The 57671-nt window shown below is 38.9% G+C and carries 57 protein-coding genes and 1 pseudogene (1 of these 58 running past the window's edge); 12 read left to right on the forward strand and 46 right to left on the reverse strand.

Features of this window, described 5'->3' with window-relative positions:
* Both H6F41_RS02810 and H6F41_RS02815 read left to right on the forward strand, forming a co-directional pair.
* The coding region (locus H6F41_RS02810; protein ID WP_190401965.1) for an IS630 family transposase at positions 1–446 on the forward strand (446 nt) is incomplete at its 5' end.
* Positions 443–1464 (forward strand): annotated as a pseudogene (locus H6F41_RS02815) (RNA-guided endonuclease InsQ/TnpB family protein); the annotation flags it as partial. The gene H6F41_RS02810 and the pseudogene H6F41_RS02815, both read left to right, overlap by 4 nt.
* On the opposite strand, the gene H6F41_RS02820 reads toward H6F41_RS02815, so the two are convergent.
* The 37 genes from H6F41_RS02820 to H6F41_RS03000 form a co-directional block, all read right to left on the reverse strand.
* Positions 1465–2520 (reverse strand): NAD-dependent epimerase, encoded by a 1056-nt coding sequence (locus H6F41_RS02820; RefSeq protein WP_190401966.1) that lies wholly within the window; start codon positions 2518–2520, stop codon positions 1465–1467. It lies immediately after the preceding pseudogene.
* A gap of 14 nt (positions 2521–2534) precedes the next feature.
* Positions 2535–3707 carry a glycosyltransferase gene (locus tag H6F41_RS02825; RefSeq protein WP_190401967.1) on the reverse strand — a complete coding sequence of 391 codons (1173 nt, stop codon included), beginning with the start codon at positions 3705–3707 and terminating at the stop codon, positions 2535–2537.
* Positions 3704–5503 carry an asparagine synthase (glutamine-hydrolyzing) gene (gene asnB, locus H6F41_RS02830; protein WP_190401968.1) on the reverse strand — a complete coding sequence of 600 codons (1800 nt, stop codon included), beginning with the start codon at positions 5501–5503 and terminating at the stop codon, positions 3704–3706. The genes H6F41_RS02825 and asnB (H6F41_RS02830) overlap by 4 nt, the downstream gene beginning before the upstream one ends.
* Positions 5504–5543: 40 nt before the next feature.
* The gene (locus tag H6F41_RS02835) at positions 5544–7268 is read right to left on the reverse strand and encodes a carbamoyltransferase family protein (protein ID WP_190401969.1); all 1725 of its coding nucleotides are present in this window, start codon (positions 7266–7268) and stop codon (positions 5544–5546) included.
* A 35-nt stretch (positions 7269–7303) separates the two neighbouring features.
* Positions 7304–8458 (reverse strand): glycosyltransferase, encoded by a 1155-nt coding sequence (locus H6F41_RS02840; RefSeq protein WP_190401970.1) that lies wholly within the window; start codon positions 8456–8458, stop codon positions 7304–7306.
* A gap of 6 nt (positions 8459–8464) precedes the next feature.
* Positions 8465–9439 carry a GDP-mannose 4,6-dehydratase gene (locus H6F41_RS02845; RefSeq protein ID WP_190401971.1) on the reverse strand — a complete coding sequence of 325 codons (975 nt, stop codon included), beginning with the start codon at positions 9437–9439 and terminating at the stop codon, positions 8465–8467.
* 6 nt (positions 9440–9445) lie between these two features.
* Positions 9446–10642 carry a glycosyltransferase family 4 protein gene (locus H6F41_RS02850; RefSeq protein WP_190401972.1) on the reverse strand — a complete coding sequence of 399 codons (1197 nt, stop codon included), beginning with the start codon at positions 10640–10642 and terminating at the stop codon, positions 9446–9448.
* Positions 10643–10696: 54 nt separating this feature from the next.
* The gene (locus H6F41_RS02855; protein WP_190401973.1) at positions 10697–11620 is read right to left on the reverse strand and encodes a glycosyltransferase family 2 protein; all 924 of its coding nucleotides are present in this window, start codon (positions 11618–11620) and stop codon (positions 10697–10699) included.
* A gap of 23 nt (positions 11621–11643) precedes the next feature.
* Complete coding sequence (locus tag H6F41_RS02860) at positions 11644–13059, reverse strand: hypothetical protein (protein WP_190401974.1); 1416 nt, start codon at positions 13057–13059, stop codon at positions 11644–11646.
* 27 nt (positions 13060–13086) lie between these two features.
* On the reverse strand, positions 13087–13644 hold the full coding sequence (locus tag H6F41_RS02865) for an acyltransferase (protein WP_190401975.1): 558 nt from the start codon (positions 13642–13644) through the stop codon (positions 13087–13089).
* Entirely contained in the window at positions 13622–14437 is an 816-nt protein-coding gene (locus H6F41_RS02870) for a class I SAM-dependent methyltransferase (protein ID WP_190401976.1), read from the reverse strand. Before H6F41_RS02870 ends, H6F41_RS02865 begins: the two co-directional genes overlap by 23 nt.
* Before the next feature lie 36 nt (positions 14438–14473).
* Complete coding sequence (locus H6F41_RS02875; protein WP_190401977.1) at positions 14474–15415, reverse strand: glycosyltransferase family 2 protein; 942 nt, start codon at positions 15413–15415, stop codon at positions 14474–14476.
* On the reverse strand, positions 15405–16391 hold the full coding sequence (locus tag H6F41_RS02880; RefSeq protein WP_190401978.1) for a glycosyltransferase family 2 protein: 987 nt from the start codon (positions 16389–16391) through the stop codon (positions 15405–15407). The genes H6F41_RS02875 and H6F41_RS02880 overlap by 11 nt, the downstream gene beginning before the upstream one ends.
* On the reverse strand, positions 16388–18151 hold the full coding sequence (gene asnB / locus H6F41_RS02885) for an asparagine synthase (glutamine-hydrolyzing) (RefSeq protein ID WP_190401979.1): 1764 nt from the start codon (positions 18149–18151) through the stop codon (positions 16388–16390). Before asnB (H6F41_RS02885) ends, H6F41_RS02880 begins: the two co-directional genes overlap by 4 nt.
* 42 nt (positions 18152–18193) lie before the next feature.
* On the reverse strand, positions 18194–19207 hold the full coding sequence (locus H6F41_RS02890) for a glycosyltransferase family 2 protein (RefSeq protein WP_190401980.1): 1014 nt from the start codon (positions 19205–19207) through the stop codon (positions 18194–18196).
* A 21-nt stretch (positions 19208–19228) separates the two neighbouring features.
* Positions 19229–20092, reverse strand: a complete 864-nt coding sequence (locus H6F41_RS02895; RefSeq protein ID WP_190401981.1) for an FkbM family methyltransferase — start codon at positions 20090–20092, stop codon at positions 19229–19231.
* 3 nt (positions 20093–20095) lie between these two features.
* Positions 20096–20836, reverse strand: a complete 741-nt coding sequence (locus H6F41_RS02900) for an FkbM family methyltransferase (RefSeq protein ID WP_190401982.1) — start codon at positions 20834–20836, stop codon at positions 20096–20098.
* A 58-nt stretch (positions 20837–20894) separates the two neighbouring features.
* Positions 20895–21761, reverse strand: a complete 867-nt coding sequence (locus H6F41_RS02905; RefSeq protein WP_190401983.1) for a glycosyltransferase — start codon at positions 21759–21761, stop codon at positions 20895–20897.
* The gene (locus H6F41_RS02910; protein WP_190401984.1) at positions 21754–23088 is read right to left on the reverse strand and encodes a glycosyltransferase family 4 protein; all 1335 of its coding nucleotides are present in this window, start codon (positions 23086–23088) and stop codon (positions 21754–21756) included. The genes H6F41_RS02905 and H6F41_RS02910 overlap by 8 nt, the downstream gene beginning before the upstream one ends.
* A gap of 11 nt (positions 23089–23099) precedes the next feature.
* A complete protein-coding gene (locus H6F41_RS02915) occupies positions 23100–24272 on the reverse strand; it encodes a glycosyltransferase family 4 protein (RefSeq protein WP_190401985.1) in 1173 nt (390 codons plus the stop codon).
* Positions 24273–24294: 22 nt separating this feature from the next.
* Positions 24295–25215 carry an NAD-dependent epimerase/dehydratase family protein gene (locus tag H6F41_RS02920; protein WP_190401986.1) on the reverse strand — a complete coding sequence of 307 codons (921 nt, stop codon included), beginning with the start codon at positions 25213–25215 and terminating at the stop codon, positions 24295–24297.
* Complete coding sequence (locus H6F41_RS02925; RefSeq protein WP_190401987.1) at positions 25197–25994, reverse strand: class I SAM-dependent methyltransferase; 798 nt, start codon at positions 25992–25994, stop codon at positions 25197–25199. Before H6F41_RS02925 ends, H6F41_RS02920 begins: the two co-directional genes overlap by 19 nt.
* Before the next feature lie 6 nt (positions 25995–26000).
* Positions 26001–26669 (reverse strand): acyltransferase, encoded by a 669-nt coding sequence (locus H6F41_RS19105; RefSeq protein ID WP_277873975.1) that lies wholly within the window; start codon positions 26667–26669, stop codon positions 26001–26003.
* 48 nt (positions 26670–26717) lie between these two features.
* Positions 26718–27974, reverse strand: a complete 1257-nt coding sequence (locus H6F41_RS02935) for an ABC transporter ATP-binding protein (protein WP_190401988.1) — start codon at positions 27972–27974, stop codon at positions 26718–26720.
* Between the two features lie 340 nt (positions 27975–28314).
* Positions 28315–29133, reverse strand: a complete 819-nt coding sequence (locus H6F41_RS02940; RefSeq protein WP_190401989.1) for a glycosyl transferase — start codon at positions 29131–29133, stop codon at positions 28315–28317.
* A 107-nt stretch (positions 29134–29240) separates the two neighbouring features.
* Positions 29241–30344 (reverse strand): DegT/DnrJ/EryC1/StrS family aminotransferase, encoded by a 1104-nt coding sequence (locus H6F41_RS02945; RefSeq protein ID WP_190401990.1) that lies wholly within the window; start codon positions 30342–30344, stop codon positions 29241–29243.
* A gap of 51 nt (positions 30345–30395) precedes the next feature.
* Positions 30396–31277: a methyltransferase, TIGR04325 family gene (locus H6F41_RS02950; protein ID WP_190401991.1), complete on the reverse strand. Its 882-nt coding sequence runs from the start codon at positions 31275–31277 to the stop codon at positions 30396–30398.
* A 17-nt stretch (positions 31278–31294) separates the two neighbouring features.
* A complete protein-coding gene (locus H6F41_RS02955) occupies positions 31295–32278 on the reverse strand; it encodes an NAD-dependent epimerase/dehydratase family protein (RefSeq protein ID WP_190401992.1) in 984 nt (327 codons plus the stop codon).
* Complete coding sequence (locus H6F41_RS02960; RefSeq protein WP_190401993.1) at positions 32275–33015, reverse strand: class I SAM-dependent methyltransferase; 741 nt, start codon at positions 33013–33015, stop codon at positions 32275–32277. Before H6F41_RS02960 ends, H6F41_RS02955 begins: the two co-directional genes overlap by 4 nt.
* Positions 32996–33850, reverse strand: coding sequence for a methyltransferase, TIGR04325 family (locus H6F41_RS02965; RefSeq protein ID WP_190401994.1), 855 nt, complete (start codon positions 33848–33850; stop codon positions 32996–32998). Before H6F41_RS02965 ends, H6F41_RS02960 begins: the two co-directional genes overlap by 20 nt.
* A gap of 158 nt (positions 33851–34008) precedes the next feature.
* Positions 34009–34200, reverse strand: a complete 192-nt coding sequence (locus H6F41_RS02970) for a glycosyltransferase family protein (protein WP_190401995.1) — start codon at positions 34198–34200, stop codon at positions 34009–34011.
* A complete protein-coding gene (gene wecC, locus H6F41_RS02975) occupies positions 34197–35456 on the reverse strand; it encodes a UDP-N-acetyl-D-mannosamine dehydrogenase (protein WP_190401996.1) in 1260 nt (419 codons plus the stop codon). The genes H6F41_RS02970 and wecC overlap by 4 nt, the downstream gene beginning before the upstream one ends.
* A 62-nt stretch (positions 35457–35518) precedes the next feature.
* Complete coding sequence (locus tag H6F41_RS02980) at positions 35519–36724, reverse strand: glycosyltransferase family 4 protein (RefSeq protein ID WP_190401997.1); 1206 nt, start codon at positions 36722–36724, stop codon at positions 35519–35521.
* 98 nt (positions 36725–36822) lie between these two features.
* Entirely contained in the window at positions 36823–37707 is an 885-nt protein-coding gene (locus H6F41_RS02985; protein ID WP_190401998.1) for a methyltransferase domain-containing protein, read from the reverse strand.
* An 18-nt stretch (positions 37708–37725) separates the two neighbouring features.
* The gene (locus H6F41_RS02990) at positions 37726–38451 is read right to left on the reverse strand and encodes an O-methyltransferase (RefSeq protein ID WP_190401999.1); all 726 of its coding nucleotides are present in this window, start codon (positions 38449–38451) and stop codon (positions 37726–37728) included.
* 19 nt (positions 38452–38470) lie between these two features.
* Complete coding sequence (locus H6F41_RS02995; RefSeq protein ID WP_190402000.1) at positions 38471–39751, reverse strand: ABC transporter ATP-binding protein; 1281 nt, start codon at positions 39749–39751, stop codon at positions 38471–38473.
* Positions 39752–39978: 227 nt separating this feature from the next.
* Positions 39979–40530 (reverse strand): hypothetical protein, encoded by a 552-nt coding sequence (locus tag H6F41_RS03000; RefSeq protein WP_190402001.1) that lies wholly within the window; start codon positions 40528–40530, stop codon positions 39979–39981.
* A 155-nt stretch (positions 40531–40685) separates the two neighbouring features.
* Here H6F41_RS03000 and H6F41_RS03005 point away from each other — a divergent pair, with 155 nt between their 5' ends.
* From H6F41_RS03005 to H6F41_RS03015, 3 genes are all read left to right on the forward strand, one after another.
* Positions 40686–41462, forward strand: a complete 777-nt coding sequence (locus tag H6F41_RS03005) for a DevA family ABC transporter ATP-binding protein (protein WP_190402002.1) — start codon at positions 40686–40688, stop codon at positions 41460–41462.
* A gap of 219 nt (positions 41463–41681) precedes the next feature.
* Positions 41682–41981: a type II toxin-antitoxin system HigB family toxin gene (locus tag H6F41_RS03010; RefSeq protein WP_190402003.1), complete on the forward strand. Its 300-nt coding sequence runs from the start codon at positions 41682–41684 to the stop codon at positions 41979–41981.
* Positions 41965–42363, forward strand: a complete 399-nt coding sequence (locus tag H6F41_RS03015) for a helix-turn-helix domain-containing protein (protein WP_190402004.1) — start codon at positions 41965–41967, stop codon at positions 42361–42363. Before H6F41_RS03010 ends, H6F41_RS03015 begins: the two co-directional genes overlap by 17 nt.
* A gap of 27 nt (positions 42364–42390) precedes the next feature.
* Here the strand turns inward: H6F41_RS03015 and H6F41_RS03020 are convergent, their stop codons facing one another.
* Positions 42391–42648, reverse strand: a complete 258-nt coding sequence (locus H6F41_RS03020) for a chlororespiratory reduction protein 7 (RefSeq protein WP_190402005.1) — start codon at positions 42646–42648, stop codon at positions 42391–42393.
* A gap of 96 nt (positions 42649–42744) precedes the next feature.
* Between H6F41_RS03020 and scpB the strand changes: the two genes are divergently transcribed.
* From scpB to H6F41_RS03040, 4 genes are all read left to right on the forward strand, one after another.
* Complete coding sequence (gene scpB, locus H6F41_RS03025; protein WP_190402006.1) at positions 42745–43362, forward strand: SMC-Scp complex subunit ScpB; 618 nt, start codon at positions 42745–42747, stop codon at positions 43360–43362.
* Positions 43363–43670: 308 nt separating this feature from the next.
* The gene (locus H6F41_RS03030) at positions 43671–44312 is read left to right on the forward strand and encodes a hypothetical protein (protein ID WP_190402007.1); all 642 of its coding nucleotides are present in this window, start codon (positions 43671–43673) and stop codon (positions 44310–44312) included.
* A 110-nt stretch (positions 44313–44422) separates the two neighbouring features.
* The gene (locus H6F41_RS03035; RefSeq protein WP_190402008.1) at positions 44423–45376 is read left to right on the forward strand and encodes an amino acid ABC transporter permease; all 954 of its coding nucleotides are present in this window, start codon (positions 44423–44425) and stop codon (positions 45374–45376) included.
* Between the two features lie 11 nt (positions 45377–45387).
* A complete protein-coding gene (locus tag H6F41_RS03040; protein WP_190402009.1) occupies positions 45388–46860 on the forward strand; it encodes a DASH family cryptochrome in 1473 nt (490 codons plus the stop codon).
* Positions 46861–47024: 164 nt separating this feature from the next.
* On the opposite strand, the gene H6F41_RS03045 is transcribed toward H6F41_RS03040, so the two are convergent.
* Positions 47025–48179, reverse strand: coding sequence for a CBS domain-containing protein (locus H6F41_RS03045; protein WP_190402010.1), 1155 nt, complete (start codon positions 48177–48179; stop codon positions 47025–47027).
* 206 nt (positions 48180–48385) lie between these two features.
* Entirely contained in the window at positions 48386–48787 is a 402-nt protein-coding gene (locus H6F41_RS03050) for a recombinase family protein (RefSeq protein WP_190402011.1), read from the reverse strand.
* A 169-nt stretch (positions 48788–48956) separates the two neighbouring features.
* Here H6F41_RS03050 and trxA point away from each other — a divergent pair, with 169 nt between their 5' ends.
* Both trxA and H6F41_RS03060 read left to right on the forward strand, forming a co-directional pair.
* The gene (gene trxA / locus H6F41_RS03055) at positions 48957–49280 is read left to right on the forward strand and encodes a thioredoxin (protein ID WP_190402012.1); all 324 of its coding nucleotides are present in this window, start codon (positions 48957–48959) and stop codon (positions 49278–49280) included.
* 53 nt (positions 49281–49333) lie between these two features.
* Entirely contained in the window at positions 49334–50458 is a 1125-nt protein-coding gene (locus H6F41_RS03060) for a PAS domain S-box protein (RefSeq protein WP_190402013.1), read from the forward strand.
* Positions 50459–50544: 86 nt separating this feature from the next.
* Here the strand turns inward: H6F41_RS03060 and grxC are convergent, their stop codons facing one another.
* The 5 genes from grxC to H6F41_RS03085 form a co-directional block, all read right to left on the reverse strand.
* Positions 50545–50805, reverse strand: coding sequence for a glutaredoxin 3 (gene grxC, locus H6F41_RS03065; RefSeq protein WP_190402014.1), 261 nt, complete (start codon positions 50803–50805; stop codon positions 50545–50547).
* A 42-nt stretch (positions 50806–50847) separates the two neighbouring features.
* Positions 50848–52686, reverse strand: a complete 1839-nt coding sequence (locus H6F41_RS03070) for a peptidoglycan D,D-transpeptidase FtsI family protein (protein ID WP_190402015.1) — start codon at positions 52684–52686, stop codon at positions 50848–50850.
* Between the two features lie 5 nt (positions 52687–52691).
* Entirely contained in the window at positions 52692–54134 is a 1443-nt protein-coding gene (gene murD / locus H6F41_RS03075; RefSeq protein WP_190402016.1) for a UDP-N-acetylmuramoyl-L-alanine--D-glutamate ligase, read from the reverse strand.
* Positions 54135–54215: 81 nt separating this feature from the next.
* A complete protein-coding gene (locus tag H6F41_RS03080) occupies positions 54216–55151 on the reverse strand; it encodes an NAD-dependent epimerase/dehydratase family protein (protein ID WP_190402017.1) in 936 nt (311 codons plus the stop codon).
* A 159-nt stretch (positions 55152–55310) separates the two neighbouring features.
* A complete protein-coding gene (locus H6F41_RS03085; RefSeq protein WP_190402018.1) occupies positions 55311–55640 on the reverse strand; it encodes a Mo-dependent nitrogenase C-terminal domain-containing protein in 330 nt (109 codons plus the stop codon).
* 336 nt (positions 55641–55976) lie between these two features.
* Between H6F41_RS03085 and purT the strand changes: the two genes are divergently transcribed.
* Positions 55977–57140 (forward strand): formate-dependent phosphoribosylglycinamide formyltransferase, encoded by a 1164-nt coding sequence (gene purT / locus H6F41_RS03090; protein WP_190402019.1) that lies wholly within the window; start codon positions 55977–55979, stop codon positions 57138–57140.
* A gap of 47 nt (positions 57141–57187) precedes the next feature.
* On the opposite strand, the gene lpxA is transcribed toward purT, so the two are convergent.
* Positions 57188–57671, reverse strand: partial view of an acyl-ACP--UDP-N-acetylglucosamine O-acyltransferase gene (lpxA, locus tag H6F41_RS03095; RefSeq protein ID WP_190402020.1) — the 3' portion only. Its footprint extends 335 nt past the window's final position; 484 of the gene's 819 nt are visible here — the last part of the coding sequence; its start codon lies off the right edge, out of view; the stop codon is at positions 57188–57190.

A 57671-nucleotide genomic window follows, 5' to 3' on the forward strand; every position in this document is an offset into this window, starting at 1 on the left:
TTCCCTATGCTTGGCAAGAGAAAGGGACGGGTTTAAGCTTACCCAGTCAACGCAGTAAGAGGTTAAATGTCGTGGGTTTGATGAATCGAAACAATGACTTATCTGCTTATGTTTTTGAACGCAGTATCACCAGTGCAGTCATTCTCGCTTGTATCGATGACTTTGCTCGTCAATCTACCAAGCCAACAGTGATTGTTATGGATAAAGCCTCTATTCATACCAGTCAACTGATTCAAGAGAAATTAGAGCAGTGGAAGAACCAGCAAGTTGAGATTTTCCAGTTACCCCCTTATAGTCCCCAGTTGAACTTGATTGAAATTTTGTGGCGTTTCATGAAGTATGAGTGGATTGAACTCAATGCATATGAATCTTGGGAAAGTTTAGTCTCTTATGTTGAAAAAGTTCTTCGAGACTTTGGTTCAACTTATGTAATTAATTTTGCTTAGCTACTTACGACCTCAATAAGTTCATGGCTGTGCTTGCTAAGGATTTTGATTTTGCAAATAAATTAAACTCCCAAGCAAGGCAATCAAGTGCTGAAAGAGCATGGTCTGGTATTGCTAAATTCTTTGATAACTGCAAAAAGAAAGTATCAGGCAAGAAAGGATATCCAAAATTCAAGAAACGTAGTCATTCAGTTGAGTACAAACAAACTGGATGGAAAATTTCTGAAGACAGAAAATATCTAACTTTGACTGACGGTTTTAAGATTGGCAGGATCAAATTAGTTGGCAGTCGAGATCTAAACTTCTATCAGATCGAGCAAATTAAACGTGTCAGACTGGTTCGCCGTGCCGATGGTTACTATGCTCAATTTTGTGTAGACGTTGACCGTAGAGAAGATGTTGAGCCATCTAAAACCACGATTGGTTTAGATGTTGGTTTAAATCACTTCTATACCGACAGTAATGGTCAAACTGTAGACAATCCTAGATTTCTTAGAAAATCAGAGCGTCAACTTAAAAAGTTGCAGCGCAAGGTTTCTAAGCGAAAGAAGGGATCGGCTAATCGCCGCAAAGCAATTAAGCGATTAGCAAGAAAACACTTGCAAGTAAGTAGGCAGCGTAAAGACTTTGCAGTAAAAACTGCAAGGTGTGTAGTTCGGTCTAACGACCTGATTGCCTATGAAGACTTGCAAGTGCGGAATATGGTCAAGAATCATAAATTAGCTAAGTCAATATCTGATGCAAGCTGGTCTATGTTTCGAGACTGGGTTGAGTATTTTGGCAAGATATTTGGCAAGGTCACGGTTGCAGTGCCGCCACAATATACGAGTCAAAATTGCTCAAATTGTGGCACAACTGTCAAGAAATCGCTGAGTGAGCGCACTCATCAATGCAGTCATTGCGGTACGGTTTTAGATCGTGACCACAATGCTGCATTGAATATCTTGGCTGTTGGATTAAAAAATACCGTAGGGCATACGGAAATTTCTACGCCTGTGGAGAGTTCGACCTCTGCTAGTTAGATGTAAGTCTGATTAGTAAGTTGTCTCGCTGAATCAGGAATCCCCGTCACTTCAGTGCGGGGAGTGTCAAAATAGCCCCGATACCATGTCACAAATTTGTCGATGCCTTCTTCGATAGATGTACAGGGCTTAAATCCTACATCCTGTATAAGTGCATCAACATCTGCATAGGTTATTGGTACGTCCCCTGGTTGCATAGGCAGAAAGTTCTTTGTCGCAACTTTACCCAGAGTTTGCTCAATTACTTCAATAAATTTGCCCAATGTTACGGGCTGATTGTTGCCAATGTTGTAAAGCTTGTAGGGAGCTGAGATGGTTCCATCTTCATTTTGAATAGGAATTTGTGGCTTTTGGATCACCCGTATGACTCCTTCAATAACATCATCAATGTAAGTGAAATCGCGCTGCATATTACCAAAGTTATATACATCAATTGGCTGACCTTCTTCGATCGCTTTCACAAACTTGTAATAAGCCATATCGGGTCTACCCCAAGCGCCATAGACCGTGAAAAAACGTAATCCCGTTGTGGGAATTTGATAGAGATGGCTATAGGTATAGGCAATTAATTCATTGGCTTTTTTGGTAGCTGCATAGAGCGAAATTGGCTGATTGACATCATCGGTGACAGAAAAAGGGATTTTTTTGTTTGCGCCATAAACTGAGCTGGAAGAGGCGAATACTAAATGCTTAACTTGGCTATGGCGACATCCTTCAAGTAAATTTACAAATCCTGTTAGGTTGCTATCTACATAGGTATGGGGATTTTCGATCGAGTAGCGGACTCCTGCTTGCGCTGCTAAGTTGACGACGCAATCGAACTTATACGTTGTAAAAAGAGATGACATGGCATTGCGATCGCTAAGATCCATTTGTTGAAAGGTGAAGTTTTCAAAATCTTTGATCTGCAATAGTCGATCTTTTTTTAGTTGAACATCGTAATAATCATTTAAGTTGTCGATGCCACAGACCTCATTTCCTCCCTCTATAAGGAGTCTTTTGGCTAAATGATAACCAATAAACCCCGCAACTCCTGTGACTAATATTCTCATGGATCTATTAAAAGTTAATGGTTAGTAATTTTGCTATAGATTAATGCCATCTGGGCAGCAATTTTTTCCCAAGTGTAGTTTTCTTGTACATATTGCGTTGCCCGATCGCCTATTATCTTGCCAACTTTTTGATTATCGAGAAACTGTTGAATTGCCTCTGCGATCGCATTAATTTCCAAATCCACAACCCAGCCAAGATTTTGTTCTTTAATCAATTCTGATAAAGCTACGCCTTTGGTCACGATCGCAGGTGTGCCTGAAGCTAATGCTTCTAAAACCGCAACACCAAAGTTTTCAGAATGGGAAGTAAGAACATAGAGATCGGCTCCTTGCAAACAAATATTCTTTTTTTCGCCAGAGACAAAACCCAGTTTGTAAGTGCGATCGCTGAGGTTATTTTCTTTAATGAGGCGATCGAGTTCTGCTTCATATTCTGAATCACCATTTCCTGCTAAGACAAAGGCAAAGTTTTGTTTTTGTAATTTCGCTAAGGCAGGAATCAAATAATCGATTCCTTTTTTGGGATGCAGTCTTGATAAGAAAAGAATAATTGGAATTTCTAAGAGGATATTTAATATTTGGTGAAGTTGTTGCCGAGCAGCAGGAATTGGAGTGGGTAGAACTAAACCATGGGGCAGGATAAAGTTTGGCAAGTTCCAGTTTAATGATTCGAGTTCTTTCTGTTCTTGTTTGGAAGTAAGATGTAAAGCCGTAGCACCTTTTAAGTTAGCTTTTTCAATTAGTGTGAGATAAACTTCTTTTTTGCGTTTGCTTTGCTGTAGTGACCATTCGCAAAGCTGACCAAGGGGACGAATAATATAAGGAACATTTTGTGAACGAGCGATCGCCATGGCGATCGTGGAGGGATAGGAAAAAATGGCATGAACATGAATCAAATCGTAATCGCGGATATGTTGCCATAACCAAGTTGTGAAGCTTGCGGAAAAGGCAAATTCACGCATAGCGTGAAGGTTGGGCGAAAATCTTGCAAAAAATCTTACGGGGACGGATTGGTAATCATGCAAGTCATTGAGGGGGATATCCAGTAAGGTATTGCCGTTGTCATTTGTAGTTGCAATTTCGGCATCAATACCAACGATACGAAGGCTCTTGACCATGGCAATTACGGCGATGCTTGGTCCGCCTCTAACAGGGGCTATTGATGGGATTACATGTAGGATTTTCATAAGCCAACCTGTGCTAACCAATGTTTAAGAATGGCTAGACTCCATCGGCGATACCAACTATCGAGGGGTATTTCTTTGGGTATATCTAGATTCATGAAATAATCGCCAAAGTCAGTTTGCATCCAAGAGGCAAAGGGAAAGGAGAATCCTCTTTTCGGTTGATTCACGATCCATTCTGGTATTTCAGGAATTGATGCTGTCAAAAGTTGTTTTGACTGAGCTAAACGCATATGACTGGGAATAGAGGCAACGGATTCTATTAAGGTGCGATCAACGAAGGGAACACGCAATTCTAAGCCCCAGCGCATACTCATCACATCACTATCTCTTAACAGTTGATTTCGCATATAAGAGCTTAATTCCAAGAGGCTAACTTGATCCGTTGGGGTTATGCGATCGTCATTAAAGTTTGATAATTTTGGACTGGGAAGATAGTTGCTTTTGGTAAGGGATTGTATAATTGCGATCGCTTCCGAGTGAGAAAAAATGCCGCGAAAATTTTTATAAGCAGACGCAAAAGTTGGCGGATTATTTAAAAAATCACTAATACGGTTTAGTTTTGAGGTATTACCCCAATGTTGTAAACCAGAGGCTAATGCTTGACTAACATAAGGCAGTTTATTCAATCTTCTGCCCCATTTCATCATTTGAGGGATTGACTGAAATGATTTATAACCACCAAATATTTCATCACCTCCAAGCCCAGACAGAACAACTTTCATGCCATTGTCGTGGGCAACTTTGGAAACACAAAATGTATTAAATCCATCAATAGTTGGTTGATCTATTGATGCTAAGAAATCAGGTAAAACTGATTTAGCAAAGGTGCAATCGACCTGAAATTCTGTATGTTTAGCACCAAAATGATTAGCAGCTTTTTGGGCTAATACGCCTTCATTCCATTCTGGTTTCGCAAAGGCGATCGAATAAGTAGACAATTGGGAGGATGTAATCTCTGTTGCTAAGGCGAGAATGGCAGTTGAGTCAATGCCGCCACTGAGAAAAATGCCCACAGGAACATCACTGATAAAGTGATATTTAATTGATTCTTTCAGGGCTTGCCGAACTTTAACTTGAGCATCAGCAAGGGATATTTGTTCAGGAGTAAAGTCTAGTTGCCAGTATTGATATTTGGTAAGATTTCCCTCTTGCCAATATAGCCAATTACCTGCTTCTAAGCATTGAATATCGGCGATTAAAGTATGTGGTTCTGGTACGGAACCAGTAGTCAAGTAACCATATAAACCAGCTAAATTCAGATTTATTGGTGGCAATCCAGAGGCAATAACGGCTCTTAGTTCGGAAGCAAATACTAGTGTTTGGTTAGAATGCCAATAGTAGAGGGGTTTAATTCCTAGAGGATCACGGGCTATGAAACAAGTTTTTTCCAATTCATCCCAAATGGCAAAGGCAAACATTCCTCGCAATTTGGTTACGCATTCACGTCCTAATTTTTGATAAAGCTTGAGAATTATTTCTGTATCTGTTTGCGATTTAAAAATTTCCCCTTGACTAATTAACTCTTTTCTTAAATCTTGAAAATTATAAATTTCACCATTAAAGGTAATTGTATATCTACCGTCAGTTGTTGACATGGGCTGATGACCAGCAGCACTCAGATCAAGAATTGAGAGGCGGGTATGGGCTAGGGCTGATTGGCGATCGCCTGAAATATTTGAAAGATAAATACCTGAGTCATCGGGTCCACGATGACTCAGCGCCCCTTGCATTGCTTGGATGTGATTTGATAGCTCATTACTGGTCCTTACGGACAGAATTCCCGCGATACCACACATAGTTTAATATCAGTTTGTATATTCAGTATGACTATAGTGTTTATCGACAAAAATAATAAGATCCAAGGACGAGTCCATCCATTTGCGTTCTTAGAAAACACAGAATAGCTTCATCGGGAGTTCTTACAATCGGTTCATTTTCATTGAGTGACGTGTTGAGCAATATGGGGATTTGGGTACGCTCATAGAAAGCATTGATCAAACTCCAATAGAGAGGATTATTTGCTTGGCTAACACTTTGTAATCGACCAGAGCCATCCACATGGGTTACGGCAGGAATTAGAGAGCGTTTTTCAGGGTGAATTGCAAAAACCCTCTCCATAAAAGGAGAAGCTTCATTTACTTCAAAAAAGTCTGATACTTTTTCCTCTAAGATACTAGGCGCAAAAGGGCGAAACTTTTCGCGAAATTTAATCTTAAGGTTGATAATATCTCGCATATCCGCTCGGCGAGGATCAGCCAAAAGGGAACGATTCCCCAAAGCACGAGCGCCAAATTCCATGCGACCTTGAAACCAGCCAATTACTTTACCATCACAGAGATCCGTAACGACCTTTTCTAGTAAATCTGATTGCGCTAAATGATAGGCAGGTAGTTGATGTCTCTCAAATGCTGCCCGACAATCTTCGTCAGAAAATCCACTTCCCCAGTAAGCATTATCTAAAATAAAGTTACGAGGCTGTTTGAGAATTTGATTCCAAACGAAAAATGCTGCGCCAATACAAGTGCCGTTGTCTGCGGCTCCCACAGGAACGTAAATATTTTTAAACGGCGTATTTTGACTGATTTTACCGTTAGCCACTGAGTTCATGGCAACGCCGCCTGCCAGACATAAGTTGTCTGAGGGAAATTTTTGATGAAGTTGTCGGAGGAGATGAAAAATAATTTCTTCTGTGGCAACTTGGAGAGAAGCGGCTATATTTTGATGATGTTCGGTTAATGCTTCTTGGGATTGACGGGCAGGACCCAACAACTTTTCTAATTCTGGGCTGTGGAAGGGGGCAACAGTGGGAGCGCCGTCTTCCCAATTCATGCTAATGCCCTTGGTGTGATGGGTGAAGTAGTCCAGATTTAATGCAAAGCCATCAGAGGTTGGATGAATGATTTTCCTGAAAGCTTTTATGTATTCAGGCTTTCCATAGGGAGCTAATCCCATTACTTTATATTCATCGCCATAGGCAGGAAACCCAAGGTAAAGTGTGACCGCATTGTAAAGGAAACCCAAGGAATGGGGATAATGAATCCGATTAAAGTACTCTAGCTCGTTATCCCGACCAGCAGCCATGAGGGTACTAACAAAGTCTCCCATGCCATCGAGGGAGAGTATAGCAGCTTGCCCAAAGGGGGAAACGTTAAAAGCACAGGATAGGTGGGTGGAATGGTGTTCTAAGTTGTGGAAACGGGCTTTAATTTGATCGGAGGCAGTCCCACAGGCTTTAGACAATTCTTCTTTGAGACCAAGGGATTTACGCTGTTTTTTAAAGCGCTCTAGTAATAATTCGACAGGAGGACGGGTTTGTAAGGCAAATAACAGTTTTCGCGAGAAGTTGGCTTTGGAGTTATAGGAAACGGCAACGTGGTCTAAATCCTGAGGATTAAGTTCTGCAACTTCAAGGCAGTAACGAATAGATGCTGCGGGGAAGCCTGCCCAATGTTTGATGCGGTTGAACCTCTCTTCTTCGACAGCAGCAATTAGTTCGCCATTGCAGACGAGGCAAGCAGAGGAGTCACCGTGGAAGGCATTGATGCCAAGAATATTGGTCATTGTGGCTACTAGTATTAATTTCTAAATATTAATTGCTAAATTGATTTAGGGAATTGATCAAATAAAATCAGCGCTAGCCTTTCTTTAAATTTATCAAAGCCATAGATTTCTATGACTTTTTGCCTAAGTAAATCTGGCTGGTAGAGAATGGGTAGTGGGTGTTTACCTTGTAGAGTATCTACGATCACCTGTGCTATTTGCTCAATATTATCAGGATCAATTAGTATGCCTAACTCTCCATTGCATAAAGCATCAATCGCCCCATCTTGATTGCCTCCAATAGCTGGCTTGCCGCAAGCAAGGGCTTCTAAATAGACAATACCAAAGCCTTCACCTTTGCTAGGCATGGCAAATACGTCACATAAGTTATAGTGATCATTAAGCTCATGGTCAGGAATAAATCCTGTTAAGGTTACGCAGTCTTGGAGATGATGATCTTTAATTGATTTTTCAATGCGATCTCTATCTTCGCCTTTTCCCACAAGTAAGTAATGAACATTAGGTATTTGTTGGCGAATAGTGGGTAAGGCTTGGATTATTTGATCATAGCCTTTATAGCGATCGCTTCCAGCAAGTCTAGCAACGGTGAGTATAATCTGTTGGTCAATGTCCAATTGATAACGATCTAATAAATATTGTAGTTTAGGTCGAATGGTAAATTGACTAGCATCAAATGTTACGGGTAACAAAGAAAATTCTGTATTAGAGATTTGCTGTTCTGTGACAATTCGATCGCGAGTATATCCACCAATAGAAATTATTTTTTGTGCTGATTTTAAGGCTTTAATTTTATTTTGGTCTTTAAGATCCCAAGCATCAAGACCATAGACAATTAACCAATAAGGAATTTTTAATAATTTAAATATATCCAAGGCAAGGGGTGAAAAGTTGATATGTCCGCAAATAATCAAATCTGGCTTTTGTATTAAGGCTGCAAATAAAACTTGAAAAGCAAAGATGGGTGTATGCAAAAAAGATGATTTATATTGTCCCCCAAAATTAAATTTGGTTTGCGAATTAAAATTTAGATCATTTGTGGCTTTAGCATCATTTTTTAGAAATATATGGCGATCGCTATCTGGCAAAACCTGCTCTAAAGCTTGGATTAAAAATGCTGAATAAACCTGAATGCCACCCTTGAATTGAAAAATATCGGGTAGCCAAACATGGATTTTAGGGATTGTAGACATAGTAATTTAATTGTTGATTGTTAGTTTCTGCTGCATTGCTTGAATCATGACTTGAACAATTTGTGTGACTTTTGTTTGTGAGTACCAACCTAGTCTCTGATGAGCTTTATTCGGATTTGCCCGACTGATCGATATATCAGTTGGACGATATAGAGATAGATCTGAAATTACGTGATCTTGCCAATTTAATCCCAAGTATCCAAAAGCCTCAGCTATAAAGTCTGACAAACTGATGGTTTTTCCTGTGGCAATCACAAAATCATCTGGATTGTCTTGTTGAAGCATTAGGTACATTGCTTCAACATAGTCTGGTGCGTATCCCCAGTCGCGTTGAATATCAAGATTACCTAATATGAGCTTTTCAGTTTGACCGTTGGCTATGCGACAAGCGGCGGCAATAATTTTTTGGGTTACAAAGCGATCTGGACGCAGGGGAGATTCATGATTAAACAAAATGCCAGAACATGCAAATAAATTATAGGCTTCTCGATAATTTGCCACTTCCCAAAAAGCTGTAGCTTTCGCAACTGCATAAGGGCTGCGAGGGCGAAATGGGGTTTCTTCGTCCGCAGGTAAGCCACGAGTATCGCCAAAACATTCGCTAGAGCCAGCATTGTAGAGTTTGGTTGATTTACCAATAAAGCGAATTGATTCCAATAAATTTAGTGTGCCTGTGGCGATGCTTTCTAATGTTTCGACGGGTTGCTCAAAGGACAAGCCCACGGAGCTTTGCCCAGCTAAGTTATAGATTTCATCGGGCTGAACTTGGCTTAATACTTGGAGGACGCTGCGAAAGTCAGTGAGCGACATAGATAAACATTTAACTTGGTTGCGTATGCCTAAACATTCTAAATTTCGTAAAGTGGATATTTGAGCATCACGGGAGGTTCCATATACTTGATAATTTTTGTTTAGCAAAAGCTGGGCAAGATAAGCTCCATCTTGTCCTGAAATCCCGCAAATTAAGGCTACTTTTTTCATGATTGCCTAATTTTTTGAATGTGTTGGTAATAGATAATTCACTGATTGAATCGTTCCATCTACCAACTGATTAATTGAGTATTTCTCAAAAACAAGTCTTTGAGCATTTTTTCCCATTATCTTTAATTTTGGAAAGTCACTAATAGCTACATCAAGTAATTTCGCCAACGCAATGCTATCTGCGAAGGGAAAAGTTTCACCAGTTACTCCTGACTCTACTAAATCTAATCCACAGCCAACTCGGTCACTAACTATAGCGGGTAAGCCACAAGCCATAGCTTCATTGACCACTAATCCCCATGTTTCGCCGTAATCAGAAGGTAAGACTAGGCAATCAGACGCAACGTAAGCTTGAACTATTTCGCTTTGGTTAAGGAATCCAGCAAAAGTTACAGGTAAGCTATGATCACTCACAAATTTTTGGGCTAATTCCATCAATTCGCCTGTTCCGACAACAAGTATATGAATCAAATCGTAATTTGAAGAATTTTTTAAATTTTTTAATGCTTCTAGTAAATCGAGAATTCTTTTTTTTGTCTCTAGCTTACCAACATAACAGAAACAAACTTTTGAAAATGAAATCTGCCATTTATCCCTTAATTGTTGCCTTTGGGACATTAATTTTATAGATGTATCTCTAAATCTTTGATTATCTATAAAATATGGACAGGAGAAGAGTTTATGTATAGGCACTCCATTTTTTAAATAAAAAGAATGATTAGCTTTGCCAATAACAAGAAAAGCATTGTAAAGATTTAAGATTGTTTGATGTAGTAATGAAATAAAAAATGGACGTGGTTTGAGGCTATTAGATTCTCCTCTAACTGCACAAGGTATTTTCAATATTTTACAAGCTAACAGTAATTGCAGTAATGGCAAGACTTGCCAACCAGTTAAGATAACAACATCTGGTTGTAATTCTTTAAGTAATTGCAGTGGTTTAGATAGATACTGAGATGTAAAACCTTTAAAGATAGTTTGTTTTAAATAATCTTTTGCCACTTTCCATTTATATCCGTCTAACAATGGAATATCCCATTCAAAAGAAATTCCGAAGCCTACACCTTGTTGTTGAGCGTCTAAAATCGATAGAAACAAGACATCTAAAGAGATATCGTTTCTTTGAGATAAAGCTTGGAACCAAGGAACTTGATATTGAATCGGATGAGTGGCAACAATTAAAACTTTTGGGATGTTAGACATTGATTATTAATAGCTGTAGTCTAGATCGACAATAATATAAATAATAAGAATTACCTAAGCGGAGTCTATGTTAAGAGGTGTAAATTTAATGTGCTGATCGATATATGATGGTCCTCTAGTAAATAAATTTAAAGCCCATAATAATCCTCTAAATTCAGCGATTAGCGTAAAGGGAATCCACCAAGGCTTAAAAAGGTGATGACGATTGGTGATAGAACGAATGGGTCTGGTTAATATTTTATACAAGCGTCCATGCATTTCTTTGGCACGCAGAAGATAATAATAATCACCAACGGTATGGTTAGGCTGACAAGTGGTGAGGTGGTGTCCATGACTCCTTGTACCACCAGCAGTTACTTTAAGATGGTGAATACAGGCTGATGGCTCAAATTTGATCCTTGCCCCAGACTTTAAAAAACGATAAGCAAATTCTGCTTCAAACTGATAAGCAACTTTTACAAAATTCTCATCGAATCCGCCTAGGGCAATAATTTGTTGGGTATGAATAGAAAAGTTTCCACCCATAAAATTAGATCTCCATCCATTTTCTGTAGTTGCGAATGGACTTTTTGCAACCGCGAGGTTTTGATTTTCTTCCCATGGTTGAATAACTCTGCCAGCAACGATAATATTTTCATATTCTTGATGTGCTTGCCAATGGGACAACACAAGATCATGCTCAGGAATGATATCGTCATCCAGAAAAAGGACAATCTCATATTTAGCTATAAGTATGCCTTCATTCATGGCAGATGGGATTGATGGCTGTGATAACTTGATCCAGCGAATTTTTTCTTGTATTTCTAATTCCCTAAGTTGACTAATAGTTTCAGGTTGGTGCTGCTGGGTTTGATCAACAACAATAATTTCGGCAGCTTTAGGTGATAACTCCAAAAGGTAAGTCAACGTATCTATTAGTACCTGTTCCCTCTGATACGTTGGGATAATAATACTAATGGGCAATGTTGATTGAGTCATTCTATTTACAATTTAATTTTTAACTACATTTTATGGCTTATTTGTTGAGATATTGGTTGAGTTTTATGAGATATAAACTTCCATGATGCCAAGGCAAATCCCATACAAAAACCTTGAATACTGAGAACAAACGGATCTCCATATATCTGAACGGCACTAGTGAATACAGCAAAATTCGCAATTTGAAAGGCGAGAATACCATTGACTAGGGTTCCGAGCCTAGTGTCAGCCTGATGCATGGATATCAATGTTTTCCATAGGTATTGGATCAACATATAGACTATAACAGCACACAAAATAAGGCCAGGAATGCCCAATTCGATAATTATTTTGCCTAATCCCCCCTCGCTAGCACCTGCAAGCATACTGTAATCCTCGCCAGATACATATTGACTACCTTGACTAACAATACCAGCCCCAAAACCTAACCAATTGCTACGATCAAGTGCCCACTGCAAGGAACCTAAGCCTAGTTGACTAAAGCGGTCTTGTACGTCAGAGACAGATACTGTCCCTCTTGTGGTGTAGGTATCAAATATATCCGTATCTAATATTGAGCTTAGAGATATAGAACCTATCAATAAAACAATCATCAATACAATTAATGGTTGAATTGACATTTTTTTGCTGACTGATATCGAACTCAAAAGATATAGGATTGCGTAAGATATTAAAAAGGTCACCACTGTAACAATAAATTTGCGACGACCAGTTAGTAAGCCTGCGCTGAATAGGAGCATTATGACTGGTAATACCATAAAGCTTATTTTTTTGTAGCTGCCCACTAGAAATAGTAAAAATGTGGCGCAAATACTGCTTCCCATATGCCAAGCCGCAACTTCAGATGTTCGCATTAAACCTGCATGAGATATTAAAAAACCACCACTAACTCGACTATCAGTAATTCTTAGGGCTTCGCCAACTGGCTTGAGAATTTGCCAGTCTACAATATCACTCCATTCAAGATATACACTACAAGCAACAACTATGTTTATCAGGACATAAGTTAGTGCTAGTTTTTCAAAGTTTTGAGGATGGCGAAAGTAATAGTATGTAAGAACGATGACGAGTAAGGGTAGTAAGTAAGCCAGAATGCCTATAGTTGGAACGACAGGAGAGTTAGTTCTAAGAAAAGCATTCGTTGCTTGTATAAAAATAAATACAATAAATATTTGAAACAGGTTAATCAGATTTTTGTTTCTTTGGAAAGTATCTGAAAGATTAAATTGATTTAATTGAGTTATTGCAGAAAAAAATGTTAAAACAATCACAACTACTATTAACAGGTTTAAATAGACTGGTTGATCGGGAATTATTTTTCTTACAGATTCCTGCAAAAAGCCCACATACAATGCAATTGAAGTCCCATTTCTCCAATTGCTTATGATAGCTATAAGTATAAATAGACTGATAAGAACTATTATTATATTATCGCTCATCAATATAGTCCCTAACTTTTTTGTTAACTATTGTCTATGCCCAATTTGTTTAGCTGGGATGCCAACTGCGATCGCATATGCATCGATATCATGGGTAACGACAGCACCAGCACCAATGACAGCACCATCATTTATTTTTACTCCAGCTAAAACAACAACATTAGCCCCTAACCAGACATCATCGCCAATATAAACTGAATCAGAGATACAAGCCTGTTGATCAATTCGTTTGTCTCTGTCAATACCATGATTATGATCTGTAATAAAACAGTTAGGTGCTACTAATGTATGATTGCCAATGTGTATTGTATTAATTATATCTAATATTACTCCTTGTGCTAGATAAGTATAATTGCCGATTTTGACAATAGCTTCATCAGATACTATCTTTAACCTTACATTTTGTTCTAAACAAGAACGTTCCCCTAGCTGAACTTGCCAAGGATGATCGATAATACATCCTCTTCCAATTGCAACTTTTTGACCTATCTTCATGCCCTGTAAAGCCAATAAATTAGCCCTAAGATAATCGGCATTTTTTGAAAATCTTTGTTTGTGTTTTTCAAGCATCTGAAAAGCGTTCATAATTTTTTTGACCAATAATTAATTGTTGGTGAGCTAATATGCGTCCTAGCCATGGAGTACGTAAAATAAAACCATCAATAAGTTTTAGGATTGGATAACTAATATACTTATGCAGATAACGCAACTTCATATGTCCAGATATTAAGGGGGATTCAAAATATCTAGAAGAAGTCACTTTTAATCCTTCCTCTTCAAATATTTTAATCAACTCATCATTGCGATAAGCAAAAAAATGTCCATCTGAATCGGCGGTAAACTGTAAATGTTCATAATCTTCTACGTTGCCCAATTCACTAAAGCTTGGCAAATTATTCTTAATATAAAAATAGTTGGGAGTTGTGGCAATTAGGTGTCCGCCATTTTTCAAGAACTGTACTAGTCTTTCTACTAATTGATTTGGGTATATTAAATGTTCAATAATTTGATTAGCAAAAACTATATCAAAATCTTGTTTGAGTTCCATTTCAAGTGCATTGCCAACAATAAAATCAATGTTGCCGTGAGTATAGCGAGACTTGGCATAGTCAATAAAATTTGATCTGATATCGACGGCAAGAACTTCATGTCCTTTTTCTGCAAGCATTAAAGCGAGTGTTGCCTGAGCGCAACCAATATCAAGTATTTTCAATTTATCCCCCTTTTGAGATACTAAATCAATATACATATCAAGTTGATTATGATATTGATTCCAGACCTGTAAAGCTATCGAATTGTCCCAAATTTCCCGCATATCATGGACGTATAGTGCTTTTGTTTCTTCATCCCAATTTGGATTGTAAACTGGTGGTTGCATTATTATTCCCTGAGTTGAGTTTAGAGGTTTAGTAGTTTAATAGTTTGTTAGTAATCTAATCCATGACTTAACGTGCAAAGGAAAGCATCGAAGTGATTTTAGCCAATATTTTCTAGCACGTTGTTTAGAGTATTTTAAGGCTGAAGCACCTATAAAATACCAAGCATTTGATTCAGAAACAAATGAAGGTATCATTTGCTTAGCAGCAAATTGTTTTAGCTTTTGTTCTAGGGATATTAGAGTTGATGATTCAGACATGTTATTGGCTCTCAAAATTGCAGTATCTATAGATGATTGAGCCGCTAAAATTTGCTGTTTTCGCTTATTTGAGCTAATGCTTTTGGGATCTATAACTGCTTCGTACAATATATCTGGAATACTAAGACACTTTCCTTTTTCTGCCATTCTAATCCACAAGTCTATATCTTGAGCCACCTTATATTCAGCCCTATATCCACCAACTATGTGATAGAAATTACGTCTAAACATTACGCTGCCATGATGAGAAGGTCCTTTTATATTCTCTAAAGACTTAGGATGTAAGCCTTCATTTAGTTCTTCTTCGGATATTCTAACTTCATATAAAATCTCATAATCAGGATCTACATATCTTGTGCCACAAGATACAAAAACGGCTTGAGTTCTTTGAACTAGTTCCTCTAGCTGCAATGCTAGTCGATTTGGATAAGATATATCACCTACATCTTGACGGGCAATAAATTCTCCTTTTGCTTCTGCACAACCACAAATTAAAGCTTTTGTTAATCCTGTATTTTCTTGATGAATAACTCGCATTCTAGAATCTTGCTGAGCATAAGCTTCTAAAATCTTACCAGTATCATCCTTAGAGCCATCATTGACCACAATAAATTCAAAATCTACATTTTCTTGATTCAGGATACTTTCAATGGTGCGGGGTAATGAATTTGCGCCATTGTAAACACCCATTACTACTGATACTTGAGGATTATTCTGCATTACGCCACCGATCGCTCCAACAAGCTAATTTACCTGTATATTCCCACCCGATCAAACTGGCTATCATTTTATAGCACTTGTACTTAATATTATCTTTGGCTATAAGCATTGATGCTTGACGGGACAAATTAAATAACTTTTTAGATTCTGTAGTTAACCCTGCGGCTCCGCATTGACGCGACAAAAGAAATAACTCTTTAGAAAAATGTTGCATTTCTGATTGTTCTTTAGTTATTCCAGCTTTGATCGCATGGCTTAGGATTAACTCATGGGCTTCTGCCCGATCGCGAAGACGACTAGGATCGAGAGCTGCACCACGACTTAACCGCACTCCATCGTGCATAGATATTTCGCAAACATACTCAGGACAATAACTTAATTTGACATCTAGTGCAGCAATTCGACAATCGTATTCCCAATCTTCTTCTATACGGAGTCCTGTCCAAGCCCCTGCGCGATCGCATATTTCCGCTCTATAGAGTGGAACTGGAGTGTCCCACCAACGATACTGCAACATCAGAGGAAATACAGTCGGTACACAAACACCTGTATGCTTCTGAGGTTCAGTTGTTACACTCCCATCTGCATAGCGATAACGCACCATGCCATAGGAAACATCACAATCTGGATTAGCTTGTAATTCCGCAACTTGCAACTGAAACTTATTAGGCAACAGAATATCGTCGCTATCTAAGTACTGAATGAATTCACCGTTAGCATGAATACGCCCTTTTTCCCTAGCTACACCAGGACCACTATTAGTTTGCGAATAGGCATAGATTATATTGGGATATCCAGATGCTAGTTGTTGAGCAACGGCGAATGTTGAATCTGTAGAACCATCATCAACAATAATAATTTCAATTTGTTGATAAGTTTGAGCAAGCACACTTTCAACTGCTCGAACAAGTTCTTCTGGGCGATTATGTACAGGGATAATGGTACTAACTAGACCTTGGATACGATTAGTTATCATTTTAAATAAAACCCAGACCAGAGTTCAAGTAATAACAGCCGCCAAGCAATATGAGTAAATATAGATAAATTACTCGGCAAAGCATATCCTTTTTTGCCATGAATTAGATAATCTTCCATAGCAGATTGCAATCCTAGTTTTTGACACCAAGTATTTGGTTGCAAGATAACATCACTGGCAAATTGACGAAATTGTGAATTTTCTTCAATCCATGAACTAGCGATCGAAGCTCCGAACTTAGGGCGATCGCTGACAACTTCAGGCAACAAATCATATTTTTGAGCCATTTCTCTTAGTATTAACTTATTGCTGCTTTGATCTAGTAAATAATTACTAGGTAAGCGGTATGCAATTTCGGCAATTCGACGATCTAAAAAAGGTGAACGAGCTTCTACACTGGCTGCCATACTCGCTTTATCTACTTTCATGACATAGTTATTGGGTAGTTGCCGTTGAGACTCAAATAAGCGAACGGCTTGGCAAAAGTCACCTGAAGATATATTTAAGTAATTTTTAAATATATTACGAAACTTTGGATAAAACTTACCGTAGCGTCTACCTGCATAGCGCTGGTAAAGTTTAAATATTTGCCATTCTTGAATTCCATGAGGTTGCACAAAAGTGCCATAGCCTGCAAATAACTCATCTGAACCTTCGCCAACCAAAACAACTTTAATACCCATATCGCGACATTTTTGATAAAGAATGTTTGTGCTAATGGTTCCCCAATCAGAAAATAAATCATCAAAAATCCATGCTTTATTTTGAATTTGCCCAATTACTTCATTGGGGCTAATAATCACTTCATGGTGCTTTGTATTTGCATACTGTGCGACTATTTGGGCATTAGCCCTTTCATCGATCGTAGACTCTGCAAACGCCATGCTGATGGTTGTCACTTGTCCATGCTTTGATGCTAAAGAAGTTAACAGGCTGGAGTCTAAACCGCCTGATAGAAGTATGCCAACAGGCACATCGGCAAGTAAATGTTCTGAAACAACTTGTTTAAATGTTGCATACAAATGTTCCAATTGGTCGGATGGTTTTATAAGCGTTTCAGGTAACGCAGAAGGCGGGGTAAAGTATTGACAAATTTCTTGGGTTTTACCTCGCTGTACTTTTAAATAGAAGCCTGGAGGAATTTTTTTGACGTTGGCTAAGATGGTTCGATCTTGATCAAATGTGTAACCAAATTCTAAAAATTGCTGTAAAGATTGTTGATCGAGGTTAACTTGAAAATCTGGGATTTGTAGCCATGCTTTTATCTCCGAGGCAAATACAATTCCTTTACGATCGGGAAGTTCACCATAATAAAGTGGTTTCATTCCCGTTGGATCTCTTGCTAGATAAAGGCTTTGGTTTGGTTTATCCCAAATGGCAACAGCAAACATACCCGCAAAATAGTTAAAGCAACCAGCGCCCCATTGAATAAAAGCCCTCAGAACTACTTCAGTATCACCACGTGATTTAAAGTGATGTCCTAGTGTTTCTAGTTGGGTTCGCAGCGATCGAAAGTTATATAGTTCGCCATTATAGACAATTACTACACCTGCTTGTGGATCTATCATTGGCTGATGACTAGCATCGCTCAGATCGATAATGCTTAGTCGGCGATGCCCTAATGCAATTCCCAAATCATCGTCAAAATATGTCCCTGAATCGTCAGGACCGCGATGAGCGATCGAATCTAAGGCATTGTCTAGGACTTGGGGTGCAATATCTTGCTTAGAAACGGACTGCCAGCCTACTAATCCACACATAATTAACACTCCTATTTTTAACGATACATTAAATTTCTAGGATTAATCCTGTATCGGATTAGACTTCAAACACTGTATTAAGTTACTGATACGAACGTCTATTGGTATTTGGCTTATTCTTTGGTAATAGGAAATAGCAGGAGTATCCACTAAATCTTTGCCTGGTTGGGAAGGATGCCAAAGATGCACCATTGGTAAGTATCCGTAATTCCAGACTTTAAGGGTTTGCGCTCTTTCCCAAAATTCATTGTCTTCGCCGCCCCAGCCGATAAAAGCTTCATCGAAACCACCTATCTCCCAATATTTATCACGGGCGATCGCAATGCTACCACCTGCTTCTAGATTTTGCACGACTTTTTCTAAAGGTTGCTTGATTAGAGAATCGCGACCGTCAAAAAACTGTTTAGTCCCCAATTGAGACAAATAAAATAAAAATCGCTTAACATTAACTACTTCATAGCCTTGTTTTATGCGTCTTAAAACTTCTTTGGCATAGTCTTGAGAAATCAAAAAATCGTTGTCGTGGAATATCAAAACATCTGATTTTGCTTGTTTAGCACCAACATTGAAAGCCCATGAACGGCAATAGAGCATGTCCACAGTTGAAAGTGGAGTATGGATATATTCGACCCAAGAAGGTAAATATTCTGGCAGTATAGATAAATTGTCCTGCTCAACGACAATACATTCAAGTGTGATATCTATCTGTCCTGCAATGCTTTCTAAGGTTTTTAGAAGATGGGATAAACGAGACTTTCCACGATGTCCAATGATAAAGCTTACCTGCGGTGAATTCAAGTTTTCAATAGAATCAGCAAAAGCGATGGGATGATGGATTAAGGCTTTTCTAAAGAGTTGCTTACCTAAAAATGGCAATATTTTGGGGGCGTGTAGGTCAGAAGTCCACAACCAATCACAAAAAAAACCTTCGCTATCTGGAGATACTTGGAGCTTTTCATAACGATTGCAAATGGATAGATAACTATTATCTTTGGCAAGGATTGCAGCTTGGTAACGCCAAAAATCTTTTACTAATACACCAATCAGACTTTGCATATCTAAAAACATTTGCTTTATTTAGAAAGAAACACCCAAAACTTGATATATAGGTGCTGATTTGCACCGATCTAAAATTCGAGTAGGATTCCGAATCCATAAGTAATTGTTACCTAAATACAGTTCTTCTGAATCTAATAACTCTCGCTTGAAAGGATCATATCTAAATTCTTTAAAACCAGATTTTTGTAGAGTTTCTCTAATTTCAGGGGTAACTGTTTCTATTAAAATAGCCAACAACGAATCGCGAAGTAGAGTCTTCACTGCTCCAGCTATTACTGTGGGTTCAAAACCTTCTACATCTATTTTTATTAGGGTTGGTTGCAGATTATCCAGCATAGAATCAAGAGACTTGACAGGCACTTCTATAGAGCTTCCTGAATACTCTTTATTTACTACTTTGTTCATTGTATCAAGACTATCAGAGAACATGAGCGAGCCATGAGTTAGTCCTGCGGCACAACAACGAGCATCAACTAAAGAAGCTATGTCATTTAGATTGATATTACGTTGTAGCCGCTTAAATGTTTCTGGTACTGGTTCTAGTGCCAAACTATTTGCGCGAACAACTTTTGAAGCGATAATCGTGTAGGAACCAATATTTGCACCCACATCAACAAATAAATCGTCTGGTCTCAACAGATGTAAACAAAATGCCATATCCGCAAATTCATGTAATCCAGCATAAATATTACCTGTAGCACCAGTCATGCCCCTCTCAACTACTAGTTGGGAGTCACCAACAAATGCAATTACAACTGGAAAGTTTAAAATGCGCGAACCAATTTGCCATTTGAGCCATCGACTAAGCGCGGTAGGTAGATTTTGTGATGATAAGGGATGAGAGCGAATAAATCGCCATGTTTTAAGGATCTCAGTAAACATAGGTCAATCCATCAGCTTTGTCTTTACATAAAATTCGTCACCAACAATGGAATGGAGAGTATAGCCATTTTGGTAGAGGATTTTGGGTATGCGATAATCTTTATAATTGTTTTCACAACCAATAACTGATATATCGAAAGTATTAAAATCAATGCTCTTTAAAATAGAAAGCTCAGCACCCTCAACATCTATATTCAAATAATCAATATGAAATACCTTTCTTTCGGCAAGAATTTCATTCAACAAGTATGAATTCACATCTTGAATTTCATAGCCACCTCCATATTGACTGATTTCTCTTTCAATTCTTTGCAAATGTTTAGAGTCATATTGGTTGTAAATACCACTGAGCATTTCGGCATAGCCAGAGACTTTATAAAATTTAGATTTTCCCGAATTATTAGATATACATCCATTAATCAGATGACATTTACGGTTATTCTTTAATTTTTCAAATACATCAGGAATAGGCTCGATCGCAATTCCATTCCAATCCATTACTTTCTCTAGAAAATAAGTATTACTAAAGCTAATACCATCATGCGCTCCAATGTCCACAAAAAAACCTTGCCGCAAGTTAGGCAGTAAATTATTTGCAATCCACTTATCTTGACCACATTGACTTTGATAACCTTCATTGATAATTAAAGAACGATCAAAAGATGGTCTGAGCGCAGAAGAAGCGTAACGATTGTAGATATATTCGTTGAAACGATTTTTAAAATTGATTAGTTTTTTGAGCATTTCATTTTTTCAATTATTTGGTTAAAAATAGTCGATCCTAAATAAGCTAAAGTGAAGGTCATTGAGGGTAAACAATTGCATTATTGTGATAGTCTTCAAGAAAGCGCTTTGTATATAGAGAAACATAAGTTGATGGTACACCATTACCATTTTTATCTGCTGTTTCTGTAGAACTTATATCAATAATTTTTGGCACTCGATCATACCAATTGTGGTAATGCATAATTTCACCATCAAGACTGTAAAAATTACCCAAGCCATATCTTAAATGGGCAAGATCATCTCGCCAGTGTCGAGGTTCAAATGGCGGGATATAGTAGGGGTGGTCTATATAGTCAGATACATGAACCTTCATTGGATGCCAACTAAGAGAAGATGATTCGAGACTTTCAGGAATGTTATAAGTAATGTGATCGCCGTAAAAATCAATTACTCGCTTGTAGTAAGGTATTTTAAATCTTTGATATCGACGACTTATTGAAATATTTTTAAAACATTCCGTTTTAAAAAACATAAATGAACTTTCAGGTTTGTTTTTACCCCAAGGACGGGTGTATGGACCACAGCCTATATCTTCTGGAGAGACAAGAACTATTTCATCTGTTAGCTTTGATATACAACGCGATGCCCATTGATTGGATAAGAATACAACATCTGCATGAATTAATACTGTGTAGGGAGAGCGAGATGAACTAGCAAGCATATTTAAAGCTTCTGCTTGTCCACAACGTTTAACTATTAGCCGAGTATTAAATTTTTTGGCGATCGCTTGTGTTTCATCAATGGAGACATTATCCAAAATGACGACTTCAGCTTCTGGCAAGGTCTTCTTAATTGATTCTAGGCAGAAAGGAAGAAATAGTTCACTATTCCAAGTGGTAATTCCGATAAATACTTCTGGCGTTTTTTTTATGGTCTTACTCATGTTGTTTTAATGTATTTTCAATTTTTTGAAGATGTTTAATAAATTCTTCTTCATTGGCATTTTTACCATAAGAATGCGGCCACTCTCCACCTGCACTCTGATGCTCAAAACGAATCCCTAAAAATTTTCTAACTGTCTCTGCTAATCTATTTCCTAATAAACGATCAAGTTTCCCTGACGGTGGAAATTTTTGTACTGTTTTAGGTAATTGCTTAGGTGGTAATTTCATGATCTTATCAATTGCTTCTTCCCACATTTGGATTGAATTGGCACGACTATAACGTTGACAGACAAGTTCACGTCCTGCTTGACTTAAATTAAATTTTAGTTCTGGATCTTGCAACCGTAAAATTGCTGTTGCGGCTGCTTTAATATCGCCAATTGGAAAAGTAAGGCAGTTTTTCTCATTATGTAAACTTCCTTCTATGCCACTACCAATATATTGGGATGTAACTAAAACTAAGCCATTAGCCATTGCTTCCCAAGCTACGATCGGTCCAGTTTCCCAAGTAGAAGTTAATAAAAGTGCAGTGCTTGATTGATAAATGTAAGTATTAAGCTCTTCTTGGCTTAATACTCCTTTAAATTCCACCCTATCACCAAATATGGCTAGAGCAGAACGTAGAATCTCCTCATCAGGTCCACTACCAGCTAAAACCAATTTATAGTGATTAGTATACTTTTCAAGCTCAGTCAAAATAAGAGGAATATCACTAATTTTCTTTTGCTGTTCTTCAAAACGCCCGACATAAGCCAAGCGCAAAACATTTTGACTGGTTTGTCCAATATCGGGCTTAACAGTATCAACGCCGTATGGAGCATAAAATAATCTCTCTGTTTCAAAAACACAAAAATTTTTAATTAGTTGAGTAAGTAATTTATTAGTTACAACTATTGCATCAATAATAGTCCTAAATCTATTAATATCATCCAAAAAATCTGCCTGAGCGCCATGAAGGGTCATAACAACTTTCGGAGATGTCACAAATCCCTGTGAACGAATTCTTTCCACCGCTAGATAAGTATCAACAATATTGACATTTACAATCAGATCAGGATTTAGTTTTTTGAAAGCAGAGGCTAAAGCACAAATTCGACCTTCTTGAGAGCCTGTCTGATTTTTAACACAATAAAAACTTCTAAAAGGGTGCTTCTCTAGGTATTGTTTTGTATCGTGATATTTGCCCTCGGTTAAAACAAAAGTTACATTCCATCCTTTTGACTCAAGCCCTGTAATGAGATAGTCTAGCCAAACTTGAACTCCCCCAAGTACATAGGCACTTGGGGCGACAACAGCAATATGGTGATTAGTTATAAAGTTATTCATGTTTGTACGGATTACCTTAAAGCCTCGTTTACAACTTCGGCAAATTTCAATCCACAATCTTTAGCTGCTAAATTTAAATATTCTAATCCAGCCTTTTCTTGCAACAAGTTCGGACCTGGTGGCGTATTAGACCAAATCTGTTGCATGACAATAGCCCATTGTCGAAAATTTTCTGGTTCTAAGTAAAATGGATGCGACACTCCTAATTGTTCACAATTAACCTCCAAATTACTTGCCAATACTAGCTTGCCCAAGGTTTTTGCATCTTCAATTACTGTAGACCAACCCTCAAATTGAGATGGCTGTAATATAGCAATAGATCTTCTCATCAAAGCAACTTGTTCTGCTTTGGGTAATAAACCGAGAATACGTACTTGTCCTTCTAAATGATGTTCTGCTATATATACCTTTAATTTTTCAAAATAATTTTCTCCTCTATAGTCATAAGTTCCTCCTGTACAGACTATGCAAATATCTTTTTGCCCTAACTCGCGTAAATAAGAAAGCGATTTAAAGAGAGTTAAATAGTTTTTATGCCTTGTAAACTGATTACACACAATAAAAAAACGTTCGGGAAGTTGATGTTTTTGCGATGTTTCTAATGGATCTAGCTCCCACCAGCTACTATCTGGAATACTACAAAAATGAACCACATGAGCTTTTTCTATATAATCGGGATAAACTTGCACAAAGTCATTTTTTGCATCTTCACTAGATAAAATAACTTGGGAAGCTTCTTTGACATTACGACTGTAATTTGTATTGAAATATTCGATTAGATCAGGAGTTAATAAGTCTGGTCGTCGTATATGTTGAAAGTCTGGAAGCCAGAACACGTAAGGAATTCCCGTGTTTTCACAAGGTTGGATCGGAAAAAACAAATCAATGTCGTGTTTTTTGAACAAATCACTAGCTGTACTATGTTTATGTAAAATACGATTTATTCTTCGTTTAATTCTTTCAATTAAATTATTCGGGAATTTGACAATTATAGAACTCCCTAATAGCTGACGTACTTCTATGAATGGATCTGATTCGGGAATATTTTCCCACCAAACATCACAAATATTGATTTTTTCTTCACTATCAATAGTTGAATTGCATTTGATCAAATTTTGTAAATAGTAACGCCCTCCAAGCCAATTCTGATTTTGATCGAGAGCTACAAACCCAACTTTAGTCATACTATTTGTCCAAATAAAACTCTTAAAAGTTATTGTTTATCCATTTTATGGTCTTAGAAATTCCAACTTCTAATGATATAGATTGATGAAACCCTAATGACTTCAAATATTCTATATCTGCTCTCCACTTTTGCGGAGTTCCTCTATTTATATTTCCTGTAAATTGAGGGGTATTTTCGATTTTTAGTGAATTATAGATTAAATGTGATAAGGTTTTAATTTGAGTTTCGGAACCTGAAGCTACATTAATCACTTCTCCTTGAAAGGGACTGTTAGAGCAGATAGTGTACAGAGCGTTTGCAATATCTTCAACATATAAGTAATCGCGACTTTCATTGCCTGATCCTTCTATTGAAAAATCATTTTGTAAAGCTCTTCGAGTAATTTCCCACACGGCTAATTTTTTTAGCCCTTCCCCAAAAGTTGAAAATATTCTAGCTTTACAAATGGGTAAGTCAAAAAGCTTGAAAAACTCATCAGCAATTAGCTCTTGTTGTAATTTGTGAAATCCATAGGGAGAAATTGGCGATGGCTGTGCTGATTCAGATACAGGTAAACAAGAAGGATTGCCATAAATTGCGGCACTAGAAACCAAAAGAAATTTTGGGATAGGGGTTAATTTCCTTGATGCTTCCAAAATCGAAAATAATGGTTGAGTTTGTTTACAAAAATCAGCAAATGGATCAGCAAATGATTTAGCGATATCTGCTGGGGATGCTAGATAAATAATGTGACTTGGTTGTTCTTTATCCAGTAATTGTTGGCAAAAAAAACGGTCACCAAAGTCTCCAGTAAAGTACGGAACCTTTTCTGGATAATCATTAAACCCTATTGATCTGCTATGACCTGCCCCAGCAACAGACCAACCTTTGCTGACAAAGTAATTTGTGGTGTGTTGTCCAATAAACCCAGCAGCCCCACAAATTAACGCCACTTGAACCATTTTTTTTGTCCCTCTAAATCAAAACTTGGTGGACGTTTGCGTATTCCGAGAGCTACGCCTAATCCAATAGGGTTTCTAAAAATACAGCCTTCCAAGCTAGGGTACATTTTTAGAAATTTTTGCCATACATTATCTAGCCCAGGGCAGTAAGGATTATCGATATCGTCAAATACGATTACCCCACCAACACGCAATCGATCTACTACATTCGTAAGATCATCTAAAGCCCCAGTGAGGCTATGATCCCCATCCACAGTAATCAAGTCAAAAGTCAGATTTGGATTATTTTTCAAAAATTGTGGCACTGTAACATGACTGTCTCCACTAATAAATTCAGTTTTGCCCCTATGTCCCAGTCGGCTAAGTTCAGTTTTAACAAAGTCGGAACCAGGATTGTCATTACCTCCATAGCCTTCTTGCCAAAGATCAAAACCATAGATATTTACATTAGGACTCGCAGCACCGACTATGCATACTGACCGCCCCCGCCGAACTCCTATTTCCAAATAATTTTCAGGTTGTCCCAATTTAGAAATACCATACAAAGAGTTTGTAATATCTAGATATTCCCAATCATCACCCAGAAGGTTTATACCTTGGCGATAAGTCTCTATCATGCCTTGTGTAAAAGTATCCTCGGACAGCTTTTCAAGAATTTCAATAACTTCTTGAATTACGTTTATGCGCGACGCGAACTTAGCCAATGAGACTGGTTGAAGCAAAATGGGCGAGTATTCTCCACCAATTTTCTCTGGATTTTTGACAAGGAAGTTTTTCATGTTTTTTTACTCATTTAAATATCTAATAACTTTGGCTGGATTACCTGCAACTAGGGCATAGGGAGGGACATCTTTGGTAACGACACTACAGGCAGCAACAACTGCTCCCTTACCTATATGAACACCTTTGAAGATAGAAGCTTTAAAGCCTATCCAAACATCGTCTTCAATAGTTATTCCTGATTTGTCAACATTCTCAACATCTAGCAATATGCATTTTTCAAATAAATTGATTGCTTCAACGCGACGATCTTGCCAATTTAGTGAATGAGAGTTTGAATCATGTATATCTACTAAATGAGATATTAATACATAAGAGCCTATTTTGATTTTTTCTTGTGCCCAAATTCTAGTGCCTTCACCTATAAATGAATGATGTCCAATCTTAAAAGAGCCATTCCCAGTAATGAGGATTTCTCCTCGGATGTGGCAATAATCATCTATTTGGCAATTCTCGACATTTTTGGAATTATAAATTATTAACTTAGCTTCTGGATAAAAACAAACATTTTTTGAAATTAATGCTATTTTATTCCAACAGTCTCCCGAGTGAGTGGAGATCTTTAAAGAATCTAGGTGCTGCATTCTACTTAAAAGTTTTTTAAGTATTGGATCGAAACATTGCCATGCTAGATCTTTACTATGAGACAAAAACAAGTCTATATTAGATTTCATAGTTAAAAAGTAGATATCAGAGGCTTGTATGGTATCAAATCATACTAGTTACAAAAAACTCCATGATAGTAGAGGTGCTATCACACCTTGGCGACCATCTCTAGACAACAAATTATCACCTGAATCAATTACAAAACAGCAGATATCTTCATGAATTTTATCGCCTCCATTTTCAGTGGGTTGCGATACAGTTAAATAATATTTACCAGGGATGAGCAGATTTTTTGGGATGCTACATTTCTCAATGAACTTCCCGCAAAGCCACTCTCGACGCACAAAGTTGTCGCGATCAGTATTAGATGAAGAAAAGACCACAACCCCATCAGAATTTCTTATATACAGACCTATTCTGCCCAATAATTTTTTTACTGTAACTTTATAGCGAAACTCAATCTCAAAATCTTGATTTGCAGAAATGGAATCTATAGTAGTTCCATCAGGGGATATTACAGATATTTTTTCATATATAAATGGGGCATTTGGTAATGATTCAGATGGTTTCCATGTATTGAGAGAAACTTTTCGACTTGATTCAAAATAACTATCAATTACTTTTTTGCTAGAGTCAAATTTTCGTAACTCTCCATGATCTAACCAAAGGCTTACACTACATAATCGAGAAACGGATTGAAGATTATGGCTAACTAAAATGATCGTCTTTCCTTCCTTTTCCGCCACATCCTCCATCTTCCCCAAACACTTCTTCTGAAACTGGCTATCCCCCACCGCCAACACCTCATCCACAATCAAAATCTCAGGCTCCAAATGTGCCGCCACCGCAAACGCCAACCGTACATACATCCCCGAAGAATAACGCTTCACAGGCGTATCCAAAAATTTCTCCACCTCCGCAAATGCCACAATCTCATCAAACTTCTTCTTAATCTCAAACCGATCCATCCCCAAAATCGCTCCATTCAAGAAAATATTCTCCCGCCCAGTCAACTCAGGATGAAACCCCGTCCCCACCTCCAACAAACTCGCCACCCGCCCCTTAATCGAAATCCTGCCCGAAGTTGGCTCCGTAATCCGACTCAAAATCTTTAACAACGTAGACTTCCCCGCCCCATTGCGCCCAATAATGCCAACGCGATCGCCCTGCTTAATCTCAAACGACACATCCTTCAGCGCCCAAAATTCCTCAAAAGCCTCATCCTGCTCCTGAGCATGACGATTAAAAATATTCCCAATCCCCCGCACCTTATCCGCAATCACATCTCGCAAAGAAGTATAACGCTCCTGCTTCTGATGCCCAATCACATACTTCTTGCTTAGATTTTCAACACGGATCACAGTGTCAGACATAAATTAAAGGCTATCGGCTGTCAGAGTTTGAACTAGTGCAGGCGGAGTATAGCAGGATATATTCAGCTAATCAACACAAACTCAATTCCTACTTAATTATTGTGCCTCAAGGGATTTACAAAGTGCTGGATAGGAGACTTCTCAAAAAGTATCTTCCTCTGGGTTTATGCCCAACGCCTTCAACTTGGCTGCTAGGCGATCAGCTCTCAATTTTTCTTATTCTGCTCGAAGATCAATAACTGGTAGTTGCTTACAGCGCTTTGCGCTTACTTACCCAGAAATATTTTTGAAAGTGGCGCGAAGCTCCGCTTTCAAAAATATTTCTGTACCACTCAAAGCCTCAATAGGCTGTATAAGTTAAGAGATTTCTAAGTTTATTGGCAAGATAAATTTTGAGCTTGGTTATTGCTGAAAATTTAGGTGTCTCACTTTGAGGTTTCACCAAAAGCTTTTGAGTTTGTAGTTCACTAATGACTTGGTATAGAGTTTGAAAATAAGGCTCATAAACATACTTCAACAAAGGATTTGGCAAAGGATAACCACCAACATAAATTTTTGCTTTTTCTAAAATACGTAAGCCATGAAAATGGTAAACTTTGCCAGCACTATAGGGGAAACGGGTTGCATTCCACGGGGCTAACATCCATTCTTGTCTTTGTAAAATATGCACATCGTCAGCAAAAATATCTGGCCAACAATCAAGATATTTTTGATCGCCAAATTTACCATTGTCATAGATAGCAAAACACCACTCTACGCACCTAGATTCCCACCATGAGCGGACTTTTTCACTACTACCTCTTTGAAAAGTCATAAACTGAACGCAAAATCTTCCACTAGTAGCGGATTGATCGCATTCAGGTGAATAAGCATGGTCAGTAATTAAAACAGCTTTTCCAGATGCTTCAAATTCATCAAATATAGGAGTAACATCTGCCAAGAAAAACAGATCAGCATCAAGGTATGTAACCCTTTCTACAGATTTGTCTCGGTCAAAAACAAGTTTGGGCGTAAAGGGGGTTAGAGTCCAACAATATTCTCCTTTATTTCGGCTAGGCTTAATAGCTAATAAGTCAGGGGTTTCTATATCTGATAATCGGATCAGGCGAATATTGGGTTTATTAAGTTTTTCAAGAACTTGATAGGCAACATCATCCATACAAAGAACCCATAGAGTATAGCTTCTTGCATGATTCTCTAAGGATTTGTGTAAAGCCAGTCCTTGAGGGAGAAAAAGACTATCAAAGAGCGTGACATAATGTTCCATTAGTTCAAAGAGAAAGAGTTTACAGTTTCTATAACTTTATTTACATCATCATCAGACATTTGGGGATGACAAGGTATAGATAAACAGGTTTGAGCATGATATTCACTGTTAATTAATCCTTGTAGATCGCGCTTGATATCTAGACATGATTCCTGCTGATGTATAGGAACAGGATAATGCATTAAACTCTGCACACCAAATTTCTGCAAATGTTGCTGAAGAGCTTCACGGTGTTCACATTGAAGCACAAATAGGTGATAGACATGAGCTTGATTTTCTTCAGGATTAGCCAACAGTTGAACGTGGGGATTAATTAATTTTGTTTGATAAATAGACCCGATATCCTGTCGTCTTTGGGTAAACTCAGGTAACCATTTGAGTCGTTCTGAAAGGATAGCTGCCTGAATTTCATCAAGACGACTATTCATGCCAAGTTCAGGATGATAGTATCTTTTGCTTTGACCATAGTTGCGTAAGCGAGTTGCTTTTTCAGCCAAGATTGCATCAGATGTGACGATCATCCCTCCATCGCCGATCGCCCCTAAATTTTTAGTCGGGTAAAAGCTATAGGCTCCAATTTGTCCAAAGGTTCCAGCAACTTTTCCTTGCCATTGAGCTAGATGGGATTGAGCGCAGTCTTCGATCAAGGCGATATTATTGTCTGTACAAAATTGTGACCAAGTAGACATACTGCGAACCTGTCCATAGAGGTGAACCAATACCAAGGCTTTAGTTTTAGGAGAAAGGCAGCGTTCAACACTTTCTGGGCAAAGAAGGGCAGTGTCTCGTTCAATATCCGCTAAAACAGGGGTTGCACCCGCCCGTAAAATAGCTAAAACCGTCGCAAAGGCAGTCATTGGGGTGGTAATTACTTCATCACCAGAACCAATATTTAAAACTCTTAGGGAAATTTCAATGGCATCTAAACCGTTACCTACCCCGATTCCATGGCTAGTCCCACAAGCCTTTGCCCATTTATGTTCAAAGTTTTCTAATTCTTTACCTAGAATATACCAGCCAGAATCTAAGACTCGTTGAACCGCACTGAGCATAGCTTCCCGCAGAGCCGTATCTTCTGCTTTAAAATCATTCATTAAAATCATGATCAGAAAGAATTTAAAATTTAATTAGTTAAAAGGATTTACGTTGCAAATTCATCCTAAATCAACAGGTATCACTTTCTTTAAAAGGTAGCCTCCACCGACGATTTCATACGAGGGAATCGAAAAAATCCCTGTTAAATCATTATAACTTGTAAGAATTTCATAGTTTTTATTCTCAAAAACTTTTGACAAAAACTTTTTCTCTGACAAAAAAGTGAAGGGATATGAAAGCAGTCTATCTTCAACCCCACTTGGTAAATCCGTACCCACTCCATTTGAACTTAAGCGTGAAAAATGTATTTTTATTACATCTGTTTCATCAGTTCGGTTAAGACCTAATCTATTGAATAAAATATAGTCCGCATTGCTATTGAGAATTTTATTAAGAAAAGTTAGAGGATTAGGAACACACTGTAATGTTCCTGATGTATGTAATAAATCTATTGGTTCATTTATTAAACCCAAAACTTCATCTAAGCTATCTACAAAATGAAGTTCTTCCGATTGCAAAGTGTTTTTTGCTTTTTGAGCCATTGTAGCAGTTTCAACAACATACCATTGAATAGATAAGGATGGATCGCAAACTTTTCTAAACTCAAAATAGTGAACGCCACAAGCACCACCAACATCTACAACTGTAAGAGATTTTCTGGCTTTAGCAGAAACTATGGATGCAAGAGCAGACAAAGAAAATGCAGTTGTTGGTGTAAGTTTTAAATAATTATTTTCAAGGATTTTAGCATAATTTATAGTCTTAAAAAGAATGACATTAGTTAATAGATCATCTTCATAACCATTTTTGGTGCAATTTGCAAGAGCCTCTTCATAACTTTGGTAGAGTTTTTCCTCAGAAGGTGAAATCCGAAAAGAAACCTTACTTTTAATCTTTTGAAGAATCTTAAAAATAATTGGTGGCAATAAATCTCTGATCATTTTGATTACCTGATGATTTACAAAAAAAACTCAATGTGCTGATCATAAAAATAAAGAGTTTTCTTTAATCCCTCTCTTAGATCAATCTTAGGAGTCCACCCCAATTCTTGCTGAATTAAGGAAAAGTCGCTGTAATAATCTCCAATATCAATGGCTTTACGTTCTGGAGGAAAGGGAACTAGCTCGTAGGTAGCACACTCGCTTAAATCAGTTAAAAGATGAGCCAAGTCTTTAAGATTAATAACTTCAGAACTGCCCAAATTATAAACCTTGCCGTTAGCTATTTCCTGACTGGCTGCCAATAAAAGAGCTTCTACACAGTCATCTACGTAATTAAAATCTCTTAGTTGCTGACCATCTCCAAAAACTTTAATTGGCTGATTTTCTAATATCTGTCGTACCCAAATTCCCAGAAATGTTTGGCGGGCATCTTTTACGCGCATTCCCGGTCCATAGGTGTTAGTTAAGCGCAAAGCACAAGCACGAATACCGTAAACATTGCTATAGAGTAAGTGATACCACTCGCCAGCAAGCTTATTGATGCCATTAACATCAACAGGTCGAATTGGATGTTTTTCGTCTACGGGCAAATAATCGGGTTTACCGTAGAGTTGGCGAGTGCTGGCAAAAATGATTTTAATGTCGGGGTTGGCTTGACGGCAGGCTTCTAAAATAGACAATTGGGCGGAAGCATTGATGTCTAAATCTGTTTGAGGATCAGACATTGAATCGAGGTGACTGGTTTGTCCTGCCAAATTAAAAAGATAGTCTTTTCCCTTGACCAAATATTTCATAGCAAAGGGATCACGGACATCACAAATATTGATATTTACTTTATCTTTGAAATCATGAATATTAAAAAGATTGCCACCATATTGAGGTATAAGGCTATCTACTACGGTAACGTCTGCACCTATTTGAACGAGCTGACGAGCTAGATTAGAACCAATAAAACCTAAGCCACCTGTTATTAGGATTTTTTTTTCGTTGAAAATATTCATTGATTTTTCTCTATGAGAACAATGTGGTCTAAAAAAAGGTCTGGATTAGGAGGTAGAAGCTTAGACAATAGCAAACCAAATAAAGATACTGAAGACATTACTGTAGCGTATAAAATTAATTTGAAACGGTACGGAATTTTTTCGGTGATTTTATAAAGATAAGCATTCAATAATTGGAAAACTGTAGAAATATCTGGTCGAATTTTTTGATGTCTAACCCACATTAACCCTTGTTTTTCTAAAAGTGCTTTTAATCCAAAAGTTGAATAACGAGCATAATCATAGGGATGTTCATGCTCATCCCATACAAAGGGAATTGTTAATAAAATTCTTCCGCCTGGTTTAATTACCCGTTTCATCTCTTGTAAAAATTCATCTGGGTTGAAAACGTGTTCTAGGACTTGGTTACACAAGATCCCATCAAAAACATTGTCATCAAAGGGAAACTGCTTTCCATCATAGTAATATTTCCCGTCCTTTTCGCCTAAAAAACCATCTCTGGAAATTTCTAGTCCAACATAGTTATCCACAGAATTAAATAGGCTACGGTAGGGCATTGTTCCACAGCCAACATCTAATATTTTTCCTGAAAGTTCAGAAGAAAAATTCTTTATTGCACAACTTAAACCATTTCTTGCTAAATAAAATGGATTGACAAAAATCCCTAAAAATGTAGGATTAAATTGTTGGCTATCAATAAAGTTATTTATCTTGCTTTTAATTTTTTGCGTAATCATTTCTTTTATAAATTAGACCTTGAAAAAAGAACGAAAGCCCTTGACTAGACAACACATTTCCTTCCGAGTTATTGAACTTTGACAATAGAAACCAGCTCGATGATAAATATTTTTCAAATTTTGATACTGCAAAAATCCAGATGGGGTAGCTAGCTCTATAAATTTCTGGATATACTTGTTGAATCAGTAAATAATTTCTATTTTCTATACTAAATGGAGTTCTATCAATGATTAAAAAATTGGCTTTAGTGCTTCCTAATTTATGTAATATTAGAAAAGGATTTTCTAAATATTGAAGAACACCGGATAAAAGAATAACATTCGGCGATCGCTTTTCTAAGCATTCATCAATAGTTAAATAAAACTGTAAACAATCATCTGCGATAAATTCCCGACCACATTCTACAAAATGAGATTGCTCAACCACACTCCAAGTGACCTCAGTTAAATTTGATAAAAATTGACGATTCTGAAAGTAACTACTTCCCAGCGAGCCACCAAAATCTAGAACATGGAGTTTTCCATTATTTTGAGCCGCTACCCACATCAATCCAGCCAAAACTGGCCAAGCATACTCTATCTGATCAAATAAAACTGAATCTCGCTCATAAACTGCTTGTCCATGCTTAACTTTAAGAGTAGCATTTTTAACTTTTTCCAAAATTTCAGCTTGATTATATCCTGACGAGTCAGCTTGAGCTTTTTCCCAAGTTTGATAGTCTCCTTCAAAGGTGATCGCGCCGTGATTCCGAGGTTGATGTCGAAGATTCTGAATAAAGTGAGTAATTGCGGGAGGTAACCAGTCACGGATAAATTGTTTAAAATAACTCATCATTTGTTAAAGTGTCTCATTTGTATGAGTTTTTATGACTTTACGATAAAAGGCAGAAAAAAGACCCATTGGATCGGTAAACAAGCAAATCATTCTACGTTTATTTATTGGAAGACGCGATCGCAATTTATTCGAGCTTCTTTACATGGACGTAGCACTATTTATTTTAAAGCGTTTTGAATGATTGCATCTAACTGGATCGTTCTTTGAGCAAAGGTATGACCCTTTAATGTTCTGGTTCGCCCTGCTTTTGCTATGGCTTCTCTTGTTTCGGGATGATCTAATAACCATTTGACTTTTTCAATACACTCCTCTATTACTTTATAAGCGACAAGCTTCTCGATCAGGTTCAAACCTCTAACACACCTCTTGTGTCTATTACAACTTTTTTATTTAGTATTTCTTTGGGAATAGTATAAAATTGTTTATGGTTAACTAGAATTAAAATTAAGTTTGCCTCACTGATTGCAGTGTCAAGAGAAGTAAGTTTAATATCGCAATTGTTTAAGCCGTGAGGTAATTGGTTTATATATGGTTCAACCACAATTATTTTCCCTATAGAAGATGCTACTAAAGCTTGGACAATATTGACTGAGGGACTTTCACGCAAATCGTCAATATCTGCCTTAAACGCTAGTCCTAAACAAGCAATTATGGGTTGTTTTAAGCTAACTGCTTGTTTTTTAACTTGTTCTACTACATATTCTGTTTTTTTGTCATTAATTTGTCGTGATGTCTTAATAAGATTGGATTGTTGAGGTGCTGAAGAGACAATAAACCAAGGATCGACAGCAATACAATGTCCACCTACTCCGGGTCCGGGCTCAAGTATGTTAACTCTAGGATGACGATTAGCAAGTTTAATCAATTCCCAAACGTTTATCTTAAGTTCATCACAAATCATAGAAAGTTCATTAGCAAAAGCAATGTTAACGTCACGAAAAGCGTTTTCAGTCAGTTTACATAACTCAGCGGTACGGGCATCCGTGATAAATATTTCTCCACTAACAAAATTCTGATAAAGCCATTTTGCTTTTTGAGCAGAAGCTGGATTAATTCCACCAATAATGCGATCATTAGTAATTAATTCTTCAACGGTTTTACCAGGTAATACTCGTTCAGGACAATGAGCAATAAAGACTGAACTAGAATTATTCAATGTGTTTTCTGAATTAACATTATATTCATATAGATCAGGTCGCAAATTCTCTAACCAAGATGCGACTTTTTCTGTTGTACCTACAGGTATAGTGGACTCTATAATTAATAAATTACCAGAGGAGATATAAGGAGCTAAAGACCAAATAGCCGACTTGATATAAGAAATATCAGGAATGTTATCATCGGCAAGAGGCGTGGGAACCGCAATAATAAATATATCACTAACTTGAGGAGTATCAGAAACCTGTAAATTTTCACTTAATATTGCTGATTTAACAATAGCATCAAGTCCAGGTTCATGGATATGAATTTCACCCCGATTAAGGTTTTCTAATATTTTAGAATTAATATCTACTCCGTGCACCTTTAACCCTTTTGTGGCTAGTAAACTAGCAATAGGCAATCCAATATATCCTAAACCAATTACGCATACTTTTGTAAACGTCATAATTTAATGTCTACTAATAAAAAATTACAACTAGCTATTTATTAATAATAGCTAATAACTACTTATGGTGTTTTTAAAGCAGTCAAATAGTCTTGAATACGTTGTTTAGCAATCTGCTGCCAACTAAATTGATTTTTGACTCTGTTAAACCCAATATCACTCATTTTCCGTCTTAGATTCGGATCAGATAGCATCTCAATTTTATTAGCTAAATCTAAGACATTACCCTCTTCATAAGTCAACCCATTGCCATCAATACGTTCATAAACTTTCACTTTATTGCTAAGAATTAATGGTAACTTACAGGCTATAGCATCAACTTGGCTTGTAGATTCCTGTTTTGGCCAAACACCGATATCAGAGGCCCAATAAAATTTAGCTAATTCTTTCACAGGTACAAATGAATGAGTTATAGAACCTAAACATGCCTGAATAGACTCTAACTCTATCTGAGGTCCGTCACCAATAAACAAAGCTCGAAAATTTTTGCCTTGTTTAGCAAGAATTTCTACAGCTTGAGCTAAATATAAAGGCTTTTTATCTTCAGAGCAACGACCTGTATATATACAGACTATATCAGACTCAGAGAAGCCTAATTCTTGTCTAGTTTGTTGCCGTATTTTTTGATATTCTTGCTCACTAGGAAAACCAAAAATTTCTGTATCTACTCCTAAAGGAGAAACTGAAACTTTCTTGTTTTCAATACCTCCAAACCTAATTGCTATATCGGCACAATCAGGGCTAATAGCATAGCATTTTTCAGATAAATAACTAAGAAAGTTTTTCCTTAGCAAAAACCTAAGATTCAGCACGGATTTAATGTTAGATTTTAATGATAACCCTAGGGAGTTGTTATTTTCAAGTGCTGCTGGAAAAACCGATGCGTGAACATGGCAACCTAGGAACAATTTATAACCTAAAATGATTTTAGCAAATGCTGCTTGATATGTAACTATATCAAAACAATCAAAAGATTGAACAATATCTGGTTTAAGTTTCTGTAATTTTTTAAATAATCCCTGAGTATTTAATTGCCCTTTTTTCCAAATATATTGTAAACGATGTAATGTATATCCATCAATTTGTTTAACTTCACATTCAACAATTCCTTTGCCTAAAAATTTTTCATAATTATCCGCATAATTATGACTATTAAAATAAGGTTTAACATTAGAAGTAACTACATGAACCTCATGTCCTAAAGCTGCTATTGCCTTAGGTAAGCAATTATCAGCATAGCCCATATTTTCAGCAAACCAAGGTGTCAAAATTACTATTTTCATAGATGATTAAGTGATATTTTCCAAAATAGATTTAGACATTTTGAGATTGATTACACAAATTTTAGGATGTATTCTGGATTTAATTATTCAATTAGTTCACAGTAAACCCTTTTACCACGAACTGGATATACTATAATTCCTGTCTCATCAATAAAACTATCATTAACAAAATTCATTGGTCGTAAACCATCTGGAGTAGATAGCCGTGATTGCAGCATTTCAATTTCTTTTTTATTGAGTTGACAGGATATCACAGGCAATCTATTCTCAGGGACGGGTTTCCAATCAATTAAAGGATTTTCTTTGTTGCCATATCTCCTATGTTCTACTAATTCTATATTGTTTTTCCAGATAAGAATTGCATTAAATAAGTCTTGACGATCCCAGAAAAAATCTTGCCAAGGATGATAATCTTGACTCATCCAAATATCCATCATTGGGGAATGAGTATGAGCTTCTGTTTGACGTTGTGAATACTCAAAGAAATACAGAATTTTCTCAAATTCAACCACTTGCCATCGATGCATATTACCTGTTCCTACTAATATATCTTTCCCATAAGAAGGAACTTCTATATACCCACCCATAGAAATTCTAGATAACTCTGATTTTGCTCTTAAAGGACTTTCTATATGCTCTAGTACATGAGAACATATAGAAAAATCAAAAGATTTTTGTAGAAATGGCATTCTCTCAACGGAACAAATAACCACTGGTCTATCTTCCACAAGATTACCACTGCGATGAATACTTTCATCTGGGAATGCTTCTACTAAAATATTAGCTCTTGGCGAAGGGAAATTTCCGCTCCCAATGTCTAAAACTATATCAGTATTTTTTATATGGTTTTCTACCAGTGTTTTTTGATAATCCCAACTAGACAAATTAATGTAAGGATTTGAGATTTTATTTCTTTTATGGATAGAGTATCCAATTTTACTCAAAAGATATTTTAAATATTTTTTCACAGTTATATCCCCTAATTATTATTCTACTTTTTTCCAAATGCAAGTTTGCCAAAAGTGAGACACATAGCCGCCAGCACCGACAAAATCATATTTTATCCATAGCTCACTATTAAGAGTTTCATGGATACAAGAATAGTCCTCTCTATCTGAATTATCTAAAACAATAAAACCATTTTGCTTGATTTTTGGTAAAGCGTGCATGGAACAGGATGGTCTTGCTCTACCATCAACTAAGACAATATCAAAATATTCATCAGGATATTGATCAATTGATCTCACATAATTTTTAAAAGACTTACCTCTAAAGTTTTCATCACTAGAAACATAGCCGTAAGGATCAGAAGGCAATTTTTGCATAGCCAACTCATCCTCTATCGGGGGTTCTAAATAAAACTTCCAATTTTTGCGTCCTGTTTCTATGATCTTTTCAGATACTTTTTCTAACCATTTTGGATCATGTTCAACAGAAATCACCTCTTTTACTCTTTTAATAAAAAACGCTGTAGAACCTCCAACACCATACTCAAATACCTTCATCTCTTTTGTAAGTGTATTTTCCAGAAATTCAATGGCAGCAAAAGTAATCCATGGACGTTCATCATCTAAAGGAGTCTTATTTGGTTGCAAACACCCCAACCAGACAGGAAAAAAATTAATTGATTTCCATATACTAAAACTCTGAGGATATTTTTGTTTGAATGTTTTACAACGTTTTAAATAGGTTTTGATATTCTGCAATAACATATTTTCTTTATTTTTTTTGCTAAGAGTTTAAACAAGGGATTTGAAATTGATAATCTATTAAAAAACTACCCTGTGTGGTTTCTGGGATTTTTCCTGTGCCATAAAAATCCCCTGGTTCTACTTCAAAAAAGCCAGCATTTTGAATCCAATCAGCTATTACACCATTAACGGTACTAAAAACAGTAAAGCTATACCTCCCAGATGTAAATGGTAGTTTGTCTAATTCTATTGTTACATAATTTACATCACAACTTATATTATCTAAATTAGTTCCTCTTATTTCTGTACTAAGATGTGTAATTCTTTCTCCCATTTGATTGTCAATTCCTAATGCTATATTAAAGTTTTTTAAATTTTGGTTAGTCTTGTTTTCAAAAAACAATATTATTTTGGCTTTTTGTCCACTATAAAAAGAATGAACAATACCTTCCTCATTTTCAAATTGTACGAATGTAAATCTAACTTTGCCATCTCCTTGCCTATCTTTTCTGTTAGCAAGAGAAATATTTGAGAAATTTGTAGAAGTGCTAAGATAATCGTTGATAACTATTTGCGTTTGGTTATCAATAATCAATTGACCTTGATTTAACCAAATCGCTCTTTGACATAAATTTTGGATAGCTGCCATATTATGACTCACAAATAGAACTGTCCTGCCTTCATTTTGTGCCACATCCTCCATCTTCCCCAAACACTTCTTTTGAAACGCCGCATCCCCTACCGCCAAGACCTCATCCACAATCAAAATCTCAGGCTCTAAATGCGCCGCGACCGCAAACGCCAACCGCACATACATCCCCGAAGAATAACGCTTCACAGGCGTATCCAAAAACTTTTCTACCTCCGCAAATGCCACAATCTCATCAAACTTCTTCTTGATCTCAAACCGATCCATCCCCAAGATCGCCCCATTCAAGAAAATATTCTCCCTCCCCGTCAACTCAGGGTGAAACCCCGTCCCCACCTCCAACAAACTAGCCACCCTTCCCTTAATCGAAATCTTGCCCGAAGTTGGCTCCGTAATCTGACTCAAAACTTTTAACAACGTGGACTTCCCCGCCCCATTACGACCAATAATACCAACCCTGTCCCCCTGCTTAATCTCAAACGACACATCCTTCAACGCCCAAAACTCCTCAAAAGCTTCATCTTGCTCCTGAGCATGGCGATTAAAAATATTCCTAATCCCCCAAACTTTGTCCGCAATCACATCTCGCAAAGCCGTATAACGCTCCTGTTTCTGATGACCAATGACATACTTCTTGCTTAGATTTTCGACGCGGATCACAGAATCAGACATAAAGGCTCAATTTAAAAAATTAATAGTTAAGTACACTAGCGGATTTGTACCCTTTTTATTGGTATCGAATAGAGTTTTCACAAACCATAGCTTACTTTTCTTGTCTTGGCGATTATTTGAACGAACAAGGGAAAATGATAACACAAGACCTACTCAAACTTAGGTCAATAGACTCTAAAAAGCCATTGCATACTAGCCTCATTGCTCAATATTTTAATTTAGTTTGTCTAAAAAGACTTGTCAGTCTTCACCAATTTTAAAATCGAAGTCTTGAGATTATGGATTGTGTGCCGATCTTCCTCCTCAGAGCTGTAATTGCCCTCACTGGGATCTGATTGATCTTGGTGATTTGATGAGTCTGAGGCTCCTTTACTGATGCGATCGCAAATTTCATCAAGACGATTAGCGAGGACAACAGGAACGTGGGGCGTAACAGAATCGAGATTGGGATGATTGGGGAGATCGTCACAGGGGCAACAAACAGGGACACGCGCACCCAAATCTAGGGAAGGCACTAAGAGATTGCAGCGAGCACAGGCGATGATCTCCCAATGGTTGCCGAGGAGTTCGCTAATAGTTTGGTTTGTGCCGCTTAAATAGGCTTCTTGAGCCTTGGTGGTACTGATATCTTCCCAGAGTTGATTGAATTGGGGAGAATACCTTTCGCCTTGGAGGATTTTGCGAATGTGAATTTCTTTGCCATGGGCGGATAGCGAAACCCCTTTGCCCATCTGCATCCATTGGGCGAGATAATTTTTAACTAAGGTTCGGGATGCCATAATTTAAGAACCTTTGATGAGTAAATTAACAATATTTGATTTCACAGGCGTGAAGCACACCTGTTCATAGTTAATATAGTCTGAGAGCTTCATTGATAATCTGAATAAATTTTGTAATTTGTCATTCATTCATTTTGCCTATAGGTCATTAGACTATGCTCGACACCTTTTCTAATCCCATCTCCCCAGCCTTATCCGCCAAAGTCGAGCCGTCGGTGCAAATCCGTAACCTCAACTTTCACTATGGCGAAGGGGATTTGTTTAAGCAGGTTTTATTTGATATCAATCTCGAAATCTACCCTGGACAAATTGTGATCTTGACGGGACCATCTGGATCGGGAAAGACGACACTTTTAACTTTAATTGGGGCTTTACGGACAATTCAGGATGGTAATTTGCGGGTGTTGGGGCAAGAGCTGAAGGGGCTACAGCCAAAAAAACTGGTGCAGATCCGCAAAAATATTGGCTTTATTTTTCAGGCGCACAATCTCTTTCATTCCTTGACGGCAAGACAGAATGTGATGATGTCTACAGATCTGTTTACCCATGAAGGTGGTAATGCGATGGCATCGCGTAAAGCAGCTGAGATTTTGACGGCACTAGGCTTGGGCGAAAGGATCGACTATAAGCCCCATGCGCTGTCAGGTGGACAAAAACAAAGAGTTGCGATCGCAAGAGCGTTGGTTAATCGTCCTAGCCTCATCCTTGCCGATGAGCCGACAGCAGCCCTAGATAAAAAATCGGGGCGTGATGTCGTGACATTGATGCAAAAAATGGCAAAGGAGGAAGGTATCACCATTTTGATGGTTACTCACGATAACCGCATTCTCGATGTTGCCGATCGCATTATTAATCTAGTCGATGGCACTTTGGAGTCAGATAATGTGGTGAATACAGATATAACCAATGATGCACGTACATTTATGTTGTAAAGAAGCTAATAGTTATAGCAAAAGCAAAAAGGACGCAAAGCGTCCTTTTTGCTTTTGCTTGACATCACCCTCTCAAAATGAGAGCATAGTAAAGGTAAGTCAAAAAACCAACACTAAAAATTCAACACTAAAAATTCAACACTAAAAATTCAACACTAAAAATTCAACACTAAAAATTATGACTACCAAAAATAAATTTCAAGCCCAAAGGCATAAAACATGCGAATTTATTCTAAGAAAACCCTTGATGAGTTTGGGAAAATTCACGCTGATGTAGCTACTGCTTTAAATAGCTGGTATAAAGTCACAAAATCTGCTAGATGGCGAAATATCGAAGATGTCAAAGAATCTTACTCATCTGCTGATGCGGCGGGACGATTTACTGTTTTTAACATTAAAGGCAACAAATATCGCCTTATAGTCAACATTGACTATAAGAGACAAATCATCAATATCAAATATGTCCTAACTCACTCTGAGTATGACTCAGGCAGGTGGAAAAATGACCCTTACTATTAATCGAAAAGCTTACGGGGAATTATTAACTGAGATTCAGCCTCATGTAATTACTAATGATGCTGAAAATGAAATTGCATTGCAAAATATGGAAAGATTGCTGGCAATTCCCCACCCAACTGCTGAAGAAGAAAGAATCTTGCAACTGCTGCTTACATTGATTGAAAAATATGAAGATGAGCACTATCCAATGGATGATGCTTCACCTCTTGATGTTCTCTTACATCTAATGGAAGCAAATGATTTAAAGCAAGCTGCTCTAGTTAATGTGATTGGCTCAAGTGGCGTTGTGTCGGAAGTAGTCAATGGCAAACGTCAAATCAGCAAGAATCAAGCACAAGCACTTGGCAAATTTTTTCATGTTGATCCCAAGTTGTTTTTATAAGCAAAGGATGGCTTTGCCATCCTTTGCTTATTTCTCAAGGCGGACGACATACCATTGCCATGTCCCACGATCGCCACAGTCGAGGTCACAGGCAGTTTTAATCAGGCGTTGTACCTGTTCAGAGATAGACTTGAGATTTTGTAAATCGGTGGGTAAATTATCTTGAATATCAACAAGCAAATCATGTAAAAGCTGTTCTAATTCTGGCTGAGTGACAAACTGTTCCTGCATATCGGGGGGCAGCACCACATAGTTATCTTCGTAGTACATCATGCTGCTTGGCATATGGTTTCTCAGCTCAATATAATTAGGGATAAATTTTGTGTGGCATGAGTAGAAAAGTGGCTCATTGCCACGCTTGCACTCGGTTAAAATCTTAGCATGACCAATGAATCAACCTTTGACCAATCCATAGAGCCAGTTGAGGTGGAGTCTCACGAATCTTTTGAGCGAGAAGAGGTGCTAGAGCCTTTGTCTTTGTCAATGGATGGCTTTGAGCAGACCGAACTTGCGATCGCAAATAATCTAAATAATCTCAAGCAAAAGGTAGAAGCGGTTTTGTATCTAAAGGGGCAACCGATGAATTTAACGGCGATTGCTGAGGCGTTGGGCTGTGAGATCGAGGATGCAGAACTGGGGCTGATCGATTTAATTACGGAATATGCCCATCGTGACAGTGCCTTAGAGATTGTAGAGACGGATACAGGGTTTTCATTAAGACTGCGATCGGAGTTTGCGGATTTAGTACATAAACTAATTCCTGTGGATTTAGGGCGTGGAGCGTTGCGGACATTGGCTGCGATCGCACTTAAGAAAAATATTGTGCAGTCAGAGTTGATCGAGTTGCGCGGGGCAGGCGCTTACCAACATGTGCAGGAATTGGTCGAGCAGGGATTTGTCAGAAAAAAGCGTCAAGCTGAGGGGCGCTCATCGGTTTTACATGTGACAACCAAATTTCATCAATATTTTGAAATCGATGATTTAACTAAATTGATTTAGCCACATTGATCGCTCGAGTAACTAGACAAAACGGCAAAAAAACACTAAAAAATCAACAAATCGCAGTATTTTCTTTAACTACATTGAAAATACTAAGTAAATGGACGCAATTAAATATAAAAACCTAAAACCTATGGCGCACGCTGCGCGTGCGCCATAGGTTTTATCTCTGGGTTTTAATTATGCCTAGCTACTTAATAGGTTTGACTATGCTACAAAAACAAGGATTTTGGAAATGTCAAATACCGAGCCAACATACTACAATCAATGGCAGGTATTAACCTTTTCTTAACCAAGAAAAACCTTGAATGACAAAAAATAAATTTATAGCTCAACTGTCGATTACATTTATACCTAGCTGTTTAGTTTTAGGTATGGTTTTCATCGCTAAAGTTACTTTTCAAATACCGCCAAGTTTGCTACTTAGAGATATAGCTGCTATATCTGGTATTAATCCCTTATCAGGAGTAGTCTCAAGCATTGGTATATTTTTCTGGTGGGCAACCGCAACAGTATGTCTATTCTCAGCCTTCACTTTGCAGCAATTTAAATCTAAAAGGATATTCTTTTTTTTATTGTATTCAGGAGTTTTTTCAGGATTTTTAGCATTTGATGACTTTTTTATGTTTCATGAAAGCCTAGCACCGCGTTACTTCAAGACTTCTGAAATCTATATTTTGCTTGTCCTTGTTATAGCTTTTGTGGTTTATCTGTTCAAGTTTCACAAACTAATTCTAGGATCTGACTACCAATTTTTCTTGATATCAATCATCTTTTTTGGGATTTCAGTTGCTTTGGATATAGCTTATCCAAAATGGATTGATATGGATATCGAGTGGCAAATATTGTATGAAGATGGTTTTAAGTGGCTAGGTATCACAAGTTGGCTAAGTTATTTTTGCTACTATTCTTATGGTTTATTCTTAAATGGTTTAAGTAGAGATAGATAAATAATTCTCTAGAAAGTTATATTTGTATTTGATCATCTTTTCGTATACTGCTTAATCTAAAAATGATCAAATATCGCTAGTTCAAAGCTTTTTTAGGAGCGATGTGGAGAATGATTGCCAGTAATACACAATTCGCAACCAGTTTGCTGATCAATTTCAAGAAAAAGTTTTGGAACTGGCGAACTTTTGCCCAATTAATTTTTTTAGCGATCGCAATTACTTGCAGCATTTTGGCATGGAATACCCTTGCTAGAAATATGCGAAGCTCTGGACTTGCCATTAGCTTTGACTTCCTCAATGATCCTGCCTCCTTCGACATTGCTGATACCCCTTTTCCCTACAAAGCCTCAGACAGCTATACAAAAGCCCTGCAAGTGGGTCTGATTAATTCCTTAAAAGCAATTGCGGTTAGCATCGTCTCTGCCACGGTGGTTGGTGTCACTGTCGGCATTTCTCGATTGTCTAGCAATTGGCTAGTTAAACAACTAGCCCTTGTTTATGTGGAAATTCTTCGCAATACACCATTACTTCTGCAACTCTTTTTTTGGTATTCCGCGATCTTTTTGACACTTCCTGCTGCTAGCGCTAGCATCTCGCTCGGCTTTGCTACCCTTGCCAAAGATGGCATCACCATCGGTGCTCTCAAGATGACCTTGAGTTCAGAATTTTGCGCTTTGGTCTTAGGACTCACCATGTTTTCGAGTGCCTTTATTGCCGAGATTGTGCGCGGTGGGATTCTCTCAGTGCCAAAAGGGCAAAGCGAAGCGGCGAGAGCATTGGGACTCAGTGATTGGCAAACAATGCGAAAAATTGTGCTGCCTCAAGCCTTGCGAGTGATCATTCCCTCCCTGACCAGTCAGTATGTAAATATTGCCAAAAATTCTAGCCTTGCGATCGCAATTGGCTATACCGATGTTTATCGCATTGCCTCCACGACAATCAATCAAACAGGCAGACCCGTAAATGTAATTTTGATTATCATGGCAGTGTATCTGGCAATGAGTTTGACGATTTCGGCAAGCATGAACTTACTCAATCGCCAGTTCCAAATTGTTGAGCGCTAATTTAATCCATCATGTCTAAGCAAAATATCCTTGTTTGGTTTCGCAATGATCTGCGATCGCAAGACTGTGAAACGCTATACCGCGCCGCCCAAATAGCTCAACAAACAGGCGCACAGATATTACCCTGCTATTGTTTTGATCTTGCCCAGTTTGGTCAAACCAGTTTTGGATTCGCGAAAACTGGGGCATTTCGTGCCAAATTCCTGATCGAGAGTGTCGCAAACTTACGGGAAGGTCTGCGATCGCAAAATTCTGATTTGATTGTGCGGATTGGTGATCCTGCCGAAATTTTGCCAGAACTTTGTGAACAGCTAGCAGTCGGCGCAATCTATTATCATGCAGAAGTCACCACCGAAGAGAAAACTCTAGAGCGTAAATTAAGTTCTATTTGCAAACAACAAAATATCAACTTCACTAGTTTTTGGGGTAGCACCCTAATCCATCCCGACGACTTGCCCTTTGCGATCGCAAAACTGCCTGAACTGTTCACGCATTTCCGTAAACAAGTCGAAGCTAATCTTGCCATTCGCCCACCCTTTCCTGCTCCCAAAAATCTACCTGCCCTACCCAAAACTATTGATATTGGTGAAATTCCTACCCTCGCCCAACTCAACCTCCAATCTCCTGAGTTTTGCGATCGCACTATCACCCAATTCATTGGTGGTGAAACAGCAGGTCTGGAGCGCGTGAATTATTATTTATGGCAAAGCGATCGCCTGCAAGTTTACAAACAAACTCGTAATGGAATGCTCCATACTGATGACTCTTCTAAATTTTCACCTTGGCTAGCTTTGGGCTGCATCAGTCCCCGCAGCATTTACGCGCAAGTCAAACAATACGAAAGCGATCGCCTTGCCAATGACTCGACTTACTGGCTCATTTTTGAACTGCTATGGCGCGATTATTTTCGCTTTGTAGCCGCTAAGCATGGAGATAAATTGTTTTACCGCACAGGTTTACGCGGTATGAATATTCCTTGGAAACAGGATTGGCAACGCTTTGAACTTTGGCGGCTTGGTAAAACAGGATTCCCATTAGTCGATGCAAATATGCGCGAACTCGCGGCAACAGGCTTTATGTCCAATCGTGGTCGTCAGAATGTGGCTAGTTTTCTCGCCAAAAATCTCGGCATTGATTGGCGAATGGGTGCGGAATGGTTTGAATCGCTATTGATTGACTATGATCCTTGTAGCAATTGGGGTAACTGGAACTACACCGCAGGAATTGGCAATGATGCGCGAGGTTTTAGATTTTTTAATATCAATAAACAAGCTCAGGACTATGATCCGCTGGGCGAATATGTCAAGCATTGGCTGCCAGAGCTAGCGCCAATACCTACTAGCAAAGTGCATCAACCTTGGAAACTCTTACCGATTGAGCAAAAGCGTTTTCAGATTCAGCTCGGTGTGACCTATCCGCATCCTGTGGTTGATTTATTCGCTTCCGCCAAGTCCAATGAGGCAATTTACAATGCGAATGAATAACCCCGCCGCAAGCGGACGGGGTATCTAAATTCTTTTTTGACAGAATATACTCACGCCGCAGAGCGGCGGGGAATTTACCCTTTAGCTAGATTAAATAGAGCTAAACCCAGAAAAGTGAGTCGCCCGCTTTGCGGGCGACTCACTTTTCTGGGTTTAGCTAATTACTATTCACAAAAAGGTTGGATATAAGCGATCACTGACTGAAGTTGCGATCGCAAATCCTCCGCAGATAAACTACGATTCTCGATGAGGTCGCTCAGATGTCTATAAACACTAAGCATTTCCGAAGAATAGAAACTTACTAAAGATTCTAAATCCGCGCTTCGTAAATTGGGATTTTGGGAATTCGTCAAGGACGGCAATTGATTCACAATATTCGGGCTAAATGCCTTTTTCTGGAGCTGTTGAATTGTTTGCTGCATATTATCAATCACGCCATACATTTCCGTCGGATCAAATATTCGCAATAGACTAGTTTGCGTCACAATGCCCAAGCTCTCACCCCAATTCCATGAGACTACCATCCGCCCCACCCGACGTTTTTGCATCTCTTGATGGGCCGTCCATAGCGAATCTTCAGGACTCAGCAAAAATAATGGTGTACTCATGACGACCTGAGCTTGCGTTGTTGCCAAATTAAGCTCAAACGCATGAAACTGAACAATATCTCGTTCTGTCACAATTCCCACAGGCAGGTTATTTCCTTCTTGGGTAATTACCACACAACTAACCCTATGTTTCGACATTAAATGGGCTAGATCTAAGATGGAAGTGTCCAAATTAGCACTAATCACATCCGTAGTCATGATGTCGGAAACTCGTCGAAATCGCAACAAATTAGCAGGACGCAGAATATGCTGAATCCCTGCATGGGAAATTACTCCAATCAATTGACCTTGATCATCCACCAACGGTAGATGGCGAATATGATAGCGACGAAAGAGAAATAACACAGCAAATATATCTTCAACCGATCGCTGGGGCATAGTGATCACTGGTGAAGTCATATATTCACCAACCGTGGCATTTTGAAAATCAATTTTCTCTGCTGTCAACCTCACCACATCCCTTGCTGTCAAGATTCCTACTAAATCCTGATTTTGTTTAACCAGAACACAGCTAGTTCTGACATCAAGCTGCGGTGGATGATCATCGAACTCATGTAGATCAGTGGCAAGGGATAGCTGATGAGAATAATGCGCCTGACTAATCATTGAGATCGCCACATTTAGGGGAGTCTCAGGAGTCACGATTAAAGGAGAGGTCTCGATGGCACTGGTTAAATCAGGTATCCAATCAAGGGAAGTATCGAGTTGCATGGTCAGACTAATCGTGATCGAAATAAAAGGCAAATATCAGATAAGCAAATGTAACATTTTAAGACACCAAGTTTCGATAAAGGCTTGATTTTGACTATATATAGGTTACAATGTGACAAATGTTACACCAATACCTATAAAGCGCGCGCATGATCAAATTTGCACATTCAAATGGTAATTAGATAATCGGATTAACGATAATTTAACTAATCTGGCTCAACCTCATTTGCAGCATCACTTTCACTCGATGGGTCACATTTAGTTTCAGCTTTGGTTTTTACTTCAGACATTCTAGAAGTGTTTCCATAGAGACGATCTAACACTCTTTTCACGGAGATCCGCTTCCATGTTTGTCCTCGTTTAGTTGTATAGCCTTGCTGATTTAGCCAATCAGCAATCTTTTGCAAAGATTTACCTGATTTGTGATGACGACGAATTAGCTCAACAATTTGAACTTCTTCAGGATTTTCTACCAATTCCCCGTCTAGAGACTTTAGCCCAAAAGCTGGAGATCCGTAGCCCGCGTAGCCCCCCATCGCTGCTTTGGCTCTTCTACCCCTTTCAAGCCTTTCCCAAACAGACAGGCTTTCTGATCTGTCATTTGTCATGGCAATCTTAACTTAATAATTACTACAAAAACTAGATCTGCTGCGATCGCAATTGCATTGACATCAAAAAATATAAAAAGCTCTTCCCCCGATTTCAGTGTAAGGTACTTTGATAAAAAAAACGAATTATTCGTTTTTTCATCAAAAATCATAATAAAAAGTAATAAATATGAATACAGCTCTTTTTATCCAAGACCAGACCGAATTTGAAGCATTGCGAGAAAGCACCCCTTTACTAGTCGTCGATTGCACTGCAACTTGGTGTGGTCCCTGTAAAGTGATTGCGCCACTCATTGATCGTTTAGCAGCGGAATATAGCGATCGCGCCAAGGTGATGAAGCTAGACATTGACAGCAACAAATCCCTAGCGAAGCAATTTGGCATCAAAAGTATTCCTGCGGTGCTGTTTTTTAAACAAGGGGAGATGGTGGAAATGATGATCGGCGTTAAAACCTACGAAGATTTTAGTCAAACCCTAGACAAACATCTTTAGCTTTTAGCTAATCTCAGACCTCACAATACTTTTGTTCTCAACTGGTAATTGCTATGATCACGACCCTCTTAATTATTGATAATTCTGAACTAGATAGGCGCAGATATTGCCAATATCTAAGTCGTCGTCCCGATGCCTATCTAATCCTAGAAGCTGACAATGAAAAAGAGGCAAAAGAAATATGTGAAAGTCAAAAACCTGACGCTATTTTAATGGGTCTATCCCTTTCTGAAGATGGTGCGGCAAACTTCCTCAGTTGGCTACACAATCAAAGTTATGGTGATTTATTGCCTGTACTTTTGTTGACTAATCAAAAAAATGAAAATGCAGCAGCTCAGTTTGCTGACAGAGGCATTCAAGATTATCTAATTAAGGAATATCTCACCGCACCACGCTTAATCCATTCCCTTGACTATCTCCTAGAGAGAATGCGTTTAATTCATACCGTTTCCGAGGCGATCCAACTCAGAAAACGTGCTGAAGAATCGATCGCAGAAAGTAGTGCAAGGCTATATAGCTTGGTGGAATGTTCTAATGATTTGATTTGGTCAACGGATTTAGAAGGTAATTTTACTTATCTATCGCCGCAGTTTAAAGTTATCTTTGGCTGGGAGCCATTGTCATGGATTGGTAAGCCCATGCTTGATCTCGTGCATCTTGGTGACCGCTTACGTTTTAAAAAACATATTGATCAAATCTTGCATGATCAACAAAAACGTAGTTTCTCAATCAAGGTGCGTCAGCATAAAAATGATGGTAGCTGTATTTGGGTGTCCTCAAACGTCAGTGCTATTAAAAGCCTTACTGGTGAGGTCATTGCGGTTCAGGGTATTCTCCGAGATATTAGCGATCGCGTTGCTTTAGCCCATGCAATTAGAGATCGTAAATTAGCCAAGTCTAGACTCTATGAGTTTAATCACACTCTCACTAGAGTGCATCAGGATTTAATTCAGTCTAAGTGGAACAAAAATGAGTTTCTCTCGAACATGAGCTATGAGGTGAGAACTTCCCTTGAGATTATTGTGGGTTTAGTCGAAAGCTTACAGTCTGATGCATATAGCCCATTTAACAAGAAAAAATGCAGGTCGTTGCAGTCCCATGAGAGTACCGACAGGCACTTGCTAGATTTAATCAACGATATTCTTGATTTCTCTAAAGTTGACGTTGGTAATACATAGTCAATATAGCAAAGCAAGTTTTGCTTAGGAGAAAAACCCAATAATTGAGTGGCGGCGCTCCGCGCCGCCACTCAATTATTGGGTTTTTAGCTATTTAACAGTGGATCAAGTTTGCCTTGGCGCTCCAAATTGTGGATAGCATCACAGCCGCCAATGTGCTGATCATTAATGAAGATTTGCGGTACAGAGCGCTTACCATCAGAGCCTCTAGCCACCATTTGCGATCGCGCTGCCTCATCGCCATCGATTACATATTCAATATACTGCACTCCCTTTTGGTCGAGCAGATGCTTTGCTCTAATACAAAAAGGACACATTCGCCATGTATAAATCTCAACCTTAGCCATAACAGTCGTTTTAGTCGCTTAAATCACCTTCCAATTTTAACCTTATGGAGTTGCTTCAGGTGATGCTTTGGGATCTGGCAATGCAATCGTCGGCACTTGAGAGATCACCTCTTCAGGATGACTAGGGGGAATACCTTCGCTAACAATAATATCTTCAATCACAGTTTTGACGATTGGCGCTGCTACCGTAGAACCAAATGCATCGGAACCAACAGGCTCATCAATAACTGCAAGTACAACATATCTTGGTTTTTGGACAGGAAAGATGCCTACAAAACTAGTAATTTTAGCTCTGCCATAACCTCCGTTGGGTAAGGCTTTTTCGGCTGTGCCAGTTTTGCCTGCAATGCGATAACCAGGAATTTTAGCGGCTTGTCCCGTTCCTTTTTCGACCACATTAGCCATCATTTCTAAAACTCGCTGAGCAGTTGCAGGAGAAATAACTTGGCGAGGAGTTGGTAACTTTGGCTGATAGTATTCTTCTCCCTCTTCATTAATCAAACCCTTGACGACATGGGGTGTGAGCAACTTACCACCACTGGCGAGAATGCCCTGAAGCTGGGTCATCTGTATGGGAGTTAAGGAAAAGCCCTGCCCAAATGATGCTGCGGCAGGCTCAATTTCATAGCTAAAGAATTCCTCTTGGGATTTGAGCACACTGGGAGGCTCTGAGGGAAGATCAATACCTGAAATATCAGTTAAACCAATTCTTTCCAGCCATCCATAATAAACTGATGGCTTCATTTTTCGGATAATGTGGATCATACCCACATTACTCGATCGCTCCAAAATTTGACTGATGCTCACGGAGCCAACTGCACCAACTTGGTCATAGTCAAAGTTAGCAACCTGTCCACCGCCAATAAATAGTGAACCTTCATCATTCAAGACTGTATCAGGTTGGATTGCCCCTGCTTCAAGGGCGATTGCCACATTAATTGGCTTAAAGGTTGAACCAGGTTCATAAAGATCAGAAACTGCCCAATTTCTAAACAGTTTGACATCAGCTTTGTAGTAGAGGTTGGGATCGTAAGTTGGCTCGGTGACTAGGGTTAGTAGACCACCATTTTGAGCATCCATAACGATTACGGAGCCGCGTTTAGCTCCAAATTTGGTCATTTGTTGTTTTAAAATCTGACGGGCAGTTCGCTGAATTCGTGAATCAATGGTTAGCTGCAAACTGCTGCGATCACTTTGGATCATTCCCGCAGGAACTTGGCTAGGAATAAGTTTGCCCTCACCATCTTGGGCGATTTCAGGATCTTTATCTTGACGGGCTAAAAGTTTTTCCTGACTGCGTTCTATTCCCGCTTGTCCTTCATGATCGACATTGACATAGCCAATTATTTCTGCCGCAAGCTCTTGCTGTGGATAGACGCGATGTCTTTGTTTGATCAGTTCTAATCCATTAATTCTCAAACCATAAATTCGGTCAGCTTGCGCTTCAGAAAGCCATAAATCAACCTGAATCGATGTGGTTTCCCGTGACAGTGTTTCAATTAATTTATCTACAGGTTTATTTAGGATGGGGGAAAGTTGAGTTGCCATTGCCTCAATTTTCGCGGTGGCTGATTCCTTCTTGGTTTCATCGGGTTTATCAAAAAGGTGCGGATAGGCAAATAAGGTATAAATTGGCTTGTCTAAGGCTAAAACCTCACCCTTGCGATCGGTAATCATTCGCCGTGGCAGGAATGGTTTCATCACATGTACTTGCTGTTTACGCGCTTTATCAATCAGTTCTGGTGATGTAATTACTTGCAAATAAATTAAGCGCATCACTAGTCCTAACATTGCTAGCGCCACTATTGCCCAGATCAGCACAGTGCGGCGCTTGAAAAGGTTGATAGTTGCGATATCTCTGGGAAGTGATGGTGGCAGCATGGCGATTATTGCCCAATTTCTGGAGTGATTGGAGGTTTGTCGTGACCCATAGATTTTTGACAAAGCTCTTGGCAAAGCTGACGGAAGCAATCGCCCCGTTGTTCAAAGTTGGCAAACTGGTCAAAGCTTGCACATGCAGGCGAGAATAGCACAGTTGGTAAGGGCTGACTAGGATGATTGTGGGCGCGATGGTGGGCAATATTTGCGGCTTGAGTGACTGCTTTTTCGAGGGTTTCCACAACTTCGTAGTCTTTAAAGCCCATATTTTCCAACATCTCCGCAAATAATGGTGCGGCTTCCCCAATCAATAATACGCCGATCGCTCTTTGATGAATTTGCTCTAGCCAAGCACTGGCATCACCCTGTTTGGGTTGTCCACCCGCAATTAATACCACAGGGGGTTTTACGGCTTGCAAGCCCACTTCGGCGGCATCGTAGTTGGTGGCTTTGCTGTCATTGATAAAGGGAATCCCCTCATAGTCACAAATATGTTCAAGGCGATGGGGTACACCTTGGAACATAGAAATAGCCTGATCGATATGTTCTGATTTAATGCCTGCTAATTTGGCTGCGGCAACGCACATCAATAGGTTTTGACGATTATGAGTTCCTAGTAGTGACCAATTTGCGATCGCAAAAACAGACTCACCGCGAAACTTCACCCAACCCTTTTGAATACATGCGCCATCAGTAATCGCTTCAGTAACTTGATCATCAATAGATGTCCATACCGCTTTCGGCCACATCGCCGCGCCAAATTCCGTCAGATAGTGATCATTACCATTGAGAATGATATGTTCGGAGCGATCAATCAAACTAGCTTTAACATCTCGATAGGCTTCAAGGGTATAGTGGCGATTCAGATGATCGGGGGTAAAAGTTGTCCAAATGCCGATTTTGGGCTTGACGGTTTGGGTTGATTCAATTTGATAGCTACTTAGTTCAGCAATAATCCAGTCAGGATGGAGTTGTTTTTGCAAGACTTGTAACGCAATCTCACAAGCGGGCAAACCAATATTGCCACAAGCGATTGCCTTGAAACCTGCGGTTTGAAAAATGGCTGCGGTTAGAGCGGTGGTCGTGGTTTTGCCATTAGTTCCTGTGATGCCCACCCAAGGAATATGCTTGAGGTAGCGCCATGCCAACTCAATTTCGCCAATGGTGTCAAGATTTTGCGATCGCGCTTGGGCAACAGCGGCACAATCCCAAGGCACACCAGGGCTAACGACAACTAAATCGACGTTCTGCCCCAATGCAAGTAATTCCGCAAAGTCGGGAAATCCACCTAATTCCACCGCAATGCCGAATTGTTCTAAATCTTGTTTACGTTGTTCTAGGCTAGGACTATTGTTACTGTCACTGATTATTACCTGCCACCCATCAGCTTTGAGGAGTTTTGCGGCAGAAATTCCAGACTGTCCCAGTCCCAGTACATACGCTTGATGCATGGCGATCGCTTGATGAATTTATTGAAAAGTTAATAGTCAAGAATACATGAACTTGAACACCATCGAGCAATCCTCAAGGGTTTAGGGCACTTCTGCCAAGAGATTCGCTAATCGTGGATATTTGGAGACTAATCCAAAGCTTTCAGGGGAAACCACATCGTAAGTAAAGTGACGCTGGGCAATGCAAAAGCGATCCCATTCAGCGACTTCGATCCGAAATAGTTTGATCACGGTGTTGAGAATGAATGGAGTAATTTCTAACTGCCAACGTACTTTTAAATTGAGATGCTCACAGAACTGCTCGATCAGGGCTTGGGCGGTTAGGCGTTGCATTCCCAAAACTAGGCGAGCAGGAGACGGTGGTACCGAGTTAGCGGTGAGTAAGTGGGTCACAATTTGGGCGATGTCACTACCATGGACAAAATGGAAGCTGCCATCAGTCTTTAAAAATCTGGCATAGGGTACATATTTCAGGATATCTTTAAGTCCCCTAGACAAATGAGAATAGGGTTTATCTACTGCACCACCAAAGACGAGGGTGGGAAATACCGTAATTAAGCGATCGCGAATTGCTGAATTTTCTAAGGTTTCTAGACAAGCATGTTTGGAAGCAATATAGGCTGTTCCAAATTGTCCTGCTTCAGGCAAAATCTGGTTATGGGAATCCAGAATGCTGGCAGTGGAAAAGTAAATAGCCCGTTCACATACATCGGGATCGAGGCAAGAGAATAGCTCGATGGTTTTATCTCGATTGACGACAAATGCTTCTTCACCACCCCAACCTGCCGCAGTGCTTACTACAAATTCCATGGTGCGAAGCAGGGCTTTATGATTACCAATATTTTGCATCGAGTCTTCGATGATATGCACATTGGGGCAATCGCTGAGATCTATTTGCAGTTTTTTGCGATCGCGTACCAGTAAATAAAGCTCGTAATCAGTTTTTGCTAAAAGTAGCTCGATCAAGTAATGACCAACACAACCACTTGCACCTGTAATAAAGACTTTCTTTGGCATTAAATTCTAATCGTTAGTAAAAATACCCATATTGGGTATATGTCCTAAGTTACCTTATGGAAGGTGAATCGGTCTATAGCGCTGTCGTTAATCCCAACTATAAAAGCGGCGCTTCGCGCCGCTTTTATAGTTGGGATCTTACCATTATCAGTAATTTGCTTAACAATACTCACTGATATCTTCGCCGCACTGATCTGCTAAGAAGCAGAGGGCGCGGAATCGCAGTCCGACTAGTTCATCGTAAACAGGGTTTAGTTTGCAGAGTGCAGGAATTTGGAATAGGGTATGCCCAAAAAAAGTGACGGTACGCGCAAATGGGCATTGAGCAGGAATTAACTTGGCAATACGATGGGCAGTTTGAGGGTCTTCAATTGTAAAGTTATCAATTTTTTGGCGTAGGGGCTTGAGCCAGTCGAAGGTGGGCTTAGGTCGGAGGCTTTTGATGTATGAGCTTTCCCCGATGAATTCTGTGCTGTTGATACTTGACATGTTCACCAAATGCTTTTTAAAGCAGAGTATGTACTTTTAAAGTAGCTATGTTACCAATCTTAACATAGCTACTTTAAATATGTAGGCAGACAAGATATTGGTTTTACTTATCTATATTATGGTCTGCCTGTATGGAGGATTAGAGGTGCAAATAGAAAGATAAATATATCTTTCCCTATCGCTTCCATAGATTATTCAGTGCTGCACAATTTGTCTGTATTTGCGATCGCAGTTTTCATGGCTACATTGTTCTCCAGTCTTTAGCATTGGCAAGACGGAATATCCAGTTCAAAACGCTATAATGGCGCTATTTTTTGAGATAACAAGGTGAATTCAATGGCAGTCGTATTACCGAAAAAAATCATGCTCCTCGGATCGGGGGAACTGGGAAAAGAGGTGGTGATTGCTGCTCAAAGACTCGGTAATACAGTGATTGCAGTTGATCGGTATGAAAATGCCCCTGCCATGCAGGTTGCTGATTATCGCGAAGTCATTTCAATGTTGGATGGTGAAGCTCTCGAATCTGTGATCAAAAAACATCAGCCTGATTTGATTGTGCCAGAGGTGGAAGCAATCCGTACCGAGAAACTCATCGAACTAGAAGCGCAGGGGTACACCGTCATTCCCACTGCTGCCGCTACCAATTTCACAATGAATCGCGATCGCATTCGAGATTTAGCAAGTAACGAATTAGGCTTGCGTACCGCTAAATATGCCTATGCCACTAGTCTCCAAGAACTGAAAACCTCTGCCGATGAAATTGGGTTTCCGAACGTGATTAAACCCGTCATGTCTTCGTCAGGCAAAGGTCAATCGATCGTCAATTCTCCCGATGAATTGGAACAAGCATGGAATTATGCGATCGCAGGAGGTCGGGGTGACACCAGCAAGATCATCATCGAAGAATTTATTAATTTTGAAGTCGAAATCACCCTATTAACCATCCGCCAATGGCAGGGAGAGACCCTATTTTGTGAAGCAATTGGGCATCGTCAAGAACGGGGCGACTATCAAGAATCATGGCAACCTGTGGGCTTAACCTCTGCTCAAATCAAAGAGGCACAGGATATTGCCCGCAAAGTCACCGACAAGCTAGGCGGCGCAGGAATTTTCGGGGTGGAATTTTTCATTACTAAAGATGAAGTAATTTTTTCTGAACTTTCCCCTCGTCCCCACGATACTGGGATGGTGACTCTAATTTCCCAAAATCTCAACGAATTTGAACTCCATTTACGGGCGATTTTGGGCTTGCCAATTCCCACGATTGAATTACTTAGCCCATCCGCCAGCGCAGTTATTCTTGCTAACAAAACCAGCAATAACATTTCCTATACAGGGCTTGAAGACGCTCTCGCAATTCCGAATATAGAAATCCGTTTATTTGGCAAGCCAGATTCGCGCCCTTACCGTCGCATGGGGGTTGCATTATCAAAAGGCAAAGATGCAGTGGAAGCTCGGCGCAAGGCGGTCGAAGCTGCTGCCAAAGTCAAAATCATCTAGATCAAAAAGCGAGTGGCGACGCGAAGTGCTGCCACTCGCTTTTTGGGTTAAGAACGATGGGGAATTGGGCCACGGCGTTCTGTCATAGTGGTTGAATCTTGCAAAAATTGGCGGAGATGCTGCACATGCGGATTGTCAATGAGGGTAGACATTTTCTCAAGGGCTTCAGCAAGGATGAGATCTTGATGATAAAGCAGACGAAAAGCTGACTTTAGAGACTGCTGTGTTTGTACATCAAGTCCCGCCCGATCAATACCCACACGGTTGAGGGTACGCACACGAGAGGGGTTTCCCTCCACAAGGGTATAGGGTGGCACATCCCGCTCAATGCGACTCATGCCACCAACCATTGATAAACGCCCAATGCGAACAAATTGATGTACCCCCAGCACACCACTGAGTCTAGCGTGGGACTCAATATGGACATGCCCTGCCAAGGCGACACCATTGGCAATAATTACCCGATCCTCAATTTCGCAGTTGTGACCAACATGGACATAGGCCATCAGCAAATTACCGTTACCGATCGCA

Origin of the sequence: Pseudanabaena mucicola FACHB-723 (assembly GCF_014696385.1) — a bacterium.
Classification (GTDB): Bacteria; Cyanobacteriota; Cyanobacteriia; order Pseudanabaenales; family Pseudanabaenaceae; genus Pseudanabaena.

Excerpts from the sequence above, each read along its gene's own strand:
- H6F41_RS02960 (WP_190401993.1), bottom strand. The coding sequence starts at position 33,015 with ATGATTACGCAAAAAATTAAAAGCAAGATAAATAACTTTATTGATAGC.
- H6F41_RS02995 (WP_190402000.1), bottom strand. The coding sequence starts at position 39,751 with ATGTCTGATTCTGTGATCCGCGTCGAAAATCTAAGCAAGAAGTATGTC.
- H6F41_RS03060 (WP_190402013.1), top strand. The coding sequence starts at position 49,334 with ATGATCACGACCCTCTTAATTATTGATAATTCTGAACTAGATAGGCGC.
- H6F41_RS02935 (WP_190401988.1), bottom strand. The coding sequence starts at position 27,974 with ATGTCTGACACTGTGATCCGTGTTGAAAATCTAAGCAAGAAGTATGTG.
- H6F41_RS02905 (WP_190401983.1), bottom strand. The coding sequence starts at position 21,761 with ATGAGTAAGACCATAAAAAAAACGCCAGAAGTATTTATCGGAATTACC.
- H6F41_RS02845 (WP_190401971.1), bottom strand. The coding sequence starts at position 9,439 with ATGAAAAAAGTAGCCTTAATTTGCGGGATTTCAGGACAAGATGGAGCT.
- H6F41_RS02825 (WP_190401967.1), bottom strand. The coding sequence starts at position 3,707 with ATGAAAATCCTACATGTAATCCCATCAATAGCCCCTGTTAGAGGCGGA.
- H6F41_RS02855 (WP_190401973.1), bottom strand. The coding sequence starts at position 11,620 with ATGACTCAATCAACATTGCCCATTAGTATTATTATCCCAACGTATCAG.
- H6F41_RS03070 (WP_190402015.1), bottom strand. The coding sequence starts at position 52,686 with ATGCTGCCACCATCACTTCCCAGAGATATCGCAACTATCAACCTTTTC.
- H6F41_RS02895 (WP_190401981.1), bottom strand. The coding sequence starts at position 20,092 with ATGTTTACTGAGATCCTTAAAACATGGCGATTTATTCGCTCTCATCCC.
- H6F41_RS03045 (WP_190402010.1), bottom strand. The coding sequence starts at position 48,179 with ATGCAACTCGATACTTCCCTTGATTGGATACCTGATTTAACCAGTGCC.
- H6F41_RS02950 (WP_190401991.1), bottom strand. The coding sequence starts at position 31,277 with ATGATCAGAGATTTATTGCCACCAATTATTTTTAAGATTCTTCAAAAG.
- H6F41_RS19105 (WP_277873975.1), bottom strand. The coding sequence starts at position 26,669 with ATGAAATCTAATATAGACTTGTTTTTGTCTCATAGTAAAGATCTAGCA.
- H6F41_RS03015 (WP_190402004.1), top strand. The coding sequence starts at position 41,965 with ATGACCCTTACTATTAATCGAAAAGCTTACGGGGAATTATTAACTGAG.
- wecC (WP_190401996.1), bottom strand. The coding sequence starts at position 35,456 with ATGACGTTTACAAAAGTATGCGTAATTGGTTTAGGATATATTGGATTG.
- H6F41_RS02940 (WP_190401989.1), bottom strand. The coding sequence starts at position 29,133 with ATGGATGATGTTGCCTATCAAGTTCTTGAAAAACTTAATAAACCCAAT.
- grxC (WP_190402014.1), bottom strand. The coding sequence starts at position 50,805 with ATGGCTAAGGTTGAGATTTATACATGGCGAATGTGTCCTTTTTGTATT.
- H6F41_RS02925 (WP_190401987.1), bottom strand. The coding sequence starts at position 25,994 with ATGAAAAACTTCCTTGTCAAAAATCCAGAGAAAATTGGTGGAGAATAC.
- H6F41_RS02920 (WP_190401986.1), bottom strand. The coding sequence starts at position 25,215 with ATGGTTCAAGTGGCGTTAATTTGTGGGGCTGCTGGGTTTATTGGACAA.
- H6F41_RS03000 (WP_190402001.1), bottom strand. The coding sequence starts at position 40,530 with ATGGCATCCCGAACCTTAGTTAAAAATTATCTCGCCCAATGGATGCAG.
- asnB (WP_190401968.1), bottom strand. The coding sequence starts at position 5,503 with ATGTGTGGTATCGCGGGAATTCTGTCCGTAAGGACCAGTAATGAGCTA.
- H6F41_RS03085 (WP_190402018.1), bottom strand. The coding sequence starts at position 55,640 with ATGTCAAGTATCAACAGCACAGAATTCATCGGGGAAAGCTCATACATC.
- H6F41_RS02860 (WP_190401974.1), bottom strand. The coding sequence starts at position 13,059 with ATGAGCGATAATATAATAATAGTTCTTATCAGTCTATTTATACTTATA.
- H6F41_RS03035 (WP_190402008.1), top strand. The coding sequence starts at position 44,423 with ATGATTGCCAGTAATACACAATTCGCAACCAGTTTGCTGATCAATTTC.
- H6F41_RS02880 (WP_190401978.1), bottom strand. The coding sequence starts at position 16,391 with ATGATAACTAATCGTATCCAAGGTCTAGTTAGTACCATTATCCCTGTA.
- H6F41_RS02945 (WP_190401990.1), bottom strand. The coding sequence starts at position 30,344 with ATGATTTTAATGAATGATTTTAAAGCAGAAGATACGGCTCTGCGGGAA.
- H6F41_RS02965 (WP_190401994.1), bottom strand. The coding sequence starts at position 33,850 with ATGATGAGTTATTTTAAACAATTTATCCGTGACTGGTTACCTCCCGCA.
- H6F41_RS02840 (WP_190401970.1), bottom strand. The coding sequence starts at position 8,458 with ATGTCTACAATCCCTAAAATCCATGTTTGGCTACCCGATATTTTTCAA.
- H6F41_RS03005 (WP_190402002.1), top strand. The coding sequence starts at position 40,686 with ATGCTCGACACCTTTTCTAATCCCATCTCCCCAGCCTTATCCGCCAAA.
- H6F41_RS03020 (WP_190402005.1), bottom strand. The coding sequence starts at position 42,648 with ATGCCAAGCAGCATGATGTACTACGAAGATAACTATGTGGTGCTGCCC.
- H6F41_RS03050 (WP_190402011.1), bottom strand. The coding sequence starts at position 48,787 with ATGACAAATGACAGATCAGAAAGCCTGTCTGTTTGGGAAAGGCTTGAA.
- H6F41_RS02900 (WP_190401982.1), bottom strand. The coding sequence starts at position 20,836 with ATGCTCAAAAAACTAATCAATTTTAAAAATCGTTTCAACGAATATATC.
- scpB (WP_190402006.1), top strand. The coding sequence starts at position 42,745 with ATGACCAATGAATCAACCTTTGACCAATCCATAGAGCCAGTTGAGGTG.
- H6F41_RS02875 (WP_190401977.1), bottom strand. The coding sequence starts at position 15,415 with ATGCAGAATAATCCTCAAGTATCAGTAGTAATGGGTGTTTACAATGGC.
- H6F41_RS02990 (WP_190401999.1), bottom strand. The coding sequence starts at position 38,451 with ATGTTATTGCAGAATATCAAAACCTATTTAAAACGTTGTAAAACATTC.
- H6F41_RS02915 (WP_190401985.1), bottom strand. The coding sequence starts at position 24,272 with ATGACTAAAGTTGGGTTTGTAGCTCTCGATCAAAATCAGAATTGGCTT.
- H6F41_RS02865 (WP_190401975.1), bottom strand. The coding sequence starts at position 13,644 with ATGAACGCTTTTCAGATGCTTGAAAAACACAAACAAAGATTTTCAAAA.
- H6F41_RS02910 (WP_190401984.1), bottom strand. The coding sequence starts at position 23,088 with ATGAATAACTTTATAACTAATCACCATATTGCTGTTGTCGCCCCAAGT.
- H6F41_RS03030 (WP_190402007.1), top strand. The coding sequence starts at position 43,671 with ATGACAAAAAATAAATTTATAGCTCAACTGTCGATTACATTTATACCT.
- H6F41_RS03040 (WP_190402009.1), top strand. The coding sequence starts at position 45,388 with ATGTCTAAGCAAAATATCCTTGTTTGGTTTCGCAATGATCTGCGATCG.
- asnB (WP_190401979.1), bottom strand. The coding sequence starts at position 18,151 with ATGTGTGGATTAGTAGGCTGGCAGTCCGTTTCTAAGCAAGATATTGCA.
- H6F41_RS02820 (WP_190401966.1), bottom strand. The coding sequence starts at position 2,520 with ATGAGAATATTAGTCACAGGAGTTGCGGGGTTTATTGGTTATCATTTA.
- H6F41_RS02890 (WP_190401980.1), bottom strand. The coding sequence starts at position 19,207 with ATGCAAAGTCTGATTGGTGTATTAGTAAAAGATTTTTGGCGTTACCAA.
- H6F41_RS03080 (WP_190402017.1), bottom strand. The coding sequence starts at position 55,151 with ATGCCAAAGAAAGTCTTTATTACAGGTGCAAGTGGTTGTGTTGGTCAT.
- trxA (WP_190402012.1), top strand. The coding sequence starts at position 48,957 with ATGAATACAGCTCTTTTTATCCAAGACCAGACCGAATTTGAAGCATTG.
- H6F41_RS02835 (WP_190401969.1), bottom strand. The coding sequence starts at position 7,268 with ATGACCAATATTCTTGGCATCAATGCCTTCCACGGTGACTCCTCTGCT.
- H6F41_RS03010 (WP_190402003.1), top strand. The coding sequence starts at position 41,682 with ATGCGAATTTATTCTAAGAAAACCCTTGATGAGTTTGGGAAAATTCAC.
- H6F41_RS02955 (WP_190401992.1), bottom strand. The coding sequence starts at position 32,278 with ATGAATATTTTCAACGAAAAAAAAATCCTAATAACAGGTGGCTTAGGT.
- H6F41_RS02850 (WP_190401972.1), bottom strand. The coding sequence starts at position 10,642 with ATGTCTAACATCCCAAAAGTTTTAATTGTTGCCACTCATCCGATTCAA.
- murD (WP_190402016.1), bottom strand. The coding sequence starts at position 54,134 with ATGCATCAAGCGTATGTACTGGGACTGGGACAGTCTGGAATTTCTGCC.
- H6F41_RS02870 (WP_190401976.1), bottom strand. The coding sequence starts at position 14,437 with ATGCAACCACCAGTTTACAATCCAAATTGGGATGAAGAAACAAAAGCA.
- purT (WP_190402019.1), top strand. The coding sequence starts at position 55,977 with ATGGCAGTCGTATTACCGAAAAAAATCATGCTCCTCGGATCGGGGGAA.